The 56,679-nt window shown below is 60.7% G+C and carries 54 protein-coding genes, 2 tRNA genes and 1 rRNA gene (1 of these 57 only partly in view); 41 read left to right on the forward strand and 16 right to left on the reverse strand.

The window, feature by feature from the left end:
* The first annotated feature begins 230 nt into the window (after positions 1-230).
* Positions 231-345, forward strand: a 5S ribosomal RNA gene (rrf, locus tag BLS57_RS17175).
* 248 nt (positions 346-593) lie between these two features.
* Here rrf and BLS57_RS17180 read toward each other — a convergent pair.
* Positions 594-670 (reverse strand) — tRNA-Arg (locus BLS57_RS17180).
* Positions 671-774: 104 nt separating this feature from the next.
* Here BLS57_RS17180 and BLS57_RS17185 point away from each other — a divergent pair.
* A complete protein-coding gene (locus BLS57_RS17185; RefSeq protein ID WP_208597599.1) occupies positions 775-1,290 on the forward strand; it encodes a superoxide dismutase family protein in 516 nt (171 codons plus the stop codon).
* A gap of 207 nt (positions 1,291-1,497) precedes the next feature.
* Positions 1,498-4,506, forward strand: coding sequence for a Hint domain-containing protein (locus tag BLS57_RS17190; RefSeq protein ID WP_167356457.1), 3,009 nt, complete (start codon positions 1,498-1,500; stop codon positions 4,504-4,506).
* On the opposite strand, the gene BLS57_RS17195 is transcribed toward BLS57_RS17190, so the two are convergent.
* Positions 4,486-5,709, reverse strand: a complete 1,224-nt coding sequence (locus BLS57_RS17195) for a cation:proton antiporter domain-containing protein (protein WP_093743889.1) — start codon at positions 5,707-5,709, stop codon at positions 4,486-4,488. The genes BLS57_RS17190 and BLS57_RS17195 overlap by 21 nt on opposite strands.
* A gap of 196 nt (positions 5,710-5,905) precedes the next feature.
* On the opposite strand from BLS57_RS17195, the gene BLS57_RS17200 reads away from it, so the two are divergent.
* Entirely contained in the window at positions 5,906-7,123 is a 1,218-nt protein-coding gene (locus tag BLS57_RS17200) for a COG3904 family protein (protein WP_139186661.1), read from the forward strand.
* Between the two features lie 121 nt (positions 7,124-7,244).
* Here the strand turns inward: BLS57_RS17200 and BLS57_RS17205 are convergent.
* Positions 7,245-7,319, reverse strand: a tRNA-Thr gene (locus BLS57_RS17205).
* Positions 7,320-7,404: 85 nt separating this feature from the next.
* Between BLS57_RS17205 and BLS57_RS19800 the strand changes: the two genes are divergently transcribed.
* From BLS57_RS19800 to BLS57_RS17245, 8 genes are all read left to right on the forward strand, one after another.
* A complete protein-coding gene (locus tag BLS57_RS19800) occupies positions 7,405-7,581 on the forward strand; it encodes a hypothetical protein (protein ID WP_093743891.1) in 177 nt (58 codons plus the stop codon).
* Between the two features lie 3 nt (positions 7,582-7,584).
* Positions 7,585-8,856 carry a UDP-N-acetylglucosamine 1-carboxyvinyltransferase gene (gene murA, locus BLS57_RS17215; RefSeq protein ID WP_093743892.1) on the forward strand — a complete coding sequence of 424 codons (1,272 nt, stop codon included), beginning with the start codon at positions 7,585-7,587 and terminating at the stop codon, positions 8,854-8,856.
* The gene (locus BLS57_RS17220; protein ID WP_093743893.1) at positions 8,853-9,323 is read left to right on the forward strand and encodes a DUF2948 family protein; all 471 of its coding nucleotides are present in this window, start codon (positions 8,853-8,855) and stop codon (positions 9,321-9,323) included. Before murA ends, BLS57_RS17220 begins: the two co-directional genes overlap by 4 nt.
* A gap of 30 nt (positions 9,324-9,353) precedes the next feature.
* Positions 9,354-9,683 carry a hypothetical protein gene (locus tag BLS57_RS17225; protein WP_093743894.1) on the forward strand — a complete coding sequence of 110 codons (330 nt, stop codon included), beginning with the start codon at positions 9,354-9,356 and terminating at the stop codon, positions 9,681-9,683.
* A gap of 45 nt (positions 9,684-9,728) precedes the next feature.
* A complete protein-coding gene (hisD, locus tag BLS57_RS17230) occupies positions 9,729-11,030 on the forward strand; it encodes a histidinol dehydrogenase (RefSeq protein ID WP_093743895.1) in 1,302 nt (433 codons plus the stop codon).
* A 303-nt stretch (positions 11,031-11,333) separates the two neighbouring features.
* Positions 11,334-12,236, forward strand: a complete 903-nt coding sequence (locus BLS57_RS17235; protein WP_093743896.1) for a DUF2189 domain-containing protein — start codon at positions 11,334-11,336, stop codon at positions 12,234-12,236.
* Between the two features lie 51 nt (positions 12,237-12,287).
* Positions 12,288-12,791, forward strand: coding sequence for a UPF0262 family protein (locus BLS57_RS17240; protein ID WP_279626459.1), 504 nt, complete (start codon positions 12,288-12,290; stop codon positions 12,789-12,791).
* A complete protein-coding gene (locus BLS57_RS17245; protein ID WP_093743898.1) occupies positions 12,792-13,250 on the forward strand; it encodes an arsenate-mycothiol transferase ArsC in 459 nt (152 codons plus the stop codon).
* A 6-nt stretch (positions 13,251-13,256) separates the two neighbouring features.
* Here the strand turns inward: BLS57_RS17245 and BLS57_RS17250 are convergent, their stop codons facing one another.
* A complete protein-coding gene (locus BLS57_RS17250) occupies positions 13,257-13,619 on the reverse strand; it encodes a hypothetical protein (RefSeq protein WP_244153721.1) in 363 nt (120 codons plus the stop codon).
* Positions 13,620-13,827: 208 nt separating this feature from the next.
* On the opposite strand from BLS57_RS17250, the gene BLS57_RS17255 reads away from it, so the two are divergent.
* The 6 genes from BLS57_RS17255 (at position 13,828) to BLS57_RS17285 (ending at position 21,431) form a co-directional block, all read left to right on the forward strand.
* Entirely contained in the window at positions 13,828-15,486 is a 1,659-nt protein-coding gene (locus BLS57_RS17255; RefSeq protein ID WP_167356458.1) for a DMT family transporter, read from the forward strand.
* A 105-nt stretch (positions 15,487-15,591) separates the two neighbouring features.
* Positions 15,592-17,391 (forward strand): translation elongation factor 4, encoded by a 1,800-nt coding sequence (gene lepA, locus BLS57_RS17260; RefSeq protein WP_093743901.1) that lies wholly within the window; start codon positions 15,592-15,594, stop codon positions 17,389-17,391.
* Positions 17,392-17,565: 174 nt separating this feature from the next.
* Positions 17,566-18,852: a DUF6161 domain-containing protein gene (locus BLS57_RS19640; protein ID WP_139186662.1), complete on the forward strand. Its 1,287-nt coding sequence runs from the start codon at positions 17,566-17,568 to the stop codon at positions 18,850-18,852.
* Positions 18,853-19,097: 245 nt separating this feature from the next.
* Positions 19,098-19,610 (forward strand): alkylphosphonate utilization protein, encoded by a 513-nt coding sequence (locus BLS57_RS17275; protein ID WP_093743904.1) that lies wholly within the window; start codon positions 19,098-19,100, stop codon positions 19,608-19,610.
* Positions 19,611-19,749: 139 nt separating this feature from the next.
* On the forward strand, positions 19,750-20,580 hold the full coding sequence (locus BLS57_RS17280) for a 3-oxoadipate:acetyl-CoA acetyltransferase (protein WP_093743905.1): 831 nt from the start codon (positions 19,750-19,752) through the stop codon (positions 20,578-20,580).
* 77 nt (positions 20,581-20,657) lie between these two features.
* Positions 20,658-21,431, forward strand: coding sequence for an MBL fold metallo-hydrolase (locus BLS57_RS17285; RefSeq protein ID WP_093743906.1), 774 nt, complete (start codon positions 20,658-20,660; stop codon positions 21,429-21,431).
* Between the two features lie 16 nt (positions 21,432-21,447).
* Here the strand turns inward: BLS57_RS17285 and BLS57_RS17290 are convergent, their stop codons facing one another.
* Positions 21,448-22,092 (reverse strand): 5-formyltetrahydrofolate cyclo-ligase, encoded by a 645-nt coding sequence (locus BLS57_RS17290; protein WP_167356459.1) that lies wholly within the window; start codon positions 22,090-22,092, stop codon positions 21,448-21,450.
* Positions 22,093-22,304: 212 nt separating this feature from the next.
* Between BLS57_RS17290 and BLS57_RS17295 the strand changes: the two genes are divergently transcribed.
* From BLS57_RS17295 to BLS57_RS17345, 11 genes are read left to right on the forward strand one after another with little or no spacing between them, the layout of a single operon-like run.
* Positions 22,305-23,360 (forward strand): C4-dicarboxylate TRAP transporter substrate-binding protein, encoded by a 1,056-nt coding sequence (locus tag BLS57_RS17295; protein WP_093743907.1) that lies wholly within the window; start codon positions 22,305-22,307, stop codon positions 23,358-23,360.
* Positions 23,361-23,386: 26 nt separating this feature from the next.
* On the forward strand, positions 23,387-23,920 hold the full coding sequence (locus BLS57_RS17300) for a TRAP transporter small permease (RefSeq protein WP_093743908.1): 534 nt from the start codon (positions 23,387-23,389) through the stop codon (positions 23,918-23,920).
* Positions 23,920-25,260 carry a TRAP transporter large permease gene (locus tag BLS57_RS17305; RefSeq protein WP_093743909.1) on the forward strand — a complete coding sequence of 447 codons (1,341 nt, stop codon included), beginning with the start codon at positions 23,920-23,922 and terminating at the stop codon, positions 25,258-25,260. Before BLS57_RS17300 ends, BLS57_RS17305 begins: the two co-directional genes overlap by 1 nt.
* 17 nt (positions 25,261-25,277) lie before the next feature.
* Positions 25,278-26,042, forward strand: a complete 765-nt coding sequence (locus tag BLS57_RS17310) for an IclR family transcriptional regulator (protein ID WP_093743964.1) — start codon at positions 25,278-25,280, stop codon at positions 26,040-26,042.
* Between the two features lie 18 nt (positions 26,043-26,060).
* Positions 26,061-28,157, forward strand: a complete 2,097-nt coding sequence (locus BLS57_RS17315; RefSeq protein ID WP_093743910.1) for a 3-hydroxyacyl-CoA dehydrogenase NAD-binding domain-containing protein — start codon at positions 26,061-26,063, stop codon at positions 28,155-28,157.
* A complete protein-coding gene (locus tag BLS57_RS17320; RefSeq protein ID WP_093743911.1) occupies positions 28,154-29,329 on the forward strand; it encodes an acetyl-CoA C-acyltransferase in 1,176 nt (391 codons plus the stop codon). Before BLS57_RS17315 ends, BLS57_RS17320 begins: the two co-directional genes overlap by 4 nt.
* Before the next feature lie 13 nt (positions 29,330-29,342).
* Positions 29,343-30,542, forward strand: a complete 1,200-nt coding sequence (locus tag BLS57_RS17325) for an acyl-CoA dehydrogenase family protein (RefSeq protein ID WP_093743912.1) — start codon at positions 29,343-29,345, stop codon at positions 30,540-30,542.
* Entirely contained in the window at positions 30,539-31,672 is a 1,134-nt protein-coding gene (locus tag BLS57_RS17330; RefSeq protein ID WP_093743913.1) for an acyl-CoA dehydrogenase family protein, read from the forward strand. Before BLS57_RS17325 ends, BLS57_RS17330 begins: the two co-directional genes overlap by 4 nt.
* A complete protein-coding gene (locus BLS57_RS17335; RefSeq protein WP_167356460.1) occupies positions 31,653-32,060 on the forward strand; it encodes a PaaI family thioesterase in 408 nt (135 codons plus the stop codon). The genes BLS57_RS17330 and BLS57_RS17335 overlap by 20 nt, the downstream gene beginning before the upstream one ends.
* Positions 32,057-32,824, forward strand: a complete 768-nt coding sequence (locus tag BLS57_RS17340; protein ID WP_093743915.1) for an oxepin-CoA hydrolase, alternative type — start codon at positions 32,057-32,059, stop codon at positions 32,822-32,824. Before BLS57_RS17335 ends, BLS57_RS17340 begins: the two co-directional genes overlap by 4 nt.
* A 54-nt stretch (positions 32,825-32,878) precedes the next feature.
* Positions 32,879-34,381 carry a class I adenylate-forming enzyme family protein gene (locus tag BLS57_RS17345; RefSeq protein WP_093743916.1) on the forward strand — a complete coding sequence of 501 codons (1,503 nt, stop codon included), beginning with the start codon at positions 32,879-32,881 and terminating at the stop codon, positions 34,379-34,381.
* Positions 34,382-34,504: 123 nt separating this feature from the next.
* Here the strand turns inward: BLS57_RS17345 and rpe are convergent, their stop codons facing one another.
* On the reverse strand, positions 34,505-35,194 hold the full coding sequence (gene rpe / locus BLS57_RS17350) for a ribulose-phosphate 3-epimerase (protein ID WP_093743917.1): 690 nt from the start codon (positions 35,192-35,194) through the stop codon (positions 34,505-34,507).
* Between the two features lie 63 nt (positions 35,195-35,257).
* The gene (locus BLS57_RS17355) at positions 35,258-38,464 is read right to left on the reverse strand and encodes a 4Fe-4S double cluster binding domain-containing protein (RefSeq protein ID WP_093743918.1); all 3,207 of its coding nucleotides are present in this window, start codon (positions 38,462-38,464) and stop codon (positions 35,258-35,260) included.
* 120 nt (positions 38,465-38,584) lie between these two features.
* On the opposite strand from BLS57_RS17355, the gene BLS57_RS17360 reads away from it, so the two are divergent.
* From BLS57_RS17360 to BLS57_RS17380, 5 genes are all read left to right on the forward strand, one after another.
* Positions 38,585-39,604, forward strand: a complete 1,020-nt coding sequence (locus BLS57_RS17360) for an ABC transporter substrate-binding protein (RefSeq protein WP_093743919.1) — start codon at positions 38,585-38,587, stop codon at positions 39,602-39,604.
* Between the two features lie 196 nt (positions 39,605-39,800).
* Positions 39,801-41,063 (forward strand): cation:proton antiporter, encoded by a 1,263-nt coding sequence (locus BLS57_RS17365; RefSeq protein ID WP_093743920.1) that lies wholly within the window; start codon positions 39,801-39,803, stop codon positions 41,061-41,063.
* Between the two features lie 43 nt (positions 41,064-41,106).
* Entirely contained in the window at positions 41,107-41,874 is a 768-nt protein-coding gene (locus BLS57_RS17370) for an ABC transporter ATP-binding protein (protein WP_093743921.1), read from the forward strand.
* Positions 41,867-42,673 carry an ABC transporter permease gene (locus BLS57_RS17375; protein WP_208597600.1) on the forward strand — a complete coding sequence of 269 codons (807 nt, stop codon included), beginning with the start codon at positions 41,867-41,869 and terminating at the stop codon, positions 42,671-42,673. The genes BLS57_RS17370 and BLS57_RS17375 overlap by 8 nt, the downstream gene beginning before the upstream one ends.
* 78 nt (positions 42,674-42,751) lie before the next feature.
* Positions 42,752-43,663: a D-amino acid aminotransferase gene (locus tag BLS57_RS17380; protein ID WP_093743922.1), complete on the forward strand. Its 912-nt coding sequence runs from the start codon at positions 42,752-42,754 to the stop codon at positions 43,661-43,663.
* Positions 43,664-43,719: 56 nt separating this feature from the next.
* On the opposite strand, the gene BLS57_RS17385 is transcribed toward BLS57_RS17380, so the two are convergent.
* From BLS57_RS17385 to BLS57_RS17405, 5 genes are all read right to left on the reverse strand, one after another.
* Positions 43,720-44,211, reverse strand: coding sequence for a copper chaperone PCu(A)C (locus BLS57_RS17385; protein ID WP_093743923.1), 492 nt, complete (start codon positions 44,209-44,211; stop codon positions 43,720-43,722).
* 41 nt (positions 44,212-44,252) lie between these two features.
* Positions 44,253-44,708, reverse strand: coding sequence for a hypothetical protein (locus tag BLS57_RS17390; RefSeq protein ID WP_167356461.1), 456 nt, complete (start codon positions 44,706-44,708; stop codon positions 44,253-44,255).
* Between the two features lie 33 nt (positions 44,709-44,741).
* Positions 44,742-45,155, reverse strand: coding sequence for a universal stress protein (locus BLS57_RS17395; protein WP_093743925.1), 414 nt, complete (start codon positions 45,153-45,155; stop codon positions 44,742-44,744).
* A gap of 120 nt (positions 45,156-45,275) precedes the next feature.
* Positions 45,276-46,115, reverse strand: a complete 840-nt coding sequence (locus tag BLS57_RS17400) for a universal stress protein (protein ID WP_093743926.1) — start codon at positions 46,113-46,115, stop codon at positions 45,276-45,278.
* Positions 46,116-46,197: 82 nt separating this feature from the next.
* Positions 46,198-46,881 (reverse strand): helix-turn-helix domain-containing protein, encoded by a 684-nt coding sequence (locus BLS57_RS17405; RefSeq protein WP_093743927.1) that lies wholly within the window; start codon positions 46,879-46,881, stop codon positions 46,198-46,200.
* Between the two features lie 165 nt (positions 46,882-47,046).
* Here BLS57_RS17405 and BLS57_RS17410 point away from each other — a divergent pair, with 165 nt between their 5' ends.
* Positions 47,047-47,787 (forward strand): response regulator, encoded by a 741-nt coding sequence (locus tag BLS57_RS17410; RefSeq protein WP_093743966.1) that lies wholly within the window; start codon positions 47,047-47,049, stop codon positions 47,785-47,787.
* Here the strand turns inward: BLS57_RS17410 and BLS57_RS17415 are convergent.
* The 4 genes from BLS57_RS17415 to BLS57_RS17430 all read right to left on the reverse strand — a co-directional run bounded on the left by BLS57_RS17415 (position 47,784) and on the right by BLS57_RS17430 (position 51,201).
* A complete protein-coding gene (locus BLS57_RS17415) occupies positions 47,784-49,313 on the reverse strand; it encodes a PAS domain S-box protein (protein ID WP_093743928.1) in 1,530 nt (509 codons plus the stop codon). The two genes, BLS57_RS17410 and BLS57_RS17415, sit on opposite strands and share 4 nt — an antisense overlap.
* A gap of 62 nt (positions 49,314-49,375) precedes the next feature.
* On the reverse strand, positions 49,376-49,807 hold the full coding sequence (locus BLS57_RS17420; protein WP_167356462.1) for a CBS domain-containing protein: 432 nt from the start codon (positions 49,805-49,807) through the stop codon (positions 49,376-49,378).
* A 7-nt stretch (positions 49,808-49,814) separates the two neighbouring features.
* Positions 49,815-50,261 carry a c-type cytochrome gene (locus tag BLS57_RS17425; RefSeq protein ID WP_244153722.1) on the reverse strand — a complete coding sequence of 149 codons (447 nt, stop codon included), beginning with the start codon at positions 50,259-50,261 and terminating at the stop codon, positions 49,815-49,817.
* A gap of 16 nt (positions 50,262-50,277) precedes the next feature.
* Positions 50,278-51,201, reverse strand: a complete 924-nt coding sequence (locus BLS57_RS17430; protein WP_139186663.1) for a universal stress protein — start codon at positions 51,199-51,201, stop codon at positions 50,278-50,280.
* A 182-nt stretch (positions 51,202-51,383) separates the two neighbouring features.
* On the opposite strand from BLS57_RS17430, the gene ccoN reads away from it, so the two are divergent.
* The 6 genes from ccoN to BLS57_RS17460 form a co-directional block, all read left to right on the forward strand.
* Positions 51,384-52,994, forward strand: a complete 1,611-nt coding sequence (gene ccoN / locus BLS57_RS17435) for a cytochrome-c oxidase, cbb3-type subunit I (protein WP_093743932.1) — start codon at positions 51,384-51,386, stop codon at positions 52,992-52,994.
* A gap of 5 nt (positions 52,995-52,999) precedes the next feature.
* The gene (gene ccoO, locus BLS57_RS17440) at positions 53,000-53,836 is read left to right on the forward strand and encodes a cytochrome-c oxidase, cbb3-type subunit II (RefSeq protein WP_208597601.1); all 837 of its coding nucleotides are present in this window, start codon (positions 53,000-53,002) and stop codon (positions 53,834-53,836) included.
* Positions 53,837-53,846: 10 nt separating this feature from the next.
* A complete protein-coding gene (locus BLS57_RS17445) occupies positions 53,847-54,035 on the forward strand; it encodes a cbb3-type cytochrome c oxidase subunit 3 (RefSeq protein WP_093743933.1) in 189 nt (62 codons plus the stop codon).
* Positions 54,032-54,937, forward strand: coding sequence for a cytochrome-c oxidase, cbb3-type subunit III (gene ccoP, locus BLS57_RS17450; protein ID WP_093743934.1), 906 nt, complete (start codon positions 54,032-54,034; stop codon positions 54,935-54,937). The genes BLS57_RS17445 and ccoP overlap by 4 nt, the downstream gene beginning before the upstream one ends.
* A 97-nt stretch (positions 54,938-55,034) precedes the next feature.
* Entirely contained in the window at positions 55,035-56,642 is a 1,608-nt protein-coding gene (gene ccoG / locus BLS57_RS17455) for a cytochrome c oxidase accessory protein CcoG (RefSeq protein ID WP_093743935.1), read from the forward strand.
* Positions 56,623-56,679 carry the beginning of a FixH family protein gene (locus BLS57_RS17460; protein WP_093743936.1) on the forward strand. Its footprint extends 414 nt past the window's final position, so 57 of the gene's 471 nt are visible here — the first part of the coding sequence; its start codon is at positions 56,623-56,625; its stop codon lies off the right edge, out of view. Before ccoG ends, BLS57_RS17460 begins: the two co-directional genes overlap by 20 nt.

Genomic DNA, 56,679 nt, shown 5'->3' on the forward strand with positions numbered 1-56,679 from the left:
AACACGTTCAGTTGACTGGTACTAATTGCTCGATAGGCTTGATTTGATCCAGTAGAAGCAAGACTTCGACTTATCTATCAAAAGCATACACATACAATCAGTTGTACATGACTTGGAAATAACAACGCTTTGCGCTTCAGTGGTGACGGAGCGGGAACGGGCATCCTTCGGATACCCTGCCTCCCGCCGTCGCTCTGCAGAGCAGAGCGCTTTATCAGGAATTTATTTGGTTTGGTGATCATAGCGCGAGCAAAACACCTGGTCCCATCCCGAACCCAGCCGTTAAGTGCCGTAGCGCCGATGGTACTGCGTCTTAAGACGTGGGAGAGTAGGTCATCGCCAAACCTAATAAGTTCCTAGTATAAAGTATCTCTCGATACGATGACCAATAACAAAACCGCCGCAGCAAACAAGCTGCGGCGGTTTTGCGTTTGGGACGTAGCAATAAGCCTTCCATTCAAAGCAACATTAAGTTGGCGCCCACTTCGCGCGGGCCTTAGCTGTTGGCCAACTGAACCGCGTCTCGAATGCGTACAGGACAGCGTGGTGGGGCGGACAATCTCGCCAAGCCAACTGAGAATTACATAGAAAAGTGGCGCTCCCTGAAGGATTCGAACCCTCGGCCTGCCGATTAGAAGTCGGCTGCTCTATCCAGCTGAGCTAAGGGAGCACTGGCAGCGCTTATAGGGGTAAGCCTTGGCTCTCATCAAGAGGAACCCGACGCATCCCGGTGGGTTGGTCCTTTATCCGACAGACTTATTCAGGAGGACCACCATGACATTGCGAAACATCCTGCTCGGCGCGGCTTTGGCCACCGCGAGCACCGCCGCATTGGCCGAGGGCCATATGCAAACCGCCGCCACGGCTGAGGTTCAGGGCAAGGGCGAGATTGCCGGTTCCGTGATGCTCAACACCAGCGCGTCCGGTCGGACGCTGGTGAAGATCGACGTGACCGGCGTGCCTGCGGGCACCCACGGTGTGCACCTGCATGAGACCGGTGATTGCAGCGCGGACGACTTCAAATCCGCCGGCGGCCATATCGCCGGAGACCACCAGCACGGCGTGCTTGTAGAGGGCGGCCCACATCCGGGGGATATGCCCAATATGGTGGTAGGGGACGATGGCGTTTTGAAAGCCGAAGTGTTCCTCGACCTCTTGGACATCGACACGATGATCAAGGACGAGGATGGCGCGGCCTTTGTCATTCACGCTGACCCCGATGACTACCAGTCGCAGCCCTCTGGCGCGGCGGGCGACCGGATCGCTTGCGGAACCTTTGAAGCGTCCTAAACGGCAGTGAAAGAGCGAGGCCTTCCCGGAGAATACGGGGAGGCCTTTTCACAGAGCTAGACCAGTCGTGGTGATGCGCAAAAGCCACGCTTTGCCCCCTGCGCGAATACTGACAAAAGAATGACACAATTGCGTCCTTAATGTGTGAACGCGGCGATTATTCTGTGGCCGCTATTGTGCACTCTTTATTCGCGGGGGGACGACCCGTTGTCCCAGTATTCTTACACAACCTACTCTGCTGATGCGCTGATTTATGATGCGACATCAAATACATGGTCTTTGCGACCTGATTTCGATTCGAAACTCCATCTCATCAATCTGACCATCACCGACGATGACAATATCTTCGACGGCGATGCCGGGGCGGACGAGGTCGGTTCTGATACGAACCAAACTGGTGTTGTAACCGATCAGAACGGCAATACGATTGCTTCTGGCCTGATCTACGACGAAGAGTTCTTTGCGATCAGCGGCGGATCGACAGGCAAGTCGATCTGGATTGAAAGCATTGAGATTGACGGGGTGCATGTCGGCTATCTGGTCAGCAGCCCCATCGAACCGAACGCGACCTACAGCGGCATCTCGATTGCGAACAATGATGTCGATGACAGCAACGCGGCGAGCTACTCCACCTTTTCCGATGTCCCGCATACCGTCGATGGCACGGCCCTCGCGGATGCGATCGGCGCTGGATATAGCGACGGCGAAGGCGATCAAGTCGACGGGACGGACGGTAATAACGACGTCATCTATGGCTACGAGGGCGCCGATACGATCGACGGTGGCGCGGGTGACGACTATATCGACGGCGGGGATGACTCAGATAACATCTTCCTCAGCGACAACTTCGGCTCTGATACGATTGTCGGTGGCGAAGGCGGCGTTGACGACGATGTTCTGGACTTCACCAATCTGACGCAGGGCGTCTACGTCAACCTCAGCAGCACAGAGGCAGGCACGGCAAGCTCCGGGAGCAATAGTGCAACTTTTTCCGAGATCGAGCGCTTCAACCTCTCAAACCAGAACGACAGCTTCAATGGCAGCTCCGCCACCGAAGGCTTCAATGTCGAGGCCAACGGCGGCAATGACAGCGTCATGGGCGGGAGTGGCGATGACACGATATCCGGCGGTGCGGGCAATGATTCCCTCGTCGGCGGGGCGGGCAACGATTCCATCGCGGGCGGCGCAGGCACTGACCGGATCGAAGGGGGCACCGGGAACGACACGCTCAGTGGCGGCGACGGAGCGGATACGATCTATGGCCAGGATGGCGATGACGTCATCCATGGTGGCGCCGGAGCCGACCACATCTACGATGGTGCGGGCAATGACGTCGTCTATGGCGACGATGGCGATGATACCATCCACATGGGGACGGGCAGCGATACGCTTCATGGCGGCGCCGGCATGGACTATTTCATCGCCAATGACGGCTTTGGCACCGACACAATCGATGGCGGCAGCGGTCCGACCGACTATGACTTCCTAGATTTTCGCGGCCATACCCAAAGCGTCACGGTCACGATCACAGGCTTTGAACAGGGCACCGCCACCGCGGGAACCGATCACGTTACCTTCACCGACGTCGAAGCTTTCTGGATGTCGAACCAAGCCGATAGCGTCGACGGCTCGGCCAACACCGGCTTTATGGGGGTTGGCGGCGGCGGGGGCGACGATACCATCGCGACGGGCTCAGGCAGCGACTACATCCTGGGTGGTGACGGCAACGACAGCATTGACGGTAATGCGGGCAACGACACGATCTATGGCGAGCTCGGCAATGACACCATCAATGGCGGCGCGGGGAACGACAGCCTGTATGGCGGCGGGGGCGCCGACAGCATATCAGGCGGCGACGGCGCTGACCGGATCTATGGCGGCACCGAAGACGACAGGCTCTTCGGCGGCGCGGGCAACGACAGTCTCTATGGCGAAACCGGCGATGACCGGATCGAAGGCGGCGCTGGCAACGACCTGATTGATGGCGGTGACGGGAATGACCGGCTGCACGGGGAGGCGGGCAGCGACACGATCTCCGGCGGCTCCGGCGACGATGCGATCTTTGGCGGTGATGGTGACGACAAAATCGCAGGTGGGACAGGCTCTGACCGGCTGATCGGCGGGCAGGGGTCCGATAATATCGATGGGGGTGAGGGCAACGACTACCTCCAAGGTGACGACAGCACCGGGACGGACGCGACCCATCTTCAGTCCGGTGGGGACGGCGGCGCCACCTCGACCGAGGCGGATGGCAACGACACGCTCACCGGCGGCGCGGGTCACGACACTTTGCACGGCGGCGGCGGCAACGATCAGCTGACCGGGGGCGCGGGCAACGACTTCTTCTATGTCAGCGACGGCCATGACACGGTCACGGATTTCGGCACCGGAAATACCGGTCGTACCGGAGATGGAAACTGGGACAACAACGACTTCCTGAACGTCGGAGAGTATTACGACAGTCTTGACGAGCTACGTGCTGACCAAGCCGATGATGGCATCCTGAACCAGTCCAACACCCGCGACGACGAAGGCAATGCGGTCGATTACTCCGACAACAAACAGTTCGGAACCACCTCATCGATGACGGTGAATAACGCCGACGGCAACACCTATACCTACGACAACACCGGCATCGTCTGTTTCGCTGCCGGCACCCGCGTGATGACCCCCCGCGGCGAGGTCGCGATCGAAGCCCTGCGCCCCGGCGATTTGGTCAACACGCTGGACCACGGCCCGCAGCCTTTGCTCTGGGTCGGCCAGCGCCATGTGGGGGATGCGGAGCTTATCGCCAATGAAGAGCTGCGCCCGGTGCTGATCACCGAAGGAACGCTGGGCAACACCCGTGATCTGCTGGTCTCGCGCCAACATGGCGTGATGATCGGCGCCGACCACCTTGTCCGTGCGATCCATCTGGCCCGAGACGTGCCCGGCGTGCGCATCGCCCATGGCAAGCGCGAGGTGACTTATGTGCACCTTTTCTTTGCCCAGCATGAGATCGTCTTTGCCGAAGGCATCGCCAGCGAGAGCTTCTATCCCGGCCCGACTGCGCTGCGGATGCTGTCGCCGAAATCCCGGGCTGAGTTTGACCAACTCTTGCCCGCGCTGGCAGGGCAGGGGGGCGGAAGCCCGGATCTGGTCGCGGCAGCCTATGGCCCCACCGCGCGGCCCTTCGCGAAGCTAAGCGAGATCCTCTCAGCCCGGCTCGTCGCCTGACCGCGCGTAGCGATAGACGCCCCAACTCGCGCTCACCCCATGCAGCAGCACCGACAGCGCCACAACCGCGCTGGCAAACACCCAAAGCTGCGGTTTGTGCAATTCCTCCCGCGCATGTAATGCGTAGTAAATCGCCGCGACGCCAATCGGCCCGAACCAGCCAAAGAACACCGCATCGCGCCGCTTGATCCGCATGAGCGGCGCCAAAAGCAACAGCGTCAGCGGACGGCGCAGCAGCAGCACCGACAGCGCAAAGCCCACCAAGGGCCATCCGGCCTCAGCCCATTCGCCCCAAGGCAGCATCGCGCCAGTCAGGACGAAAACGGGCAGGGTAAAGAGTTTGGCAATGGCTTCCTGCACATTCTCGTCTTCCATCTCGGCCTGACGGTCGACCAGCGCGTTAAAAGCGATCCCGGCAGCAAAGGCCGCGAGAATGCCATCCGACTGCACCGCATGGGCCGCCGCAAGCGCTAAGAGCGACAGCGCCACCGTCACCCCGAGGATCGAGCTCTGCGTGACCCAGCCATGTCGCTCACCAAACCGCAGCCCAAGCGCCGTCAGGGCCCCGAGCCCCGCTCCAAGCGCCACTGCCAGCAAGACCCCGACGGGAAGCGTATAGGTGAAAAACTGTCTCAGCCCTGCCGCATACCCTTCGCTCAACATCAGCAAAGGCAGCAGCACCAGCAAATAGGCCAGCCCGTCATTTGCGCCTGATTCCGTTGAAAGTATCGTCCGACTGTCCCGCGGCAATTTCTCCTCTGCCAAAGCCCCCGTCACGATCGAAGCCGCCACCACCGGATCAGTCGGCGCCAACGTCGCCCCCAAGAGCAGCGCCATCAGAGGCGCCAGCCCAAAGGCCAGCCAAGCAAGCCCTGCCGACACGGCCCACATCAGCAGCAACCCCGGCCCCAGCAGCAGCAAAAGCGGCCGCGCCAAGCGGCGCAGATCCCCCACAGGGATGCGCAGCGCGACCCCCATGACAGAGATCCCCAAAGTCACCCGCGCCGCCTCCCGCAAGATCAAATGCGGCTCGCCCCAAGCCTCGGGCGTCAGCAAAGCCGCCCCCACAGGCCCCGCGGCCACTCCGACCCCAAGCGCCAGCAGCGGGCTGGACAGCGGCAACCTCTCCAAGACCCCGGACGCCAGCCCCAACCCGATCACCGTCAGCGCTGCGATGGCCATGGTTACGTAAAGCTGATGCATGGAGCCTCCTTTGCGCCAAACTTAGGCGTGGCGGGGAAGGAGGCAAATGGGGGGCTTACCCTGCTGCTATTAGAATCCTCAACCAGCAGAATGGCGCGCGTTTCCCACCGGAGGCTCGTAGCTAACCAGTCTACTCAGAGTAGACTCACTTGGACGAAAATGTGATGTTATCACGCACAATAGAGGTATGGCGCACATGACAGGTACAATTTCTGCGCTATTGGTGATGGCGCTCACAGTTTTCGCAACTCATGTATCCGCTCAATCAGCAGAAAATCCAAACTTCCCGGTGCTGGTGATTGATAGGGAAGAAGGGGTCATAGCGATTGCAGGGGAAATCGATTTCCGCACTCCTTTAGCATTCGAGCGAGTGCTATCTGCCGTTCCCAATGCATCGATCCTAATCTTGGACAGTCCGGGTGGTATGGTTCACAGCGCTCTTTCAATCGGGGCTCGTGTCCAAGGTCTAGGCTTGTCTACCCTTGTCTTGGAAAATAGCGAGTGTCTTTCAGCCTGTGCTTTGGTCTTCTTCGCTGGCAGAGAGCGGCTGGCCTATGGAGATTTGGGCGTTCACCAAATTAGCTCTCCGGATGGACGAGGCAGCTTAGTAGCCGGGCAATATGCGCTGGCTGACGTGATTGAAGCTTTGGACAAATACAATGTACCATCAGAATTAATAGCGTTGATGCTTAGAACGCCGCCCGACGACATCTATGTGCTGTCACCTGCTGAAAAGATCCGGTTCGGCCTGATTGGAGCAGCGCCGTCCCCAAACAGACTGGGGCCGCCATCCAATGCCGTAGATTTGTCGAACCCGGAAACGTGGCGTGGAAACGTTGTGACCGGTCAACTCGTTGCCAGCGGAAAGAAATGGTTTGCCGCGCTCTATCGTGATGGAACCACGACGTTCCAATTCGCAAGCGGGAAGCTTTCTAAAGGACACTACTATGTTTCTAAGAATGAAGTGTGTTTCAAGCTAGATCAGGCGACCGATTATGCCTGTCGCAGACCAGTACGTAGTCCGTCTGGGGTATTATGGTACGACGAGGACGGGAATTTTCAGTCCGTCATTGTTACTGTGGACCGCAATAAGTTAGCAGCCGTGACACAGCGTGAAAGTGAATCCTTTGATGTCTCTGACTACATTGCAGCGGGTGATTGTGCATTAGTCGTGGCATCCAGGAGGACGTTAGCAGAGGCCAAGAACTTTGTAGTGGAGAATGTACCTGACCGTCGGTTTCTCAAAGGATTTCGATCAAACAATGGGTGGATCGCAATTTCAATTGGAACGCTCAAGCCTGATGAGGTTGATACGGTTGTAAACGATTGGAAGCAAATTGGGCAAATTCCGGCTGACAGCTATTGCTCCACCGGGAGGAAATTTATCGGCTTAGTTGATCTAGGTTTCGAATAAGGCGAGGAGTGAACGTTTAACTATGTGCCGTGAACTTCGCTTAAGGCCGCGCAGCGTCAGCCGTAAGTCGAGAGACCAACCGCAATGCTAGGGGCGACGTATCCAACAATGTGAGGGTTTATGGTGCTGCTGGAGAGAATTGAACTCTCGACCTCTCCCTTACCAAGGGAGTGCTCTACCTCTGAGCTACAGCAGCGCCGTGGGCGGGTGATTAGCCCTATTCGAAATGGGGCGCAACCCCTGATCTGGACGCTTCGTGCACCCTGCGCTAGATAGGCGTCATGGCAAAGCAAAACGCCCCGGAAAAGACCGCGAAAACACCCTCCGCCCGCGAGGCCCGGCTAAAGGCCGCGCTTAAGGCCAATATGGCCCGGCGTAAGGCTCAGGCACGGGCGCGGGCTGATGATATGGCGCAAGATACAGGCAATGACCCCCAAGGGTCAGAAAAGGAAAGCTGAACGATGGATTCGATTCTGGTGAAAGGCGGCGGCGCGCTGAACGGGCAAATCCCCATCGCGGGGGCCAAAAACGCCTGTCTGGCGCTGATGCCTGCGACATTGCTCAGCGAAGAGCCGCTGACCCTGACCAACGCCCCGCGTCTGAGCGATATTCGCACCATGACCGAACTGTTGCAGTCGCTGGGGGCCGAGGTCACGTCGATGCAAGACGGCAAGGTGATTGCCATGTCCTGCCACGGCGAGATCAACACACGCGCCGAATATGACATCGTGCGCAAGATGCGCGCCTCGAACCTTGTGCTCGGCCCGCTGCTGGCGCGCGAAGGCCATGCCGAGGTGTCGCTCCCCGGCGGCTGTGCCATTGGCGCGCGTCCGATGGACATCCACACCGACGGTCTGGCCAAGATGGGCGCGGAAATCGACCTGCGGGATGGCTACCTTTATGCCAAGGCGGCAGGCGGTAAGCTTAAGGGCGCTGTGATCGACTTCCCCTTTGCCTCGGTCGGCGCCACGGAAAATATCCTGATGGCCGCCACGCTGGCCAAGGGCACCACCGTCATCAACAACGCCGCGCGCGAGCCGGAGATTGTCGATCTCGCTGACTGCCTGCGGGCGATGGGCGCGCAGATCGAAGGCGATGGCACGTCGAGCATCACCATCCAAGGCGTCGACAGCCTGCACGGCGCGACCCATCAGGTCGTCACCGACCGCATTGAGCTTGGCACCTATATGCTCGCCCCGGCCTTCTGCGGCGGCGAAGTGGAACTGCTGGGCGGGCGCATCGACCTGCTCGAAGCCTTCTGCGAGAAGCTGGACGCGGCGGGTATTGAGGTCTCGGAAACCGACAAGGGCCTCAAGGTCGCCCGCCGCAACGGGCGTATCTCGGCGGTGGACGTCACAACCGAGCCGTTCCCCGGCTTTCCGACCGACCTGCAAGCCCAGATGATGGCGCTGCTGTGCACCGCCGAAGGCACCTCGGTTCTGGAAGAGAAAATTTTCGAGAACCGCTTCATGCACGCCCCCGAACTGATCCGCATGGGCGCACGCATAGATGTGCACGGCGGTACGGCCACGGTGCACGGCGTCGAGAAACTTAAAGGCGCGCCTGTTATGGCGACCGATCTGCGGGCGTCGATCTCGCTCATCCTCGCCGGTCTGGCGGCCAAGGGCGAAACCACGGTCAGCCGCGTCTACCACCTTGATCGCGGTTACGAGCATGTCGTGGCCAAGCTGCGCGGTGTTGGCGCCGATATCGAAAGGATCAGCACCAAATGACCCAAGACGCACGTTTCGAAGATGGCCGCGAAGCGCCCCTGAACCTCGGCGCGCTCGACGCCGAGGATCTGACGGTGATCGCCTCACTCACCCAAGACGCGGTCTTTCCGGCCTCGGAGATGCGCTGGCACCGCACCGGCGCGCGTTTCGCGCTGCTGCTGAACCGCCTGCGGCATGAGGACACGGGCGCGGACCGCCATGCCCCGGAACGTGTGCAATCGGTGCTGATGTTCAACAACGTCCTGCGCGTCGCTAGCCAAGGCGTGCCCAAGGGCGATGCCGACACGATCCTGTCGCTGCTCGACATCACCTTCGAGCCGACCGACGCGCCCTCGGGCCATGTCACCCTGACCCTCGCCGGCGACGGCGCGATCCGGCTTGAAGTCGAAGCGCTCGAAGTGACCCTCAAGGACGTGACCCGCCCCTATGTCGCGCCCTCCAAAAAACGGCCCGTTCACCCCGAATGACGCCCGCCTAAGGGCGCAAGGATCGATCCGATGCCTGAACTTAAACAAAACCGTTTCACCCGGGGGCGTGTAGCCGCGCTGCTGACCGAGGCCACCGGCTGGGCGCTGCTGCTGCTCGGCGTAGCGCTGGCCGTGCGCCATCTTTTGGGGACCGTCACCCTGCCGGGGCTGCTTGCCCCTGCTGCGGCTATCGCAGGCGGGCTTTTCGCCATTCTCGCCGCCCATGTCGCCCGCGCCGTCTTCGACAACGCCCAAGACACCCGCGCCATGCGGCTCGCGCAGCGCAAACCGCCCGCCGCCGCTGGCCCGACCAACGCGGGCCTCCGCGCCGAACCCAGCCTGCGCCGCCCCGGTTCCTAACCCATTCTCGCCGCCCCTCGGGCCGCCCTATTCCCGGAAGACCCCATGCCCGTCACGCTCGATGCCACCGCCGCCGATTTCGAAACCGCTTTCGACAAACTGCTTAACGCCAAGCGCGAGGACAGCCCCGATGTCGACGCCGTGGTGGCCGAGATCATCGCTGACGTGCGCGCCCGTGGCGACGCTGCCGTGATCGAGCTTTCCGCCAAATTCGACCGCGTGACCCTCAACCCCGACACCCTGCGCATCAGCGCCGCAGAGGTCGACGCCGCCGTGGCCGAAGTCTCCCCCGAAGACCGCAAGGCGCTGGAACTCGCCGCCGACCGCATCCGCGCCTATCACGCGCGGCAATTGCCCGAAGACGCCGAATGGACCGACCCCGACGGCGCAACCCTCGGCTGGCGCTGGACGCCTGTCTCTGCTGCGGGTCTCTATGTGCCCGGCGGTTTGGCAAGCTACCCATCGTCGGTCCTGATGAACGCGATCCCCGCCAAGGTCGCGGGCGTCGAGCGCCTTGCGATGGTCGTGCCAACCCCCGACGGCGTGCTGAACCCGCTGGTGCTGTTGGCCGCTCGTATCGCCGGAGTGGACGAAATCTACCGCATCGGTGGCGCGCAGGCCGTGGCAGCACTGGCCTATGGCACCGCGACGATCCCGCCCGTCGATAAGATCACCGGCCCCGGCAACGCCTTCGTCGCCGCCGCCAAACGTCGGGTTTTCGGCAAGGTGGGCATTGATATGATCGCTGGCCCGTCGGAGATCCTCGTCATCGCGGATGGGGACAATGACCCCGACTTCATCGCGCTCGATCTGCTGAGCCAAGCCGAGCACGACGAGAGCGCCCAGAGCATCCTGATCACCACCGACCCTGCCTTTGGCCAAGCGGTGGAAGAGGCGGTCGAGAAACGCCTGCTGACCTTGGAGCGCCGCGCCATCGCGGGCGTCAGCTGGCGCGACAATGGCGCGATCATCACCGTGCCGGACCTCGACGCCGCGGCTGCCCTCAGCAACCGCATCGCGCCCGAGCACCTTGAGCTTTGCGTCGCGGACCCGCAAGCGCTCTCGGCCAAGATCACCCACGCGGGCGCGATCTTCCTCGGCCAGTGGACGCCTGAAGCTATCGGCGACTATGTCGGCGGCCCGAACCACGTGCTGCCCACCGCCCGCTCGGCGCGGTTCTCTTCCGGTCTCTCGGTGCTCGACTTTATGAAGCGCACCACACTGGCGCAGATGTCGCCCGAAGCCTTGCGCGCCATCGGGCCGTCGGCAGAGCGTCTGGCGCAGTCGGAAAGCCTTGAGGCGCACGGCCTTTCGGTCACCGCCCGCCTGCGCAAGCTGAACACCTAGGGCAGGGGGCACTAAGGGCATCGTCCTCCCTGGGGGGCGATCCTAACGTCGCAGGATGACACGCGGGTTCAACAAGCGCTGGCCAATCCGTCTATTGAAACGTTGCAAAATCGCCCTCCGGGGGGAGGGAGGGCGATGCCCGTGGTTCCCACGGGCGGGGCGTTTGAAGCCGCAGCGCACCTTTGCGTGAAGGACGCGAAGAATCGCCTAAAACGTGCTATGCTACCTCTCAATCCCCGCAGCGGGACCGGTCTGATTTCGCGGGGCAATCGCCCCTGCGGGCACCCATCAAGGGAGCATATCATGGCCAATCCAACGCAACCCAAGATCATCGGCAATCCCCTGACCTTCGCGGCCCATACCGCGCAGAGCGGCTCGCGCTACATCGGCGACGGCATGCACGAGCTTGGCGCCCATGACCAAGCCCCGGTCGAATATTACGACCTCTCCATGTCAGACCTCACCCTATCCCTGCGCAAAGGCATCGACGATTTCGCCGCCATGCGCAGCGATGTGATGTTCATCGTGCTGGTCTACCCGGTCATCGGCCTGCTGCTGGCGGTTTTCGCCATCAACCGCGACCTGCTGCCGCTGCTCTTCCCGCTGATCTCCGGCTTTGCCCTGCTCGGACCCGTCGCCTCCATCGGCCTTTATCAACTCAGCCGCCGCCGCGAAGCGGGGCTGCCAACCGGCTGGGGCGATGCATTCAACGTCATCAAATCCCCCTCCTTCACGCCGATCATGGTGCTCGGCGGCTACCTCCTGATGCTCTTTGCCGCATGGATGCTGGTGGCCTTTGGCCTCTACAACGTCACCCTCGGCCCCGAAGCGCCCGCCTCGGCCATGGCGCTGCTCCGCGATGTATTCACCACCAGCGCCGGCCTCACCATGCTCATCGCGGGCCTCCTGATCGGCGGGGTCTTTGCCGCTGCCGTATTGGCCTCCACCGTGGTCTCCTTCCCGATGCTGCTCGACCGCCATGTCGGCCTGCCGCGCGCGGTCGCCACCTCCGTCGAAGTGACCAAACGCAACCCGCTTGTCGTGGCGACATGGGGCGCAATCGTCGTGGCGCTGCTGGCCGTCGGAGTGCTCACGCTCTTTATCGGCATGATCGTCGTGCTGCCGGTGCTGGGCCATGCCACATGGCACCTCTACCGCGAAGCCGTCGTGCCGCGCCACGCGGAGCCTACTGCCACAACCCCATAGGTCATCATCCCGCATTGCCCCATCCCCACCGCTGCGCTATCCACAAACGGTATCGCCAGCAAAAAGGATGCGCCGATGACCCGCATCACCCATATCGCGCTTGATGACGCGAACATGCCGCCGCCCACGCCCGAGATCGATCAGGAGCGTAAAGTGGCCATGTTCGACTTGCTGGAGGAGAACAGTTTCGTCCTGCCCGCCCGCGACAAAGGCCCGGCCCCCGAAGGCCCGTATCACTTGTCTCTGTCGATCCGCGACAAACGGCTGGTCTTTGACGTGCAAACCGAAGCCGCAGAAAAAGCAGCAGAATTCCACCTCTCGCTCGGCCCCTTCCGGCAGGTGGTCAAAGACTACTTCCAAATCTGCGAAAGCTACTTTGAGGCGGTCAAGAAACTCCCCCCCAGCCAGATCGAGACCATCGACATGGCCCGCCGCGGCATCCACAACGAAGGCTCCCGTGTGCTGCAAGAGCGCCTCTCCGGCAAAGCCGAGATCGACACCGACACCGCGCGGCGTCTCTTCACCCTGATCTGCGTCCTGCACTTCGGCGGCTGAATGACGCAGCTGCCCCAATCCGTGTTGTTTTGCTGCGACCACAACGCAGTGCGCTCGCCCATGGCCGAGGGGCTGATGAAGAAATTCTACGGCACAGGCACCTATGTGCAGTCCGTGGGCGTCAAGAACGACATGGAGATCGACGGCTTTTCCATCGCGGTCTGTAGTGAGTTGGACGTCGAACTCGACCGCCACCGCAGTCGCAGCTTTGACGAAATGGAAGACTGGGGCGACGACCTCGGTTCATTCGATCTGGTCATCGCGCTCAGTCCTGCCAGCCAGCGCCGGGCGCTGGAACTGACGCGGTTCTATCACCTCGATGTCGAATACTGGCCGATCCTCGACCCGACCGGCCTCGGCGAAAACCGCGAGGCCAAGCTCACTCAGTTCCGCGCCGCCCGCGATCAGATCGTCGGACGGCTGATTGACCGCTTCGGCCCGCCGCTGGAAGACGGCTAAGCCCGCTCAGGTCCGCGAACAGGCCGCCGCAGCGCTCTGGCCAAAGGCCTTCCACGTGCTCCAAAACGCATTGTCGCTTGCGTTGTCCGACTGGCGCATTTCCTGCAACCGATGCGGATCGCGGAAAAGCTTCGCCCCGGTGCGCTGCTCAGACCAAGACAACTTCTGATCCGCCACCGCTTGCACGCAGCCACACCGCGAATGGCTCGCCTCGCGCCGCCCATCCGCCAAACAGGCCTTTTGGATCGGCCCGGTCGCAAAAAGCACCGGCGAAGGCGCGAACCGCCCCACGGCCGCATCGCTCGAATAACGTGAACTGCCACAGCCCGCCAAGACGACGAGCGCCATCAAACTTACAACTGTCCGCATTAATTTGCCCTATTGCTGTGGGCCATGGGGTTTTCCCCTTGTCGGCCCGGTCTGCTCTGCGCCCCAGTATGCCGCAAAACGAGGGGCCACGCAATTCTTACAGTCGTGCATCTGCGTCGACCGCAAGGGCTTTGCGCTTGAGATGAGCCGGAGTGCCTGTACACTTCCAGCGCTAAGAAAAATTCATTTTCAAAAACAAAGATTTGCTATGACAGATAATGCGCGCGGACTGCTCCATATCTTTATTAATGTCTTGGTGTGGAGCTTCTTCCCGCTGTTTTCGGTGCAATCAGCAGGCGCGTCTCCCTGGGCCGCGCTTTTTTATTCCCAGATTGCTGGGCTGGCGTTTGCACTCATCTTTTCTAAACGCAAATCACCCCAAACCATCGTTTCGGACCTACGCCGGGCACCTCTAATGCTTGTCGTACTCTCTTTGGCCTCCCTTTTCACTGCGGTCTTCTTCTTTTCCTCGGTGGCGCGGTCAAGCTCCCTGAGTGCTACAATTTCACTTGAGCTTTGGCCCTTCTTCGCCCTGTTCTTTGCGGCACTTTTCATCAAGAAGGACTGGCAGGATCTGAGTTTACGCAACTATCTGCTCTTTGCGCTCGGTGGTGTTGGCATCATCATTCTCGTCATCGCCGATCATAACACCCTGCGGTTTGGGGGCGCCTTGTGGTATTCCTCGGGTGTATTGCTGGCTGTGCTGGCAGCTATCGCTTCGGGTGCGACGGTCGTGCAAACCGAACTTTACTACCGTTTTGAAGCAACTCCGAGCTTTGCCGGGGCGTGTTATACGATCGCTTTAGTACGTGCTGTTGGGCTACCATTAAGCTTAGGTTTAGCCTTGGCGTCGGGGGCTGACCTTTGGTCGCGCGAGGCGATGCTCTGGGGTGGGGCGCTTGGCGTTACCGCCTTCGGGCTAGCTTCAGTAATGGCAATCTCAGGGCTACGCTATTCGAGCCGATCAAGTCATATTCTGTTGTGGTATCTCACGCCGATCATTTCTGTCATCTGGCTGATGATATTCAAAGGCGAAGAGCTTAGCGACGCGCATATCCTCGCGCTGCTGCCAATCCTCTTTGCCAATATCTTCTCTGCTATTGGGACGATTCGACGGGCCAGTTTCTTTTGGATTAGCGGTGCTACATTACTCTTGGGCGCATTGATCTACACGGTTCCGGGGGCTGAGAGCGAAGAATACATGGGCTCCTTGGGCATTACCGTCGGCGCCTTTGCAATCCTTGTGTCCTTCGTACTGCAGCGCAAACTGCACGACGTGCGCGAAATGTCGATCTGCACATCCGAGGGGGTCCTCAAGGCAGAGCGTGCTGGAGTGTCCGCAGGTAGATTTCTCGATCTTCTAGACAATCGGGTGTTTGAGCGTGCTGCGCTTGCTACGCCGCAGAAAGCACTAGTCGCTGAGGCGCTCGACACGGCCGCTGCACGCATCCGGGTTGAACGGATCACCAGTTTCTCTTCCGCCGAAAATCTTGTGTTGGGTGTACTTTGCGTCGGGGTGTGTTTTCTTGCCGTCTCCTTTCGCGGGGCGGGGCTGATGTTCGATGTGGTTTCTTTCGTGATCTCCTTCACCTGCATCTTCCTCACTCTTTTTGTCTATGAATGCTCGCGCTTCTCCTTTCAGTGGAAAATCGCAATTGCCTCGGCTTCTGCCACACACGACCGGTTGCTAAAGGACCGCGATACAGTTTTCTTGGCCGTGCTCGGGACGCTTGTGCTGATCGCCATGGTGGCGGTCCTCTTGGTTGATAAATGGTGGGTGGATTTCCTTCGGAATGACATTCTACGGCTTTTCTCCGCAGCGCTGGGGGCGGAGTACCCCGGCTGTTTTGAGCACCCACCGTGCTGAGGTCACCCAACCCTGCGCCACAAAGCGCCACTATAGCAGGGCAAGGGCCGCCCGCGCGTTCATGACCAATTGACGCAGGCGCAGCACTGCGCCATATCCCCCTGCATGACACCGCTTGAAAACATCCGCAATTTCTCCATCGTCGCGCATATCGACCACGGGAAATCCACGCTCGCCGACCGGCTGATCCAATCCACCAAAACGGTGGCCGACCGGGATATGAAGGAACAGATGCTCGACAGCATGGATATCGAGCGCGAGCGCGGTATCACGATCAAGGCCCAGACCGTCCGGATCAACTACACCGCCGACGATGGGCAGGATTACATCCTTAACCTGATCGACACCCCCGGCCACGTCGATTTCGCCTATGAAGTTTCCCGCTCCATGCGTGCGGTCGAAGGTTCGCTGCTGGTCGTCGACAGCACCCAAGGCGTCGAGGCCCAAACACTGGCCAACGTCTACCACGCCATCGACGCGGACCATGAGATCGTGCCGGTTCTTAACAAGATCGACCTCCCCGCCGCCGATTGTGACCGCGTGGCCGAGCAGATCGAAGACGTCATCGGCATCGACGCCTCCGAGGCAATCCGCGTGTCCGCCAAAACCGGCATCGGCATCAAGGAAACACTCGAAGCCATTGTCACCCGCTTGCCCGCCCCCAAAGGCACGCTCGACGCGCCACTCAAGGCCATGCTGGTGGATTCCTGGTACGACAGCTACCTCGGCGTCATCGTCCTTGTCCGCATCATGGACGGGCAGTTGCGCAAGGGCGACCGCGTCCGCATGATGCAAAACGGCTCCGTCCACCATGTCGACCGCATCGGCGTCTTCCGCCCCGCGATGACCGAGATCGACGTGCTTGGCCCCGGCGAGCTGGGCTTCCTCACCGCCTCGATCAAACAGGTCCGCGACACCCGCGTGGGCGACACGATCACGCATGAGAAAAAAGGCACCGACAACGCGCTGCCGGGCTTCAAACCCTCGCAGCCCGTGGTCTTCTGTGGCCTCTTCCCCGTGGACGCCGCCGAGTTCGAAGACCTGCGCGACTCAATCGAAAAACTCGCCCTCAACGACGCCAGTTTCTCCTACGAGATGGAAACCTCCGCCGCCCTCGGCTTTGGCTTCCGCTGCGGCTTTCTGGGCCTGCTGCACCTCGAAGTCATCCGCGACCGGATCGAGCGCGAATATGACATCGACCTCATCACCACCGCGCCGAGCGTCATCTACGACATCCATATGAAAGACGGCAGCGTCGAGCAGTTGCACAACCCCGCCGACATGCCCGACCTCACCCATGTCGACCATATCGAAGAGCCGCGGATCAAGGCGACGATCCTTGTGCCAGATGAATACCTCGGCGACGTGCTAAAACTCTGCCAAGACCGCCGCGGCATTCAGGAAAACCTCACCTACGCCGGCTCCCGCGCGATGGTGGTCTACGATCTGCCGCTCAATGAAGTGGTGTTCGACTTCTACGACCGCCTGAAATCGGTGACCAAGGGCTACGCCAGCTTTGACTACCAGATGATTGGCTACCGCACCGACTCGCTGGTGAAAATGTCGATTTTGGTGAATGACGAGCCGGTCGACGCGCTGTCCACCATGGTCCACCGAGACCGCGCCGAAATGCGGGGCCGTGCCATGGTCGAAAAGCTCAAAGACCTGATCCCGCGCCACATGTTCAAAATCCCGATCCAAGCGGCCATCGGCGGCAAGGTGATCGCGCGCGAGACGCTGTCCGCGATGCGCAAGGACGTGACCGCGAAGTGTTACGGCGGGGACGCGACGCGGAAGAAGAAACTGCTGGAGAAGCAGAAGGCCGGTAAAAAGAAGATGCGCCAGTTCGGGAAGGTGGATATCCCGCAGGAGGCGTTTATTTCCGCACTAAAAATGGACAGCTAAAAGCTGGCCATTTTTAGTGCGCGCGGGAGGCTGGGTGTTGCGAAGCAATGCGCGTTCCCGCTTGGGTATTTTCGGGTAGACACGAGCAGATGCGTCTAGCTTGTTGCAAAGTCGCGCGGGTCGCAACACAATGCATCCTATTTCTTTTGATAGTTTCTGAGATGGATGCGCAGTTTGAAATTTATAATAGAACTTTCGGGTGGCCAACTTAAGGCTGATACGTTTAGCGAGTTGCGGCAACTCGTAAGCTCCGAACATGAATTTTGGTCATCGTTTGATTTTTCTCTGCTGGAGAATGCGACGACACTGAATTTGTGGCGGCAGAAATTAGCTAGCTGTAGATCTCATATTATCGGGCTTTTGCAGTTCTGGGAAAGCCGACTAAGCTTTCTGGATGAGCAGGATGGTCGAGCGGTAAACGAGTTTTTTCCACGTTTTAAATCCGACATAGAGAGTAGTACGGTTAGACCGCCGCACTCCAGCTCACCCACCGCACTGGCTTTTGCCCAGAACTATAGGGAGGCTAACTATCAAGATGCGGGTGCGCTTGTCCTCGGCTTAGCCTATTCTCAAGACCCTAAGTTGTACAATAACATTAATAATACTTCCTTAGAGGGTGCCATTCTCGGCTTCTCAAGGGGATATTACTTAGCCATTAGCTCGGTTGCGGCGGTAGGGTCGGGGGAAAGGTCGTCGGCCGATATTGACCTCAAGCTTCAAGCCGCAGACAACCTTTTGAGAAAATCCGCGGAGAATATGGAAGTAATAAGCCATCGTAGAGCGGAGCTTCTAGAAGAGCTCGAGCGATCAAAAGAAGACACAGCCGTGCGTTGGAAAAGGCTGCATGGTAGAATCGTAGACAGCGCGCGAAACCAGAATAAAGAAGCTAAAGTCGAAGAAGACCGCCGAAGTGAACGGTTTGAAGAACTGCTTCAAGCCTTTAATGCCCATATGCGTCTTTCCCGACCGGTCGACCTTTGGAATGACTTGCAAAAAGAGCATCGAGATAACGCAGCAAAGGCATGGTCGCTTTTTCTGGGTGGTTCAATTTTGTTCGCTGTCGCAGCGGTTTCTTCGGTCATTTTTCTAGGGGATGCGATAGCTGACGCTTTCGTACCATCATCCTGTCAGATCGGTTTTGAAAAGAGTTGCGACAGTATTTCTCCCAAAGGGCCGCTTGTGGTTTCGGCTATATTTTTGGTTTCTACAGTCTGGCTTTGGTTTTTGCGTCTACAGATGAAAGTTCATTTGAGCGAGCGACACTTGTTTCTTGACGCTCGTGAGAGGAAAGCATTTGCGGAAACCTATCTTTCGCTTTTGAAGGGAGGAGAGGTAACTGGTGAGCACGAAGCAGTGGTTCTCCAATCGTTATTTCGACCTACGCAGGATGGCATTATTAATGACGATGGGGCGATGGATATCGGCCTGTCGGGGATGATCTCAAAGGCGCTTTCCAAGTAAGCTATTGATTTAGCTGGATCATGTAAGCCAATCCTATAATGCCAAATCTTCGATTTGGCAGCGCCCGAACCGCCCCCACGGGGCGGGCGCTTCGCTTATTCCCCGCCCCTCGGTTCGGGCGCGGCGGTCCCAATCAACCACACCCGATCTATTGCCCGGCCCAATTCTCACGAATTGTGCGTTCGTCATTTTGAACAGTCCCCCGGACTGTTCAATCCGGCTCCGCCGGACTATGCCTCACCCCCATGACATGCCCCCTCTGCGCCACAGCCAACGCCCCGCTCACCCAAACCCCGGTCCCCGGCGGCCCCGCTGACGCCAGCGCCGAAATCTGCGTCCCCTGCGCCGAGCAGACCGCCAGCGACACGCCAGACCCGGCCCACTTCCGCGCTTTGGCCTCCACCATGTGGTCCGAAGACCCCGCCATTCAGGTCTTGGCCGCCCGCACCCTCGCCAAAATCCCCGAGCCTTGGGCCCGCGACCTCGCTGAGCAACTCTACCTCGACGACGAAACGAGAGCATGGGCCGAGAACGTCCCCCAGCCCTCCGCCCACCGCGACAGCAACGGCGTGCCGCTGGTCTCGGGCGATACCGTGGTGCTAATCAAAGACCTCACCGTCAAAGGCGCGGGCTTCACCGCCAAACGCGGCACCGCCGTGCACCGCATCTCGCTGGTCGCCGACAACCCCGCCCATATCGAGGGACGGGTCGAGGGCCAGCGCATCGTGATCCTGACCGAATTTGTGAAAAAACGCTGAAGCGAACCCCGCGACGCGCATATGCACGCCCGGTGTACAGCCGGTGTACAATATGTGACATTTAACCTCTGATTAACAAATCTTCGCGCACCACTTTCACTTTGCGCGCCAAGCCTTTGTCACCACAGGAAGATCGGCCATGACCAACCCCTGCATCCTCTGCGTCGCCATCACCGGCTCTGTGCCCACGAAATCGGCTAATCCCGCGGTGCCGATCTCTGTCTCCGAGCAGGTCGAATCCACCCATGAGGCCTATGAGGCAGGGGCCAGCATCTGCCACGCCCATGTCCGAAATGACGACGAAACCCCATCCTCCGACCCCGAAAAATTCGCCCGGTTGATGGAGGGGGTCAAGGCGCATTGCCCTGATATGATTATACAATTTTCGACCGGAGGCCGCTCCGGCGCGGGCCAAGAGCGCGGCGGCATGCTGTCCCTGCGCCCCAATATGGCATCCCTGTCGGTCGGCTCCAACAACTTCCCCACCCGCGTCTACGAAAACCCGCCGCAACTGGTCGACTGGTTGGCGAGTGAAATGAAAGCCTTTGAAATCAAACCAGAAATCGAAGCCTTCGACCTATCTCACATCCACAAAGCCGCCGAAATGAACCGCGACGGCCGCATCCCCGGCCAGCTTTACGTGCAATTTGTCATGGGCGTCAAAAACGCCATGCCCGTGGACCGCGAAACCTTTGATTTTTATATCAAAACCCTAAACCGCCTCGCCCCTGATGCTCAGTGGTGCGCCGCCGGAATCGGCCCAAACCAGATCGTCCTCAACGAATGGGCCATCGCCGCCGGAGGCCACACCCGCGCCGGGCTAGAGGACAACATCCGCCTCGACCGCGACACCCTCGCCCCCTCCAACGCGGCCCTGATCCACCGCGCCGCAAGTCTTTGTAATAAATACGAAAGACCCGTCGCCACCCCGGCCCAAGCCCGCGAAATCCTAGGCCTCCGCCCGGCCTGATCCGGCCCATTTCCGGACACTGCGTTGAAACCACGGGCAGGACAGCTACCTCCTGCCCATCAACACAGGAGTTTGAAATGACCCATTCCCGCCGCCATTTCCTCGCCGCCAGCGCCGCCGTAGGGGCTGTCACCCTGCTCCCCTTCACCGCCCGCGCCGCCGCCCATAGTGGCGACACATTCGAGACCGACGCTGGCCCGATCACCGTGCATCCCATTGCACATGCTTCATTTTTAATGGAAACCCCCGCCGGCGTGATCTACGTCGACCCGGTCGGTGACGCCGCCCAATACAGCGATTTCCCCAAGCCCGATCTGATCCTCATCACCCATGAGCACGGCGACCACTACAACGCTGAAACCCTCGCGGCCCTCGTAGGTGACGACACACCCCTCATCGCCAACCCCGCCGTTTTCGAAATGCTCCCCGAAGACCTCAAAGCAAACGCCAGCCAACTCGCCAACGGCAAAAGCACGGACTTCAACGGCCTGCCGATCAACGCGATCCCGGCCTATAACACCACGGAAGAACGCAAGAAATTCCACCCCGAAGGCCGCGACAACGGCTATATCCTCGGCTTTGAAGGCTTCCGCGTCTATATCTCGGGCGATACCGAAGACATCCCCGAGATGCGCGAGTTGACCGACATCTCGCTGGCCTTCGTCTGTATGAATCTCCCCTTCACAATGGATTCCAACGCCGCCGCTTCCGCCGTGGCAGAATTTAAACCCAACTACGTCTACCCCTACCACTACCGTGGTCGAGATGGCGGCACGCAGGACCCTGAGGAGTTTGCCAAACGCGTCGGCACTGACGTCGAAGTGAAAATGGGCGGTTGGTACGACGAGTAACTCCGCAGACCACGTCCTAATGGGCGTGGTCTATTACTTTGCCGTCTCCCAGAACAGATTGCTGCATGGGGATGTCCCAAGGCATGGGGAAGATCGTTTCCATGCAGCAAAAATCATGGCCCACCCCGATTACCTGCGGCATACCCGGCAGCGCGGCAAGAGTGCGGTCATAGTAGCCCCCGCCATTCCCGAGCCGGAAACCAGCCGCGTCTAGGCCCAGCAGGGGAGCGATCACCACATCCGCGGATACTGCGACGCCTGTTTCCGGGACCGGGATGTTCCAGATGCCACGCTTCATCGGAGAGCCGGGCTGCCATAGATGGAAGGCGACCGGGGCGTTTTTCTCGATCACCACGGGCAGGGCGATCTGGGCACCATTCTCATAGGCCGCCGTCATCCAAGGACGCAAATCTAACTCGCCTCGGATCGGCCAATAGGCTGCGATGGTCAGCCCTTCGCGCGCAACAACGAGGTCCGTCAGAGCGTTAGCAACACAATCCGACTGGGCGGCCAATGCGCTTGCGGATAACGCGCGTCGCGCCTGCAGTAACCGCTCCCGTTCCGCGCGGCGAAAGCGCGAGACATCGCGCCGGGTATCCGGGTCGACGGGCTGGCCGTTTACCAGCAAATGCGCAAAACAAGGGTCGCTGTCGCTCTTCATGATGCCAGCTTTGCAAGTCTCGCAATACGGCGCAAGCATGACATTCCGGGGACGAAGGCGGATTTCCCCCATGTGATAACATGGGCTTAGACCAGTTCGCCGCAGCTCGCAGAAGTTTTGCTTGATCGGCTCTGATCCTGCGACTAGCGTGACCTGCGACAATTGCGAAACTCAGGTTCGCATTGCGAAACAAGTCTCTGGGAGGAGCCTACATGACAATTCTTAAAACCCTAAGCTGCGCGGCTGCCGTAGCGCTTGCTGGCGGCGCTGTAAGCGCTGAAACAGTGTTGATTCACGGCGAAGCCGGCCCAAACCGCGGTGCCCGCGCCGTGGCGCTTCAGTGGTTCGCCGACCAAGTTGCCGAACGCTCGGATGGCGATATGCGATTCGACATTCAATGGGGCGGCGCGCTCTTCAAAGCGAATGCGGCTGTGCAATCCATCGCCGATGGCGTGGCCGACAGCGGCTCGGTGATCGCAGTTTACTACCCGCAGGAAATGGCTGGCTACGGCATCGCCGACCTTCCGGTGAACAACCCCGACGCTTGGGTTGGCATGCGCGCCACGGATGAGCTGATGCGCACCAGCGACGCCATCCAAGAAGATCTGGCCGAGAAGAACCTCGTCTATATCGGCACATGGACCACGTCCCAGGTGAACATCGGCTGCAAGGGCGGCGCGATTAAATCCGTGGATGACATCTCTGGCAAGAAAGTCCGCGGTGTGGGCGCTTACGGTAAGGTCTTCGGCGAGCAGGGCGCGAACATGGTCAACATGTTGATCTATGACGCCTACCAAGGTCTCGACACCGGTCTGATCGACTGTTCGCAGGGCTACAGCTATGCTGTTGCGGCGCTGAAGCAGGCCGAAGTGATGGACAGCTACACGATCCTCGATTGGGGTCAGGTCGGCGGCTTGGGCATCTTTATGAACAAAGACATGCACGACAGCCTGACCGATGAACAGCAGGCCACGCTGGCTGAAGTTGGTGAAGATATGGCGGATGAATTTGGTCGCCTGATCACCAGTGCCAACGAAAAGGCCATTGAGTCGATGAAAGAGCAGGGTGTCGAAGTCATCACCCTGCCAGAAGAAGACCGTACGCAACTGGTCGAAGCCGGTCAGAAGTTCCTCGACGAATGGGTGCAAACTGCGAGTGCCGCTGGCCTGCCGGGTGAAGAGCTCTTGGAAGAGTACAAGGGTCTGATCACCAAATACACCGAAGAGCGCGATGCAAACGGCTACCCTTGGGAAGCCAAAAGCAACTAATCGCTGAAACTGGGGAGGGGCAGCATATGTTGGTAAATCTGGAGAAAATCCTGTTGGGGTTGGGCGCTTTGGCGGTGATTGCCTTGGGGGTGTTGATCACCTCCAACGTGATCGCCCGCGCGCTTTTCGCCAGTCAGGTGCCGGACAGTGTGACCATGGTGCGCGAGCTCATGGTTGCCGCCATCCTGCTGCCCCTCGCCGCTGCCACTGCCGCGCGGGCGCATGTGAGCGTGGCCTTTGTGTCGGACCGTTTCCCGCCACGCGCGCGCTCGGTGCTGATCGTCGCGGGCTCGGCCATTGGGATGCTGGCGCTGGCCCCATTGATCTATTCGGGCGGGCGTGAATTTCTGGCTGTCGTTGAAAAGGGCAGCTTCTTTTATGGTGACCTAAACCTGCCGAAATGGCCGGGGCGCTTGCTGTTTCTGGTGGGCATGATCGCCACCTTCCTGCGGTTGGCCGAACTGACATGGCGCGATGGCCAGACGATCCTCGCGGGCGGTGTGGTGTCGGATGAGCAGCAGCATGCTGCGGACCTGATGGTTGAAAAGGACGTGCTGTAATGGATGCTTCGACCATCGGAATGATCGCCTTTGCCGCGGTTCTGATCCTGCTCGCCCTGCGTGTGCCGATTGCTTTTACGCTAGCCGCTGTGGCAACTGTCGCCACCTTCTTTATCTTCGCCTTCCGCACCGGCACCTTCATGCCCGAACGCGCGATCCGGGCGACCACTTCGATGGTGTTTTCCAACTCCTTCGATCTCATTCATTCCTACGATCTGTCGATGATCCCGCTCTTCGTGGCGCTTGGCCACATTGCCTACCGCGCTGACATCACGACGAAAATCTATCACGCCGCCAAGGTCTGGCTGACCCGTCTGCCGGGCGGTGTTGCCATGGCTTCTGTCATGGGCTGCGGCGGGTTTTCCGCAATCACCGGTTCGTCCATCGCCTGCGCTTCGACCATGGGCAAGATCTGCACGCCCGAGATGCTGCGCATGGGCTATGACCCGCGTCTGGCCACGGCCTCGGTCGCGGCGGGCGGCACGTTAGGCTCTCTGATCCCGCCGTCGGTCTTGTTCATCATCTATGGCATTTTTACCGAGACTTCGATCTCATCGCTCTTCCTCGCGGGCGTCCTGCCGGGCTTGCTGACACTCGCGGGATTCGTGCTGGTGATCGCCGTCTGGGTCTGGCGCGATCCGGCGGTCGCGCCCTCGACAGACCAACGCTACAGCGCGGGCGAGCGCTGGCGCGCGGCGCTCGACAGTTGGCCCGCGATCCTGCTGTTTGTGCTGATCATCGGCGGCATCTACGGCGGCATCTTCACCGCAACCGAAGCCGCCGCGGTCTGCGTCGTCTCCGCCACGCTGATCGGTTTCGTGCAGCGCAAGCTCAACTGGGCGGGCCTGTGGGAAGCGGTCAAGGAAACCTGCGTGCAGACCTCGGCCATCTTCCTCATCGCCGCCAGCGCCAAGATTTTTGTGGCCTTCGTGGCCCTGACCGGGGTGGCGGGCACCATCGTCGGATTCGTGTCGGACGCGCAGATGTCCCTTGTCGTGCTGATGCTCTGCATCGCGCTGATCTATCTGCTCTTGGGCATGTTCCTTGACCCCATCGGCATCATGGTCCTGACCCTGCCGCTGATGATCCCGCTGGTCGAAAGCTATGATCTCAACCTCATCTGGTTCGGCGTGGTGGTCATCAAACTGCTGGAGATTGGCCTGATCACACCGCCCGTCGGCTTGAATGTCTTTGTCATTGCAAATGTGGTGGGCCGTGAAGCGCCGATCGACAAGATTTTCGCGGGGATCACGCGCTTTCTCAGCGTCGACTTTATCGTGCTGATCCTGATCATGTCCTTCCCGGCAATCTCGCTTCTGATCCCGATGGCCGCGCGATGAATGAACAGGCGAACAGCATGACGGACCGCAAGTTCGCCAATACGCTGGCGCGCGGCTTGGGCATCCTGCGGGCCTTTCGCGCCAGTGACAGCGGGCTGTCCCACGCGCAGATCGCCGAGCGGACGGGGCTGCCTAAGCCGACTGTCTCGCGGTTGACCTATACGCTGTGCGAGTTGGGCTACCTTGCGCATGGCGGGCGGAACGACAAGTTTCGGCTTGGGCCTGCGGCCATTGCTCTGGGGTCGGTGGCCTCGGTCGCCGTCAGCTTTGTCGATATGGCCTCTGACGCGATGCAGCAACTGGCCGATGAGACCCGCACGCTGGCGCTGATCGCCGTGCGCGATGGCGAGCGGATGATGCTGGTGCGCACATGGCGCCCCCGCACCGCTTCTACGATTTGGCTGGAGCCGGGCCACCGTATTCCGGTCTATGGCTCGTCGTCGGGGCTGGCGACGCTGGCGAGCCTTGACGAAGAGCGGTTTGACGCGCTCGCCCCAGACGACCAACTGCGCGACTACCGCCGCGAAGGCTATGAGCAATTGCTGGCACAGGGCTTTGTCCTCGCCCCGCCGGACACCCGCTATGCCCGGACCATCAACGCCGTCAGCGTGCCCTATTACGCGGGCGAGTTTGGCGAGCCTGTCGCCTTTACCTGCGGCGCTTTGCCCGCCGACTTGCCCGACGACCGCATTCTGTCACAAGTGGGACCAGCGCTGCGTGACGTGGTCAGCGGCATCGAACAACGCACCGGACGGGCACCCGCCCTGTCACGGCGCGGATAAGAACAAGGAGTTACGAATATGACCGACAAGATTGCCTATTCCCGCCATGACGACATCGTTGTGCTGCGCATCGAAAACCCGCCCGTCAACGCGCTGAGCCAAGCCGTGCGCCAAGGTCTGGCCGAAGGCATGGACCGCGCTGAGGCTGAAGACGGCGTGCGCGCCGTGATGATCGTGGGCGAAGGCCGGGCCTTTATCGCGGGGGCCGACATCACCGAATTCGGCAAGCCGCCGATGGAGCCGCATCTGCCCAATCTGTGCAACCGGATTGAGGCGTCACCGCTGCTGGTCGTCGCCTCCATGCATGGCGTCAGCCTCGGCGGCGGTCTCGAAGTCGCCCTGTCGGCGCACTACCGCATCGCCCAGCCCTCGGCACGTGTCGGTTTGCCTGAGGTGCACCTCGGCCTGATCCCCGGCGCGGGCGGGACACAACGCCTGCCGCGTCTCATCGGCGTTGAACCCGCGCTCGACGCGATCACCACAGGCCGCCACATCAAGGCACCACAGGCGCTTGAGATGGGCATCGTTGACCGCGTGGAAGAGGGCGATCCGCAGGAGGTTGGTCTGGCCTACGTGCGTGAGTTGCTCGACAGCGGTGCCGAGCGCCGGCCGATCTGCGACATGCCCGCACCTGCACCCATCGACTGGGATGCCGCCTATGAGGCGACGCTGAAAAAGGGTCGCGGCCAGATTTCCCCCGCAGAGGCCGTGCGCGCCGTGCAGGCGGGGGTCGAAAAACCTTTCGAAGAGGGCATGAAAGCCGAACGCCGCATATTCTCGGAACTGATGAACACCGACCAGCGCCAAGGCATGATCCACGCGTTTTTCTCGGAACGCGCCGTCAGCAACCTGCCGGAACTTAAAGGCGTAGAGCCGCGCGACCTTAAAGCCATCGGTGTCATCGGCGGCGGCACCATGGGCGCGGGCATCGCCACGGCGGCGCTCTTGTCGGGCTTCTCGGTCGTGTTGATCGAGATGAAGGACGAGGCCGCCAAGGCCGCGCATGAGCGTATCTCGGGCAACCTGCAAGGCGCGCTGAAACGCGGCAAGATCGATCAGGCCAAGTTTGACAAGCTCACCGGCACGGCGCTGGCCGTCTCCACTAAATATGACAGCCTTTCCGACGTCGATCTGGTCGTCGAAGCCGTGTTCGAGGACATGGACGTCAAAAAGCAGGTCTTCGGCAAGCTCGACGCGGTCTGCAAACCAGGCTGCGTGTTGGCCTCCAACACCTCCTATCTCGACGTGGACGAGATCGCCGCCAGCACCTCGCGCCCCGGCGATGTGATCGGTTTGCACTTCTTCTCCCCCGCGCATGTGATGAAGCTCTTGGAAGTTGTCGTGGCCGACAAGACCGCACCCGAGGTCGTCGCCACCGGCTTTGCCCTCGGCAAGGCTCTGGGCAAGATCAGCGTCCGCGCTGGCGTCTGCGACGGCTTCATCGGCAACCGCATCCTCGCCACCTACCGCACGGCGGCGGACCACATGGTGCTCGACGGCGCCAGCCCCTACAAGATCGACGCAGCACTTGAGAAATTCGGCTTTGCCATGGGCCCCTTTGCCGTGGCCGACCTTGCCGGGCTCGACATCGGCTGGGCCACGCGCAAGCGCAAGGCCGCGACACGCCACCCCGAAGAGCGGGTGCCGACCTATATCGACCGGCTCTGCGAGCAGGGCCATTTTGGCCAGAAGACCGGCCAAGGCTATTACATCTATGAAAAGGGCAAACGCGGCGGCACGCCGAACCCGGAGATCACCCGCCTGATCGAAGAAGAGCAGAAGGAGCGCGGCATCACCCCGCGCGAGTTCACCGAGGCCGAGATCGTGCGCCGCTACATGTGCGCCATGGTCAATGAGGCCGCCAAGGTGCTCGAAGAGGGCATCGCCAAACGCCCGCTCGACATCGATATGACGCTGCTCTTTGGCTACGGTTTCCCGCGCTACTGGGGTGGCCCGATGAAATGGGCCGACATCCAAGGCCTGCCCAATGTCCTCGCCGCCATCGTAGGCTTTGCCGAGCAGGACCCGTGGTTCTGGAAACCAGCGCCGCTGCTGGCCGAACTGGTCAAGACCAACCGCAATTTTGATGATCTGAACAAGGAAGCTGCCAAATGAAACAGGCTGTCATTGTCTCCGCCGTCCGCACCGGGCTGGCCAAATCCTTCCGCGGGTCGTTCAACATGACCCATGGTGCCACCATGGGCGGCCACGTCGTCGCCGAAGCCGTGAAACGGTCGGGCATTGACCCCTCGGCCATCGAAGATGTGATGATCGGCTGCGGCTACCCCGAGGGCGCCACGGGCTCCAACATCGCGCGCCAGATCGCGCTACGCGCGGGCCTGCCGATCACCGCCTCGGGCGTCACCGTGAACCGCTTCTGCTCCTCGGGTCTGCAGACCGTCGCCATGGCCGCCAATGCCATCTGCATGGAGGGCGCAGGCCCGATGGTCGCGGGCGGGGTCGAGAGCATCTCGATGGTCCAGCCCGACGCCAAATCGGTGAAAGAGGCTTGGCTGATGGAGCATAAGCCCGAAGTGTACATGGCGATGATCGACACCGCCGACATCGTGGCGAAACGCTATAACATCTCTCGCGAGGATCAGGACGCCTACGGTCTGCGCAGCCAGCAGTTGATTGCGGCCGCACAGGAAGCCGGGATCTTCGACGATGAGATCGCGCCAATGCAAACCACGATGGGCGTGCAGGACAAGGAAACCAAAGAGATTTCCACCCGCGAAGTCACCGTGGACCGTGATGAATGCAACCGCCCCACCACCACGCTCGAAGGGCTCGCGGGCCTCACACCCGTGCGCGGCGAGGGGGCTTTCATCACCGCAGGCAACGCCAGCCAGCTGTCCGATGGGGCCGCCGCTCTGGTGCTGATGGACAGCACACAGGCCGAACAGCAAGGCCTCGACGCCATGGGCGCCTTCAAAGGCTTTGCCGTGGCGGGCTGCGAGCCCGACGAGATGGGCATCGGCCCGGTCTTTGCCGTGCCGCGTCTGCTGGAACGTCACGGTCTGACCGTGGATGACATCGACCTGTGGGAACTCAACGAGGCTTTCGCCAGCCAAGCCCTTTATTGCCGCGACAAGCTGGGCATCGACACCGACAAATGCAACGTCAACGGCGGCTCCATCGCCATCGGCCACCCCTTCGGCATGACCGGCGCGCGGATGACCGGCCACCTGCTGCGCGAAGGGCGGCGTCGTGGGGCCAAACTGGGCGTTGTGACAATGTGTATCGGCGGCGGCATGGGGGCGGCTGGCCTCTTTGAAATCTACTGAAAAGGGGACCGACATGGACCTGAGCTATTCTGACGAAGAACGCGCCTTTCGCGAAGACGTGCGGGCCTTTCTGGCCGAGAAACTGCCCAAAGACCTGTCTGACAAGGTCAAACGCGGCGAAGAACTGGGTAAGGAAGGTCACGAGCGTTGGCATGCGATCCTGAACGACCAAGGCTGGCTGGCGACCAACTGGCCCAAGGAATTTGGCGGGGCCGCGTGGAACGCCGTGCAACGCCACATCTTTGAGGAAGAAGCCGCCGCTCATCACGCGCCGCGCATCGTGCCCTTTGGCCTGTCGATGTTGGCCCCGGTGCTGCAAAAATTTGGCTCGAAAGAGCAGCAGGACTACTGGCTGCCGCGCATCCTGTCGGGCGAGGACTGGTGGTGTCAGGGCTATTCCGAGCCGGGTGCCGGGTCGGATCTGGCCTCGCTGAAGACCACCGCCGTGAAGGATGGCGACCACTATATCGTCAATGGTCAGAAGACTTGGACCACCCTTGGCCAGCACGCCAACATGATCTTCTGCCTGGTGCGGACCGACAAGGACGTGAAGCAGCAAGAGGGCATTTCCTTCCTGCTGATCGATATGGACACCCCCGGCATCACCGTGCGCCCGATCATCCTGCTGGATGGCAGTGCCGAGGTGAATGAGGTCTTTTTCGACAACGTCAAAGTGCCTGCCGAGAACCTTGTCGGTGAAGAAAACAAGGGTTGGACCTACGCCAAATACCTGCTGACCCATGAGCGCACCAACATCGCGGGCGTGGGCTTTAGCCAAGCGGGCCTCTCGGCGGTCAAACGCATCGCCAAATCCGAAATGGCCGGGGGCCGCCCGCTGATCGAAAACCCGCATTTCGCCGCCCGCGTGGCACAGGCCGAGATTGATCTGATGGCGATGGCGACAACCAACCTGCGTATCATCTCCAAGGCCGCCGCAGGGCAGGCACCGGGCGTGGAAAGCTCCATGCTCAAGGTCAAAGGCACGATCATCCGGCAAGAGATCAACGACCTCGCCCGTCGGGCGGCCGGCGTCTATGCGATGCCCTTTGCCTCGGAAGCGGTGGCGGGCAGCAATGACGCGCTGCCAGACCCGAATGACGCAGGCCCCGTGGCCGCGCAGTATTTCAACAACCGCAAACTGTCGATCTTTGGCGGCTCGAACGAGATCCAGCGACAGATCATCGCCAAGACCATGCTGGGAGGCGCAAAATGAACTTTGACCTGACCGAAGAACGCCAGATGCTGCAAGACAGCCTGCGCCGTTTCCTGCGCGACAAATACGACACCGCCACCCGCAATGGCATTTTGGAAAGCGATGCGGGTTTCTCTGCCGAGATCTGGAACGGCTTGGCCGAACTGGGCGTCATCGGCGCGCTTTTCACCGAAGAGCAAGGCGGCTTTGGCGGCGCGGGCTTTGACGTGACCACCGTCTTCGAAGAACTGGGGCGCGCTGGCGTGGTCGAGCCGCTGCTCGATTCCGCCGTGCTGGCTGGCGGTCTAATCGCCGACCTCGGCAACGAGACGCAGCAAGAGCATGTCGAAGCGCTGATTGGCGGCGAATTGCAACTGGCCTTTGCGCATGGCGAGCCGGGCAGCCGCTATGATCTGAACCGCGTGACCAGTACCGCCGCGCAGAACGGCAGCGACATCGTGTTGAATGGCCGCAAGGCTGTCGTCGCCAATGCCGAAGCCGCCGACATGCTCGTCGTCTCGGCCCGCGAAAGCGGTGAGGCTGGCGATGAGGCGGGCATCTCGCTGTTCCTCGTGCCTGCCGACGCCAAGGGGCTGACCGTCACAGGCTATGCCCTGCTGGCCGGGGGCCGTGCTGCCGAGGTGACGCTGGACGATGTAACCCTGCCCGAAAGCGCCCGTCTGGGTGCCGCAGGCAAGGCTTTCGACGCCATCGAAGCGCGCACTGCCGTGGCCACCACCGCGCTTTGCGCAGAAACGCTGGGTGCCATGGAAACCGCCTGCACGCTGACCCGCGAATACCTCGGCACGCGCAAGCAGTTTGGCCGCCCGATCGGCAGCTTCCAAGCCTTGGCGCACCGCATGTCGGACCTGCTCATCGACCTTGAACAGGCCCGCTCTGCCGTGATCAACGCCGCAGGCCATCTGGCCGACGACCGCGCCAGCCGCGAGCGTCATGTCTCGGCGGCTAAGAACCTCATGGGCCGTGTCGGGCGTCTGGTGTCGGAAGATTCCATCCAGATGCACGGCGGCATCGCGATGACCCAAGAATATGAGCTCGCCCATATCGCCAAACGCATCACCATCGCCGACCACCGCTTTGGCGACACTGATCATCACTTGGAGCGTTTCATTGCACTATCCGCCGCATGATGCGCCGACCAGCGGGGTTCAGCAGCTTATCGGGTTTTTGCCCGATCTGTCGAACCACGATGGCAGCACCCGCGTCACACTTGATCTCGGCCCGCAGCACCTGAACGTCTCGGGCGTTCTGCACGGCGGGCTGCATACGCTGATGCTGGATGTCGCGGCGGGCTTTGCCTGCGCGCGGCACTGCGCGATGAGCGGGCCGTTTGTGCCGATGCTGACCCTTTCGCTGACCACCGATTACATCTCGGCGGTGCGCGAGGGGCAGGTTATCGCCACGGGCCGCGTCACCGGCGGGGGGTACAAAATTCTCTATGCCGAAGCGCAATTGCAAGACGCAGAGGGTAAGCTGCTGTCGCGCGCCACGGGTGTATTCAAAAGGGCAAAGACATGAGCGCAAGGATCGAAGACCGCGGCGACCGGCTGATCATCTGGAACGGCAACCGCGAAAAACGCGGAGCGCTGTCGCCCGCGCTTTACGAGGCCATTTCCGAGGCCATGAAACAAGCCGAAGACCCACGCATCCGCGCGGTCATCCTGACCTCCGAGGGGCGGTTCTTTTGTGCCGGGGGCGATCTCAACGTCTTGATCGAACGCCGCAAGATGACCGAGCCGGAACGCCGCGAACGGGTCGACGGGCTGCATGATCTGATCCGCGCAATGCGGGCCTGCTCGGTGCCGCTCATCGCCGCGGTTGAGGGCGGTGCTGCGGGGGCGGGGCTTTCCTTGGCGCTGGCCTGCGACATGATCGTGGCCTGCGAAGACGCGCAGTTCACCGCCGCCTATGTGAAAACCGGGCTGGTGCCGGACGCAGGTCTCACCGCCTCCATGGCACGGCTCTTGCCACGCCCCTTGGCGATGGAAATGTGCCTGCTGGGCCGTCCGGTCATGGCCATGCGCTTTGCCGAACTGGGCGCGGTCAACCGGATATGCGCCAATGGCAAAGCCTTGGACGAAGCGCTGATGCTGGCCGACACGCTGGCTGCTGGCCCGCGCGCGTCGCAGGGTGTGATCCGGCAGTTGGTGGCGCAGTCTTATGAGACCGATGAGGCCGACCAGCTGGATGCCGAACGCGACGCCATGGCCCATGCGGCTGGGGGTGATGAGGCCGCCGAAGGCATCGCGGCCTTCTTGGAAAAACGCAAACCCCGGTTCTAGACCGGGCAGCGCCGCCCGGGGAGAGGCGGCGCCTTTAGGCAGGAGGAGACACCAATGAACGCCAGGGTACAGGATTTTCTAGCTGAGCAAGTGGCGACCCGCCCCGAGGCCCCGGCGCTAAGCGATGCCAGCGGGACCGCGTGGAGCTATGCCGATCTGGACCGCGCGCGGGCCGATCTGGCCGAGGCGTTGCGCGGGGCGGGGGTGCAGGCAGGCGACCGCGTGCTGCTGATGGTCGAGAACTGCGCCGCAGCGGTGGCAGCACTTTATGCCTGTTGGACGCTGGACGCCGTGGCGATCCCAGTAAATGCCCGCCAGACCGAAGCCGAAGTCACCCGCATCATCGACCACGCCACCCCGGCGGCGGTGCTGCTGACCTGCGACGTCTCCCCCGAAGCGGCAGCCCATGCGGCGCGGATGTCGGCCCGCGAGGTCTCCGGCGCTTTCGGCAGTCTGCACCTTGCGACGCCGCTGCCCAGCACCCCAGATGCCGATCTGCATGACGTGGCCGTGCTGCTCTATACCACTGGCACGACGGGCGACCCCAAGGGCGTGATGCTGACCCATTCCAACCTGCGCTTTGGCGCGCGCGCCTCGGCTGATCTGCGCCAGATGGTGCCCGGCGATGTGGTCTACGGCGTTCTGCCGATGACCCATGTCTTTGGCCTCGTCTCTGTGCTGATGGCCTCGGCCAGCGCCGGGACGCATGTGCGGCAAGAGGCACGCTTTTCCGCCGCGAAACTCCATGCCGCGACCCATGACAATGTAACGATCCTGCCCGCCGTGCCGCAGATGCACGCGCTGGTGATGCAATATTCCCGCGAGCGCGGCATGCCCAAGCTCGAAAGCCCGTGTTTGCGCTATGTCTCCTCCGGCGGCGCACCGCTCGACCCGGCGTGGAAGCGCAAGGCAGAGGCCTTCTACGAGTTGCCGCTGCAAAACGGTTTTGGCATGACCGAGACCTGCTCGGGCGCCTCGGCCACCAACAACCCCATCGGCTCGCCCGATACCTCCGTGGGGCCTGTCACACCGGGGACCGAATGCAAGATTGACGACCAAGCCCCAGGCGGCAACGGCGCGGGCGAAGGCGAAGTGCTGGTGCGTGGCCCGCATGTGATGAAGGGCTACTACCGCAACCCGACCGAGACCGACAAAGCCATCGACGCGGAGGGCTGGCTGCATACCGGCGACTTGGGCAAGCTCGACGAAAAGGGGCGGCTGCATATTCTCGGCCGCAGCAAGGAATTGATCATCCACGGCGGCTTTAACGTCTATCCGCCCGAGGTCGAAGCCGCGCTGAACGATCACCCGCGGGTGGTGCAATCTGCGGTTGTCGGGCGGGTCAAAGGCGGTGACGAAGAAGTGCTGGCCTTCGTGCAAGTTGCCTCAGGCGACGATGTCACAGCAGAGGAGCTGCGCGGTTTCGTGAAGGAACGCCTGACCGGCTATAAACGCCCGTCGCAAATCATCGTTGCGACGGACCTACCCGCAGCACCCACGGGCAAAATCTTGAAACATCGCCTACTGACAGCCTTTGCGGATCAGCTAGAGGACTAAGCCCAGCGAGACCGTCCTCTCTTTTTGGCCCTAAATACTTCCGCCGGAGGCACCGCGCCCCCCCCCCTCAGGGGGCGCCAGAAAGACTCCTGCGCACGCATAGCCTAAATGCGCTCCGCCAAATTAGACGTAAGTACCTTCCGCCGCCGCGCGAATGGCGCGGATGTTCTCGCCATAGGGCGCAGGATCGCTGACAGATCCGCCCTTGAAGGCCGCCGAGCCTGCCACCAGCACATCAGCCCCGGCCAGTGCGACCAGTGGTGCGGTCTTGGGGTCAACGCCGCCATCGATCTCGATATGGATGGGCCGGTCGCCGATCATCGCGCGCAGCTCGCGGATCTTGGCACTCATGTCGATGAACTTTTGTCCGCCAAAACCGGGGTTCACGGTCATCACGCAAATCAGGTCCACCATGTCGAGCAACTCGGCCACAGCACTCGCCGGGGTGCCGGGGTTTAGCGCCACACCAGCCTTCACGCCCGCGTCACGGATCGCCTGCAGGGTGCGGTGGATATGCGGGGTGGCCTCGACATGGGCGGTGATGAAATCGGCCCTGGCCTTGGCGAAGGCATCAATGTAGGGATCGACGGGCGAGATCATCAGATGCACGTCCATCACGCCCTTGATATGGGGCCGGATCGCCGCGCACATCGCGGGGCCGAAGGTGATGTTGGGCACGAAATGCCCGTCCATCACATCCACATGCACCCAATCTGCGCCTTGGGCCTCGATTGCTTCGCATTCGGCCCCGAAATTGGCGAAATCGGCGGCGAGGATGGAGGGGGCGATCTTGATCGAACGGTCGAATGTCATGGGGCAGGCCTTTGTTGCAGAGGTTGGCCCCTCATAGCCCCTGCGCGCTTTTTGCGAAAGGGGCTAGAGGTCGAGTTCCAGCACCCCGCCGGGCTGCGCCGCGCGGGACTGGCAGAGGATGATCGATTCCGCCCGTTGCTTGGCCGAGAGGACGAAGTCGCGGTGCTCCACCTCTCCGCCGCGCAGCCCGCATTTGCAAACGCCGCAGATGCCGTCGCTGCATTTGAGGTCCACCGACACGCCTGCCGCGATGAGGGCGTCGGCGGCGGTTTCGTCCTTTGCGACAGCAATCTCGCGGCCGGAGGTGAGTTTCAATGTGAAGGGGTGGTTCACGTAGTCCGGCACCTCGGGGGTCGAGAAATACTCCAGATGCCGGGCGTCCTCGGGGATGCCGGCGGCCTCGGCGGCGGCCATGACGGCTTGCATGTAGGCGTCCGCCCCGCAGGTATAGACATGGGTGCCGGGGGCGGCGCGGTCCATGATACTGGGCAGGTCGGCGCGGGTGTCCTCGGATGAGATGTGCAGATGCACCCGGTCGGCCCAAGGGGCCTGCGCGAGTTGGTCGGCAAAGGCGGCGGCTTCGCGGGTGGAGGCAGAGTAATGCAGATCAAAGGGCCGCCCAAGCGCGTGCAGGCGATGGGCAAAGGCGATCATCGGGGTGATGCCGATGCCGCCGCCCATGAGCAGGCTATGGGGTGCGTCTTCGATGAGTTCAAAATGGTTCACCGGCTTGCCGACAAAGATGCGCCGCCCTTTGGTGAAAACCCGGTGCAGCAGCGCCGAGCCACCGCGGCCTGCGTCTTCGCGCAGCACCGCGATGCGGTAGCGCTTGCAGTCCTCGGGGTCGCCCAGCAGCGAATAGGGGCGCAGGAATTCGGGGGCGACGACCAGATCGAGATGCGCGCCTGCTGTCCAGGCGGGCAGGTCGTGGCCTTCGGGATGGGCGATGTCGTAAAGCGCCGTGGTGGCGTTCAGGCGGGTGACCTCGGTGATGCGCAGGTCGAGCACCGGGGTGTCGCTGCCGACTTTGTAGAGGTGCAGATGGTCCGTCTCGCCCGCCGCGGTCTTGCGGCGGTGCTCATCGGCGCTCAGGAGCGCGGCATGAGCGGCAATCCCGGCCTCGCGGTTCATCGGGTCGGGGTAGGGCCAAGGGTGCGGGGCCAGCGGGGCGGGGTAGACGGCCAGCGTCTGGTCCTCGAACTTGAGGTCAAGATCAGGCTGCAGATCGCGGGCGTTGACCGGCTGCGCGGGCGCATCAAAACGGCCCGTTGCGTCGCGCTCGATGTCCCACCACCATTTCTTCACCGGGTTCAGGCGGCCCTTGCCGACCTTGTCGTCGAGCTTCGCCAGCAGCGGCGCTGCGGCGGGAATGTTGGAGGCGGCCCAGCGGAAGGGGGCCTCGGCAAAGAGCCCTTCGAGGTTCCAAGGGCAGGTCTTCATGCAGCGGCCACACATCGCGCCGCCTTGGTTGGTGATCCGGTAGGTGGCGCATTTTTGGCTGTCGGATTTCCAGATTTCATAGCCGTTGAACATTTTCTTCGGCCCAGCGGTGATCGCGCCGGAGGGGCACTCGCGGGCGCATTTGTTGCAGGCTTCACAGAACTTTTGCAGGCCAAAGTCGATGGGCTTGTCATGGGCCACGGGCAGGGTGGTCGTCACCACGCCGGATTTCAGGCGCGGGCCGAGAAAAGGGTTCAGGATCACTTCGCCGATGCGAGAGACCTCGCCCAGACCGGCCAGCAGCAAAAGCGGTGGTTGCAACACATCGCCGTCCATCACCGTATGCGCCTTAGCGGCATGGCCGAGGTTGCGCAGGTGTTGCGCCAGCACGCCACCGAGCATCGAGAAGCGCAGATAGGCGCGCATGGACTGCGACACGGCGATCCAGTCGTCGCCCGAAGAGCCTTCCATCGTGTCGAAGCCTTGGTCGATGATGAGGCTTAACGCTTCGCCATGGGGCGGGGTGATCGGCGTGCCGGTGGCGTCGTGACTGTACCATGTCCAATCGGGGCAAGCCGAGAGACCCGCGGCATCTGCGCCGAGGAAATAGCTCGCCGCCTTGAGGTTCGCGGCATTGCGGGCGGCATCTTCGGCAGCAGGGGTGTCTGTATTTACCGGGCCGTCCTGCAACAGGATCAGCGCGCCCAGCAGACGCCGTTGCGCGGCGGAGGGGGCTGATTTCACCACGTGGTGGCCGCCTTTCATGGCGTTTTGGACCTTTGGCCCCATATCGCCGAACTGGCCGCGCGCGAAAAGGTCACCGCGTTTCGGGACGCGCGGCACATTAGCGGCGTCGATATAGGTCGTGGGCTCCTCGACCCGGTTCAGGGTCTCAAAGGGATGCGGCCCGGCGGCATAATCGCGCCGCGCATAGGGATCGACATCGCGGGCGCTGACCCCGCCGTGGGTGCCAAGTTGCCAATGCGGGCCTTTGAGAACCGACCACGGCTGGTCTGCCAGAGGGCGGAGCGGCATGTCGGGGGCGAGAGCCATGTCGGTGGTCACCACGGCGAGACCAAAACGCGCCCCAATCCAGGGCGCTTGCAGTGCGCCATCCTCCCAGACCGCCAGCCCCGCCGCCACGGCCAGCTTGCCGGGATGGACATCGCTGGTCGTCTCCGAATGCACTTTGGCAGAGAACCCCAACTGACGGATGTATTCAGCCAGCACAGTCGCATTCTCGGTCCCGCGCAGGCAGGCGCGCTGTGGCTGGGCGTCCTTGATCCAATCGCTGCCCGGCTCATCTGCACGCGGATCGCGGGGGTAGGCAGTCAGGATCACCAAAGCATGGCTGTGACCGTCAATTGAGGTTTCCGGCGCATCCACTGCATCGCGCAAGTTGGCCATAATGACATCGACCCCGGCGGCCAATGTTTTGGTCTGACGGTTGCGCAGATCGTCCGCCAACTGTGCAGTCCCTGCACTGCGGCGGGGCGTCGCAAGTTGCGCGTCCCGTGGCAGAGCGCAGACCCCCATCATGGAGGCGTCGTTGTAATAGCCAAAGGACTTGAGGTGATTGGCCCGTTCCACCGGGTCGGCGGGGATGGCCGCGCCCGCCGCATTGATCGGCCCGTCGCGCAGCACATCCATCATGGCCTGAAAGGGCGCCATGGCGTTGCAAATGCTTTCCGGCGCCTCTGGCCGTTCGAACTGCAATACCGGCAGCGGCAAATCGGGCAACCGCGACAGGGGCGCAGGCAAACGCCGCAGGCGCTCCATCGGGAAGGGGCCGAGGTGCATGGGGCGGGTCTTGGAGGAAAAGAGCTTCATGGCAAATCGATGCCACGGCGCGCGAGGGAATGCCAGACCCAGAGGGGCAGGCAAAACCCGCTCTCGCTTGACTCTGGCCGTACCGCCCGACCATGCTGCGCAAAAGTGAGGAGTGAGACTATGACCCTGTTTAACCGCCGTCAGGCCATCGCAACCATGGGGGCTGCCACGGCTCTAGGCCTTGCCGCCCCGGCGCTGGCGCAAAACCGCAAGATCACCGTGGGCGCGCTGCGTTTCACCAGCCACGCGGGTAGTTTCGTTGCCTTTGAGCGGGACTATTTTAAAGAAGCCGGGCTGGACGTCGAACTACGCTTCTTTGAGGCAGCCCAGCCGATGGCGGTGGCGATTGCCAGTGGCGATGTGGACTATGCTGTGACGGCGATCTCGGGCGGTCTGGTGTCGCTGGCGCAAAAGGGCGCGGTCAAGGTGATCGGCGGGGCACTGCAGGAGGAACAGGGCATCGACGGACAGAAGTTCCTCGTCTCCGACGCCGCTTTCCAAGCTGGCATCACCGAGCCCGGCATGTTGGACGGAAAGAGCTACGGCATGACGCAGGCGGGGTCGTCCTTTCACTACATGGGCTCGAAGATGGCCGAGGCAGAAGGCATTTCGCTCAAGTTCAAGCCGCTGCAGAAGGTCGGCGCCGTCATTGGTGCGCTGAAGTCTGGCCAGATCGACGCATGGTCTATCGTACCGCATATCGCCAAACCGCTGGCTGGGTCGGGCGCGGTGCACATCATCGGCGATGTGGCGACCTATTTACCGGATTATCAGGTGACCACCGTCTTTACCTCGGCGAGCAACGCTGAAGGCGAGCGCGAAATGACGGAAAACTTCCTCGCGGGTTATTCCAAGGGCGTGGCCGATTACAATGCGGCAATGATCGCTAAGGATGGCGGCGAGGATGGCGTGAACGAGATGGTCGATCTGATTCACAAATACGTCTATACAGACCGGCCGCGTGACAAAGCCGCACCGTCGATCATCAATGGCACCATGCGTCTGAACGAGGGTGCGAAGCTTAATGTCGGCTCTGTGCGGGATCAGTTGGAATGGTTCCAGTCTGAGGGGCTTGTCGACAGCGACATCACCTTAGAGACCTTAATCGACACGTCTTATGTCGAGACCGTAGGCAGCTAAACGGCCAACTTCGGCCCACCTGAACCAAAGGCGTGCCGCGAAAGTGGCGCGCCTTTTTTGTGTTTGGCGGCTGGCATGCGGAGGACTGCGAGCGGCCTCCCCACGCGCCGCGCATTTTATGGCAACCCAAAGTCGTTACGCGCGTTAGCTAGTGAATAGCGCGGTACATACGCGGCAACCACAGACGGACACCTCTATGAACGACGGGTCATTTTTTGGGTTAGACGGCTACCACATCGCGCTTGGGGCTGTCGGAGCTATTGTGATCCTGGCCAACTGGCTGCCGCGTTTCATCAGCCGCCGCGAGCCTGCTGCTTCGGGACTGTTGATCCTTTTCGGCATGGCCGTCTTCGCCTTTCTGCCGGGTATGCCAGTGGTCCCTGATCCGCGCACCCATCCGCATATTTGGGAGGTCGTTGCCGAGCTTTGCGTAATCGTTGCGCTCTTTGCCACCGGCCTGCGAATCGACAATCTGTCGAGCTTTCCCCGCTGGGGTCCGACCGTGCGGCTTTTGGCGCTGACCATGCCGATCACCATATTTGCCGTGGCTTTCATGGGGTATGCGCTGGCCGGGATGACGATTGCGGGGGCGATCCTGCTGGGGGCAGTCATGGCGCCAACCGATCCGGTCCTAGCTGGTGATGTGCAGGTCGGTCCGCCGCAGGAGGGCGGAGAGCATCCTGTGCGTTTTGCTCTGACGACCGAAGCCGCGTTGAACGACGGTTTGGCCTTTCCCTTTGTCTATCTCGGATTGCTGGTGGCCGCCGACGGTTTGGCGCCGGGGGCTTGGGGGCTGGAATGGCTCGGGCGGGATGTGCTTTGGCGGATTGCCGTTGGCACCGCGATGGGCGCCGCCGGGGGATGGGCCTTGGGGCAGGTGCTTTTCAACGTGCCGCGCAGTGCAGCGCTGGCCGAGACGTCTTCGGGTGTTGTGGCACTGGCAGGGGTGCTCTTGTGCTATGGCACGACCGAGTTGGTTGAAGGCTACGGCTTTATCGCGGTCGCTGTCGCCGGGTTGGTGATCCGACGGGTAGAAGGCGATCACGCCTTTCATCGACGCTTGCACGATTTCGTCTCAGCCGTCGAACACGCGCTGACGGCTTTGCTGCTCGTCGCCTTGGGGGCCGTCTTGCCAATGCTACTCGGCGCGCTCACATGGTCTGGCGCGGCAATCGTTTTCGGGCTGCTCTTTGTCGTGCGTCCGCTTGCTGGGTGGCTGTCATTGGGGCGTACCCCGCTGGGTGCGCGCGACCGCTGGGTTGTGGCACTCTATGGTATTCGGGGGATCGGGTCGATTTACTACCTCGCCTATGCCGCCGCGAAGGTTGAGTTTTGGAATGAGGAAAAGATCTGGGCCATCGTTGGTTTTGCTATTCTTCTGTCCGCGCTCCTCCATGGCTTTACTGCCGGCATAGCGGTGGAGAGGTTGCACGGCCCAAAAGATCGCCCGGACCGGTGAACCGCGCATTGCACATGGCCGCCTTTTACCGGAAAAGAACGCCATGGATCTCAAGCTCTCCTCCGTCAGCCATTATTACGGCGACACGCAAGTGCTGCGTGACATCTCGCTCGACATTCCATCGGGCCAGATCGTCTGCATTGTCGGCCCGTCGGGTTGTGGTAAATCCACCCTGTTGCGAATGCTGGGCGGTTTAGAGAGGCCGAGTGAGGGCAAGGTGTTGCAATTGGGTGATGCGCCCGCGGGCTGTTTGAACCCGCTCACCTATATCTTTCAGGATTTCGCTTTGCTGCCATGGCGTACGGTGCATGGCAATGTCGCGCTGGTGCTGGAAGATCACGGGCTGAGCCGCAAGGAGCGCGATGCGATCATCGCCGATGTGCTTGCCCGCACCAAGCTGACCGATTTTGCCGACGCCCTTCCCAAGCAGCTTTCTGGCGGAATGAAACAACGCGTGGCGATTGCGCGGGCGTTGGCGGTGAACCCTGCTGTCATGCTGATGGACGAGCCGTTAAGTGCGCTCGACAGCCAGACCCGCGAACTTCTGATGGATGACCTCGTGGCCCTTTGGACGCGGCAGCCTTTCACCGCCGTTTATGTTACCCACAACCTCGCCGAAGCGGTACGCCTTGGGCATAAAATCGTCGTGCTGTCGCGCCGTCCGGGTAAGCTGCGCGAGGTCGTTGAACTGGACATGCCGTTGGCCGAGCGGCACCACGGCGACCCGGCATTGGAAGCACAGCAACAGCACCTATGGGGGCTCATGCGAGACGAGGCCGCGGCGGCGGATGCGGAGTTGATCGATGGGTGAGTTAACACAAGGTACAGCGCGCGAAGTGACCTTTCGTGGCGGTGGTTTCCGGCCCGGCACGCGGCGTGGCGTGGGGCTGGCCGTATTCGTGGTACTGATCCTGCTGGCGGAATGGGGCACGCGCAGCGGCTTTATCTCGGCGCTGACCTTGCCACGACCAAGCGATGTGTTGCTAACCTTTCAGGAGCTTTACCAATCGGGGATGCTTTTCAAACATCTCGCCCCTTCGCTTACGCGTCTGTTTGTCGGCGCGCTGATCGGGGCGTCGATGGGGATCGGTATCGGGGTGCTGATCGGGCTTTTCTCCTTGGTCCGCGCTGGGCTGGTGCCCCTAGTGGCAGCGATTTTTCCAATCCCGAAAATCGCGCTCTTGCCGCTCTTCGTCATCTGGTTCGGCATTGATGAGGCCAGTAAATACGCGCTCATCGCCTTTGGCACGTTCACACCCACGGTGGTGGCGACCTATGCGGCGGTGGACAATGTCGACCGCGTGTTGATCCGGATGGGGCAAAGTTTTGGCCTGAGTTGGTGGTCGATTGTATCCAAGATCGTGGTGCCGGGGGCAATGCCGGGGATCCTGTCGGGTCTGCGGATTTCGCTAACAATCGCGATTATTCTGCTGGTCGCGGCAGAGATGCTTGGCGCGGAGTACGGGATCGGGGCCTATATTCTACAAGCCGGAAGCCTTTATGATCTGGAGCGGCTGTTTGCGGGCGTGGTGATCCTGTCGCTGCTGGGGGTCGCGGTGTCGGCGGTTGTAGCCGCGGTAGAGCGGCGCGTGCTCAGTTGGCGGGTGTAGACCAGAGACTGCCTGGGGTGGTATGGGCGACCCGTTTCGCTATGAATAACCAAACCACTCCACAGACGGACCCACAACATGACCGAACACACCACCACCCACGCCGCCGACGAAGATTTCCGCAACCGCGACATCAAGATCTACGTTAACGGCGACATCGTCCACCGCGACGAGGCCAAGGTCTCGGTCTATGACAGTGGTTTCATGCTGGGCGACGGCATCTGGGAGGGTATGCGTCTCTATAAAGGCACATGGGCGTTTTTCGACGAGCACATGGACCGATTTTTCAATTCCTGCAAAGCCGTATCGATGGATGTCGGCATGGACAAAGCGGGCATTGCCGAAGCGCTGCGCCGCACGGCCGAGGCGAACGACATGCACAACGACGTGCACTGCCGCCTGATGCTGACCCGCGGGATCAAGGATAAACCCTTCCAACACCCTTCGCTCAGCACCTCTGGTCCGACGCTGGTGATCATCATGGAACATTCCAAACCAGTGGACCGCCTACAATCGACGGGCATCCAGCTGGCCTCGGTTCCGCAGGTGCGCGGGCTGCCTCATAGCCAAGACCCTAAGCTCAACAGCCACTCCAAGCTGAACTGCATCATAGCCTGCCTTCAGGCTGAGGCTGCGGGCGCGGATGAGGCGCTGATGCTTGACCCGCATGGATTTGTGAACACCACCAACGCCTGTAACTTCTTTATTGTGCGCCGGGGCGAGGTTTGGACCTCAACCGGCGATTACTGCATGAATGGGGTGACCCGACAAAAGGTCATCGATCTTTGCCGCGAGAATGGCATTCCGGTGTTTGAAAAGAACTTCTCGCTCTACGAGGCCTATGGCGCAGATGAGGCTTTCCTCACCGGTACATTCGGGGCGCAGACCCCGGTGGCCGAGATCGACGGAAGGGCAATCGACGGTGAACGCCCCGTGACCAAGCGTATTCAGGCGCTTTACAAAGAGCTGGTGCAGCGGCACTGCGCATAACGCGCTGACACCGGCGTAGAGCGCGCCGGTGTCTTTGTGTGTGGGGGGGGCTGCGTCTAGTCGTGCGCACCGTGCGCGGAATGGTCCATCTCGCCATGTCCAGCGTCGCGGCGGCTTTCGACATTGAAGGTCACGTCAAGGGGTCCTGCCTGCTCGAATTGCAACGTCGCGGGGATCTTCTCGCCGACCTCAAAGGGGTCGCCATTCAGCCCCATGAACATCACATGATACCCGCCCGGCTCCAATGACACCATCTCACCCGGGGGCAGGTCGATGCCGGGAACATGGCGCATACGGGCAACGCCCATGTCATCGGTGCTGCTTTCGTGAAGGGAGACCTCATCGAAGCCTTCGGCCTGCACTGCAACGAGCCGGTCTGCCGTCTCGCCCGTGTTCGTGATGGTGAGGTAACCGCCACCGGTATTGGCAGCTTTCGGCGTTTCAAACGCCATCGGGTGGTTCACGACAAGACCGCCTGTCTTGTAGTCATGCGCAGCGGCGGGCAGGGCGAAGAATGCGGCAAAGGCCGCGATTGTAATACGTTTCATTGGTTCATCCATTGTCTGATTGTGGTGTTGAGGGTGGTCAATCAGACGAATGGCGGGCCACGTACGGGGGGGCGCGCGCCCGTTTGGATTTGCGGAACCCAAGCTATCGTCCCTACGCGACGGGTTGGCCCGGTTGCGCGTTTAAGGGGGAGCCACACCGCTGCTAACGTGGGGACCAGCAGCGCGCCGATGATCCGGCAGGCTTCACAATCAAGAGCGGCGACGCCGTGGCCATCTACGGGGCCATCGCAGAGGTCGGCCAAGGTGCCGCCCGCTTGGATAAAGGCGATGAAAGCCGGGTCCTGCTGCGTCTCGGCTGTCGCGCGATGTGCGAACGGCAGACTGCCGAGTGCCAAAGCCAGCAGCAGCGTAACTGCAACCGGAAAGGCGGATATGCGCGAACGGGTGGCCATGCGCTTCATTAGAACTTGGCTGCGTCCATGACCATAGCCACCACCATTCTGCGACGCATTGTCATACCAATGCCGTCCGCGCATCCTCTGCCTATGGGCGTAATGATAAATGCGCTCTTAGCGTACAATCATCACCGAAATCGCGACATGCGAAGCAAGATAGCCAGCGTTTGAAGAGAAGATATGCTCGGCGGCTCCAGGAAGATGGCTGGCCATCACAATCAGGTCCACTCCAATCGCATCGGCAGCACGCTTTAGCACGGTATCCAGATCAACGGCTGGGTCGTGGCTGGTTTCCACGTGAGGGGCAAAATGCACGCCATTTGCTTCAGAGGTTTCAGCGGCAAGGGCCGCGAGCTTTTCAGCAAACTCAGCCGGCGTTCGTGCGACCTGGCTCGGCAGGTTGTGCCCGACCCCAACAATATGAGCCTCAGCATTGTATAATTTGGCTAAATCAGCCGCCACCCGAAGTGCTTTGCTCATTTTATCGATGTGTCTTAGGTCAACGGGAACCATGATTTTGGTATACATTATGCTCTCCTGGTTTTCGTACGCTGGCAGGTGCCGGGCGGTTGTCTGTTCGTTTGGGGCTAAGGTTTAGGCAGGGCGCAGAAGGCGCGGCGGCTGGCTTCGTGCGGCCCTACAGCGAGCCTAGCGGGAAAAGAGCACGGGAAAGTTCGACTGTCTCAGCAACTCGCGCGTCGCGGCGCCGATGACCAGATCGTAGGTGCGCGAATGGCCGAAGGCACCCACGGCAATCATATCGGCCCCTTTTTCCAGCGCCTCTTTGTTCAATGCGGCAGCAACGCCCGGACGTTCCCAGCAACGCTCTACCAAGGTTGTCTGGATCTGACGTCGCGCAAATGCTGCGGCCAGATCGCTTGAGATCGCATCAGTCCCTGCGTCTTTGCTATGATCGTTAATGCGAAGAATATGCGCGGTATCGCCGTCCTTTAGCAGAGTCAGCGTATCATGCGCGGCCCTTACCGCTTCCCGCGTGGCATTCCACCCGATCACAACGCTTTGGCCGAGGGCGTCAGCATCGTAGTCCCACGGCACCACGAGCACCGGTCTCCCCGCATCACGGATCACCGTCTCCACAAGACGGGCGTGCGCATGGGTTTCGGCATCAGGGTCAGCAGCGGCCATGATCACCACGTCGGCGGATTGAGCGCTTTCGATGATCCGTTCTGCGGCGGTTTCAGATTGGCTTTTCAACAAACGCCATTCCGATGCGAACTCCTCTGCATGGAAATGCCGTTCAAATGTCGCCTTGAGGGTTTCGGATCGCTCAATCTGAGATTTGCCATACTCAGTGAAAACAATGTCAGGCACATGCATCGCAATGCCCGGATAGACCATCAACGACTCAACAGTGTGTAGGCCGGTGACATGGGCATTGTGACGACGAGCGAGCAGCGCTGCTGCATTGAGGACGCTATCTGCCGACTGAACGTCGGTAAGGCAGGCGAGGATTGTCTTAATCGTCATGGGTGTTCTCCTGAGGGTCGGAGTTGGGCCGGTCTGAGGTGAGTGTCCTACCGGCGGTCGGATATGAGGTTCTCTTGCGCTTTCAGTCGCCAACCTGTGAGGCCAGCGCCAGCGCTTCCATGTCCCGGATCAGGACCGTCTTTGTGCGTTCCAAGGTGATTACATTCTCTTTGCGCAACCGGGTCAGAACGCGGCTTACGGTTTCTACCGTGAGGCCAAGGAAATCGGCGATGTCGGCCCGGCTCATGGGGAGCGTGCAGGTAGTGTAGTTGCCGATCGGGGTGCCTGTGCGTTGCACCAAGGTGATGAGAAAGGACGCGACCTTCTCCATCGCGGATTTATGCGAGAGCATCATGAAATGATCCTGCATCGCAGAAATTTCGCGCAGCGCGGCATGCAAGATTCGCTGTTGGGTCTCTTGGCTACCTTCGAAAGCGTCCAGAGCATTGCGCCGATAGGCGATCACTTCCGCAGGGGCGATGGCTTCGCAATCCGTGTGGTGCAGCGTGTCATTTGGAAACCCGATGATGTCACCCGGCAGGCCAAAGGCGATGACCTGGCGGCGTCCGTTTTCAAGAACACGGGTCAGGCGGAACACGCCCGAAGTGATCTCGTAGATGTTGCTGGCGATGTCGCCTTCGCGAAAGAGATGCGTTCCGACCGCTTGTTGTTTCCGTTGCGGGGCGGCGGCAGGTGCACGGCGAGGGCGGCTGATCTCGGGCAAACGGGTTGCGGGGGAGAATTCATTCGATAATGTCACGTACATGCGCTCGTCCTTCTTAGGTCGCGTTCACATTCTCAGGAACGCGTCTCAGAAAGACCCTTGTCGGTGTAACCGTTTGTATCGGTTTGTCGCGGTGCCTCACCGCAGGACTGGTGGCAAGCAGCGGCGGGGCGGGTAAGGAAAGCGAAGCTGCTGTGGAAAGTGTTTGTGTCTGAGAAAAAGATCCTCGTCGTCGATGATGACTCAAAAATTCGGACCCTCCTTCGGCGGTGCCTCGAAGGGGACGGCTACGCCGTGTCCGAAGCGCAGAGCGCACAGAGCGTTCGAGAGGCGTTTGAGGCGGATCAGTTCGACCTCGTGACCTTGGACCTGAACCTAGGCGCGGATGACGGACTTGATATCGCCCGAGAGCTCCGCCGCGATCATGATGTTCCGATTTTCATGGTGACGGGGAAGGACGATGTGATCGACCGCGTGGTCGGGCTGGAACTGGGTGCAGACGATTATCTGACCAAGCCGTTTCACGTTCGAGAAGTCTTGGCCCGCGTTAAATCTGTCCTCCGCCGCAGTGGCAAACGCGAGCCCGAAGATGCTTCGCAGGACACGGGGCAGGGGGCAGAGGATCCTTGGCTGTCACTGGACGGTCTGAAGGTCAAACTCGACCGTATGTTGCTGGTGGACCGAGAGGGTGCAGAGTGCGACCTCACCACCGCAGACTTTAAACTGCTGGCAGCTTTCCTCAATCATGCCAAAAAACCGCTGTCCCGGGACCGGCTGATGGACCTGATCGACGGACAGGCCTGGGCGCCACTGGACCGTACCATCGACAATCAGGTGGCGCGGCTGCGCAAGAAAGTTGAACGTGATCCGGCCCGTCCGATGTTGATCAAGACAGTGCGGGGCATCGGATATATCCTGACAGAGAACGCCGTGGCCGTGGAGCACTAGCTGTCCAGCAGAGTGCGAAATGCTTTGGCCAAGTCGGCCTGCCTGTAGGGTTTGCGCAGAATGGCAAAGTCGTAATCGGCTTCTTCACCGCGCAAAATGTTCTCTGAAAATCCTGAGGTGAGCAGAATCTTCAGGTCAGGCATTGTCTCAGCAACCCGCGTGGCCAAAGCATGGCCAGAAAGCTCGCCCGGCATTACCAGATCGGTAAAAACAACTTCGATGTCATCCCGCGTCTGCAGAATTTCCCAAGCCGCGTCACCAGTTGTAGCTGTGACACAGTCAAAGCCAAGGGCCTTCACGCGGGTTTCAGACAGGCGCAGCACCATCGGGTCGTCTTCAACCAAAAGCACACGCAGTCCCGCGCCAATCCCATCGTGTCGCTCGGCTTGGTGGCCAAGCGCCGAAGTGCGCGTGGTGATTTCTTCTAAGGCCGGGAAATACAGGCTGATTGTCGTTCCCTTCCCGACCTCGCTGTAGATCGCAATATGCCCGCCGGACTGCTTGATGAACCCGTAGACCATGGAGAGACCCAGCCCGGTTCCCTGTCCAACCGGTTTGGTTGAAAAGAAGGGCTCCATCGCGCGGGTTCTGGTTTCCGCCGACATGCCTTCCCCGGTGTCGGCGATGGACAGGCGAATGTAGTTCCCCATGTCGATGCCGATTTCCTGCGCAACATAGGTATCGTCCAGCCGCATGTTCCGGGTTTCCAAGGTGATCTTGCCGCCGGACGGCATGGCATCCTGCGCATTCAGTGCAATGTTTAGGACGGCTGTTTGAAGCTGGGTCGCATCTACCTTTGCCTGCCAAAGGTCGCCGGCAAAGGCTGTCTTGACCGCAATATGCGCGCCGATGGTGCGAGAGAGCATCGCCACGGCCTTGGAGACTTCGGCGTTCAAGTCGATCACTTCCGCATTCAGCGTGCTCTTGCGGGCAAAAGCCATAAGCCGAGACGTGAGATCGGCCCCAATCTCGGCTGCTTCCAAGGCATCCGAGATCAACGCCCCGCTCATTTCAGAGGTTTCGGACATCTCGAGCAGTTCCAGATTTCCGATGACAACGGTGAGCAGATTGTTGAAGTCATGCGCGATGCCGCCGGTCATCTGACCGATCGCATCCATCCGCTGAGATCGCGCGGTCGCTTCCTCTGCGGCCTTTCGGCGCGAGAGATCGTGCATAATGCCAACAAAAGCGACTTCACCAGAGATGTCGGCGCGCCCTACGGAAAGATGCAGTGGAAAAACACTCCCGTCGGCGCGAAGGCCCTCGACATCACGCCCGATCCCGATGATCCGTTTTTCCCCTGTCTCAAGGTGATGGCGCAAAAAGCCATCGTGTTGCGAGGCCATGGCATCCGGCATCAAAATGCGAACGTTCTGTCCTACCAGAGCATCCGCAGAATGGCCAAAGAGTGCTGCTGCGGCCTTGTTCACCCGCATGATATTGCCCAAGTGATCCGCAACGACCATGGCATCGACCGCAGCATCCAGAAGGGCGAGCAGGACAGGGCTTTCGTCGTTGATCTTCATGCAATGGTTCCGTGTGCGATGGGTTTAGCTGCAGCAAACGCGCTTCCGCTGTCCTATGCAAGCTATCCGCCGGTGCTTGTGACTTTCAGAAGCGTCGTAAGATCTGACAGCGCAATCACCCCCACCAACCCATGCGTATCTGTGACAAGGAACTTGCGCCTTCCAGTTCGGGATATCTTGGCCGCAAGTCGTGCAATCGACATGTCGGAAGACACCGTATTCCCCTCATTCGTGCTCTCAACCACATCGTCAACCGTGGTTGTCATCCAATACTCGCGGTCGATGTTTCGAACGATCTGGGTATCTACATAGCCCAATAGTATGCCGTTCTCGACGACGGGCACAAAGCTGATTGCGTGTTTCAGAAATACCTCGTCAACCAATTCGGCCAGCGACACCTCCGGAGGTACAATCCACGGGTCGCGCGTTGCCAGCCTCGCTACGCAGCATTCTCCTGAGACAAGGTTTGCGTCGAGATTTGTCATCATTCCCATCGCGAACCTACTCTTGAATCGCTTCAAGGTAATCGAGCAGATTTGCGAAATCGGTTTCCAAAACTTCGCCATCTGCACCTCCATCAGGATAGACATGGCGTAATCCTACGGACGAGAAATCGGGCATCGGTGAGGTCGGATCGTCTTTCTCCAGACGTCCCATGACAAACCTCCTGACAAACTCGCGCGGGAAATACCCATCGTTGCGCTGTTTGAGGCCGGTCAGATCGGGTGGGATGACATCCAAACCCAAAGAGGCGGGCCCCGCCCCCTCGCCACTCGCCCCATGGCAGGCAGCGCATTCCTTTGCATAGACACGCTGCCCTTCGCGGACGTTATCAGGCTCAGCGATAGAGCCTTCAGTGCAGGCGGACAAAAGTGCGCAGGAAAGGCTGGCGATGGCTGCGAGACGAAGTTGCATTAAAAAACTGCCTTTTGATGGGTCAACGATCACCGTAGTCTGACCCCGCTTAATGACAAAGCAGAACAGGCCATTCGCGCTGATCGATCAAGGTCCGTGTGGTGCCACCAAAGACCGTTTCACGCAGGCGCGAATGATCATAGGCGCCCATTACGATTAGGTTTGCTCCGGTTTTTTTGGCTCGCTTTGTGATTGCGATGCCAATTTCCTGACCACCGCTGGGGTACTGCTGAACCGCGACGCGGCATCCCTGATGGCCAAGCCAAGCAGCCACGTCAGAACCAGGATTTTCCCCGTCTCGCGAAGAAGTTGCGATCGGATCAAAGAGCGCGACAGTGATATCCTGCGCTTGTCGCAGAGCTGGCATCGCAGCGCGAACTGCCCGCGATGCAGGAATACCTGCTTTCCAACCGACGAAGACAGATTGGGGCGCCAGCGCCTCTTTGCTGGACAGTGCGTTCAGCATGACCGCTGCCGAAGAGTCGAAAAGTGCTGCGTGCACGATATCGTTGAAGAGCATCGCCTCCGCGCGCAGATCATCGCCGATAATGATGGTATCACAGGTCAAACCTGCGCGCGCCACAGCGTTGCGCAATCCGGCAGCCTCGCCGCAGACGGCCCGCACTTCGGCGCTCGCTCCCTGATCGACCAAATATTGGGAAATACTGTCGCGCTGTTTTTCCAAAGCGGTGTTAGCGTCGTCGACATCGGCCTGCCATCCTTCGGGCAGCGAATAGGCGCTGAACTCTCCAATGCCGATGGAATAAATGGGGATGGGAGGAACTTCGCCCAGCAGCAGAACAATAAGATGCAAGTTGTGCTCGCAGGCTGTGCGGCTCAGTTGTTCCAGATCAGTCGGCTGGGCGGCCTCGCCGAGAATAACAGTGATCGTCGTATTCTGCATCGCGATGTTCCTTATATGCGTTTCCATCACCCTGACGCTTTTGCAAGCGACCGCATTGATTTGGATCAATTGCGGTCACTGAGTTTCAGGCCTGCCTCACGCTGGCCGCACGAACATACGTTCGCTTTCACCTTGCTGACGTGCATTCCTTTCGCATCTTTTACGCATCCCTTCGCCACGATTTGATCTAAGTCAAAACGCAGCGATGTCCGACATGCGATCCGTCTCTCAAAGATGAAGGGATTCGGAATATGTTCGATACGCTCAAGTTGATCGTGCTTGCGCTCATTGTGTTCTTTGCAGCACTGGGCGCGGATTGGGCGCGTGATCCGGCTTATATGGTCCATGCGCTGCTGATTATAGTGATCGCGGCGGGGCTGTTTTTTTGGCAGCTGCGGCAAATGCCTGTAGAAGCAGGAGAGGCGGTTCGCGTCTCTGCGCCACGGGGCTATATGGACGGGCCAGTGCGCTACGGGGTGATTGCCACGGCTTTTTGGGGTGTGGTCGGTTTCCTTGTCGGGACTTACATCGCCTTCCAACTCGCCTTTCCCGCGCTCAATATCGAATGGGCGCAGCCCTATGCCAACTTTGGCCGCCTGCGCCCGCTGCACACCAGCGCGGTGATCTTCGCCTTTGGCGGCAATGCTCTGATCGCAACCTCCTTTTATATCGTGCAGCGCACATCAGCGGCACGGCTCTGGGGCGGCAATGCGGCTTGGTTTGTCTTTTGGGGCTACCAGCTTTTCATCGTTTTGGCGGCGACAGGCTATCTGCTGGGGGCCACGCAATCCAAGGAATATGCCGAGCCGGAATGGTACGTGGACATCTGGCTGACCATTGTCTGGCTGACCTATCTTGCTGTGTTCTTCGGCACGATCCTGAGGCGGCGCGAGCGGCATATCTACGTGGCGAACTGGTTTTTCCTGGCCTTCATCATTACCGTGGCGATGCTGCATGTGGTAAACAATCTGGCGATCCCGGTGTCGATCTGGGGCTCCAAGTCCGTGCAGGTTTTCTCGGGCGTGCAGGATGCCATGACGCAATGGTGGTACGGCCATAACGCCGTGGGCTTTTTCCTGACCGCCGGCTTCCTTGGAATGATGTATTATTTCGTGCCGAAACAGGCGGGTCGCCCGGTCTATAGCTACAAGCTGTCGATCATCCATTTCTGGGCACTGATCTTTCTTTATATCTGGGCCGGTCCGCACCACCTGCATTACACCGCGCTGCCGGATTGGGCGGCGACTTTGGGCATGGTGTTTTCGATCATTCTTTGGATGCCCAGTTGGGGCGGCATGATCAACGGTCTGATGACGCTTGAGGGCGCGTGGGACAAGATCCGCACCGATCCGATCATCCGCATGTTTGTCGCCTCACTGGCCTTCTATGGCATGTCGACCTTCGAGGGGCCGATGATGTCGATCCGGGCGGTCAACTCATTGAGCCACTATACCGATTGGACCATCGGTCACGTGCATTCCGGCGCACTGGGTTGGAACGGGCTCATCACCTTTGGCGCGCTCTACTTCCTGACACCAAGGCTCTGGGGGCGGGCGCAGATGCATTCGCTTTCGGCAATCAACCTGCACTTCTGGCTCGCGACCGTGGGCATCGTGCTCTACGCGTCCTCAATGTGGGTATCGGGCATTATGGAAGGCCTGATGTGGCGGGAGGTGGATGCCAATGGGTTCCTCGTCAACAGTTTTGCCGACACCGTTGAAGCTAAATACCTGATGTATGTGGTCCGTGGTCTGGGTGGGGTTCTCTACCTCGCTGGCGGCGTCGTGATGGTCTGGAACATGTGGATGACCATCCGCGCCCCCGAAGCCCGCCCCATCACCGTCGCCCTGCCAGCGGAGTAAGATCAATGGCCAAGAACCCCCAAAGCCCGAACTATGACCCCACCGACGACCCCAAGGTCGTCACTGCCAGCGAAGGCATAAAGACGGGCAAAGTTCCTAATGAGCTGCCACCCGAGACGCAGACGATCACCTTTCACCAGCGGTTTGAGCGCAATGCGACCCTGTTACTGATTGCATCCCTGGCGGTGGTCAGCATCGGCGGCATTATCGAAATTGCGCCGCTTTTTTGGCTGGAGAACACTATTGAGGAGGTTGAGGGCATGCGCCCCTATTCTCCGCTGGAACTGGCCGGGCGCGAAATCTATGTGCGCGAGGGCTGCTATGTCTGCCACAGCCAGATGATCCGTCCCATGCGCGACGAGACAGAGCGCTATGGCCATTACAGCCTTGCCGCTGAATCGATGTATGATCACCCGTTCCAATGGGGCTCCAAGCGCACCGGGCCGGATTTGGCGCGGGTCGGCGGACGCTATTCGGACGAGTGGCATGTCGACCACCTGATGGACCCGCAATCGGTCGTGCCGGAAAGTGTCATGCCAAAATATGCCTTCTTGATGGATGCGCCGCTTGAGGCGGACAATGTGACTGATCTGGTTGAGACACACCGCATGGTCGGCGTGCCCTACAGCGATGAGATGATCGCCAGCGCCAGCGGGGATTTCCGTGTGCAGGTCGATCCTTTCGGCGATTACGACGGGCTGCTGGAGCGCTACCCCGGCGCGCAGGTGCGCAGCTTTGATGGCCAACCCGGGGTCAGCGAAATGGATGCGCTGATCGCCTATCTGCAAATGCTCGGAACGTTGGTCGATTTCTCTACCTTCGTGCCCGACGCCAACCGCTGAGGGCGCTGTAATGGACACTTATTCTCTTCTTCGTGAACTGGCCGACAGCTGGGCGCTGTTGGTTCTGACGCTCATTTTTCTAGGGGTCATCGGCTGGGCCTACCGCCCCGGCTCGCGCGCTCTGCATGATGATGCGGCGGATGTGCCTTTTCGGAATGAAAACCCTGACCAAGCCCGCAATGACGGAGCCCACCAATGACCGACAATCCCAAGATCGACCCCACCACCGGGACCGAGACCACCGGCCACAGTTGGGACGGCATCGAAGAACTGAACACCCCCCTGCCGCGCTGGTGGCTCTGGACCTTCTACGCCACCATTGTCTGGGGTGTGATCTATACGATCCTCTACCCGGCTTGGCCGATGGTCTCAGGCGCGACGGCGGGGCTGTTAGGCTATTCCACCCGCGCCGAGGTCGCGGCCGAGATTGAGCGCGTTGACCTGTCGAACGCCGATCTGATCGACAGCCTCGTCACTGTCGATTTGGCCGTTCTGCGGGACAACGAAGACCTGCACCGCTTTGCGGTTCAAGCCGGGCGCTCGGTCTTTGCAGCCAATTGTTCGCAATGCCACGGCGCGGGGGCAGGGGGCGTTGTGGCTTCGGGCTACCCCAACCTGTTGGACGATGACTGGCTCTGGGGCGGCACGATGGACGACATCGCCTATACCGTCCGCCACGGCATCCGCAACGAAGAAGACCCCGACGCGCGGTTTTCGGAAATGCCGCCGTTTGACTGGATGGAAGACGCTGAATTGGACGCCACCGCCCATTTCGTGCGCAGCCTGTCGGATCTCGACCACAACGCGACCGCCGCCGCGAAAGGGGCTACGCTTTACGCCGACAATTGCAGTGCCTGTCACGGGGAAAAGGGGCTGGGCAACCGCGAAATCGGCGCTCCGAACCTTGCCGATGCGATTTGGCTGCGTGGCGACAGCCAAGAGGCGATCCTGCGGCAACTCAAAGCGCCGCGCATGGGGGTAATGCCACCTTGGCAGGCGCGTTTGGGCGAAGCTGAGGTCCGGGCTGTGACCGCCTATGTCTATGGTCTGGGCGGCGGTGAGGCTGCCGTGGGCGATGCTGAGGCTGCGCCTGCCGAATGAGCCAGCGCAAAAGATGATTTGCAGGTTTGATGCAGATCAAAGCGGCCTGCACATCAAGGGTGTAGGCCGCAAGACATAACTCGGAGCCAAACCCCTTATGTCAAACGCCTCCCCCCCGCTTTTCGCTGCGCGTGAGCCGATCTTTCCGCGCCGGGTGAGCGGTTTCTTTCGCCGGTTGAAATGGTTCATCCTGATCCTCACACTGGGCATCTACTACATCACCCCGTGGATCCGGTGGGACCGGGGGCCGAACCTGCCTGACCAAGCGGTGCTGGTCGATCTGGCCAATCGGCGCTTTCATTTCTTCTGGATCGAAATCTGGCCGCATGAATTCTATTTCGTGGCCGGGCTGCTGATCATGGCGGGGCTGGGGCTGTTTTTGTTTACCTCCGCTTTGGGCCGGGTCTGGTGTGGCTATGCCTGCCCGCAGACGGTTTGGACGGACCTCTTCATGACTGTCGAGCGTTGGATCGAAGGCGACCGCAATGCGCGTATCCGCTTGCACAATGCTCCGTGGAGCCTGCGAAAAGGGCGGCTGCGCCTGACCAAATGGGCGGTCTGGCTGGTCATCGCCGTGGCGACGGGCGGGGCGTGGGTCTTCTACTTTGCCGATGCGCCGACCTTGGCGCGTGACCTTATGAGCCTGCAGGCCGCCCCGGTGGCCTATGCGACCATCGCCGTGCTGACCGCCACGACGTTTATCTTTGGCGGTTTCATGCGCGAACAGGTCTGCATCTACATGTGTCCTTGGCCCCGCATCCAAGGTGCCATGATGGACCCCGGAACGCTGACAGTCGGCTACCGCAAATGGCGCGGGGAGCCACGTGGCAAGGGTGGGGTGAAACGTCAAAAGGCGGCAGCCGAGGCGATTGGCAGCGGCGATGCCGTGGCGCGCTATGGGGCGGCGGTGGACAAGAACACCGCCGCCGAACGCCAGTCGCGCAGCGGCGAGGTGCTGGGCGATTGCATTGATTGCAACGCGTGTGTGGCGGTCTGCCCGATGGGGATCGACATCCGCGAAGGTCAGCAGATGGAGTGTATCACCTGCGCGCTCTGCATTGACGCCTGCGATGATGTGATGGCCAAGATCGGGCGGCCCCGTGGGTTGATTGACTATCTCGCGCTGGACGATGAGCCGCCAACCCAACCGATGCAATGCGCCGGGGTCGCGGGGCTTGCCGAAGCGCCCGCTGGTGACGTTGCCGGGGCCAACCAACCCCCGTGGCAGCCCAAGCCACTATGGCAGCATATCTTTCGCCCTCGGACGATCTTTTACACCACCGCTTGGGCCGCCATCGGGGCGGCGCTGGTTGTCGCCCTTTTCATCCGGCCCGAGATCGACATGACCATCGCCCCGGTTCGCAACCCGACTTACGTCACCCTTTCTGACGGGTCGATCCGCAACGCCTATGACATCCGCCTGCGCAACAAGCACGGTGAGGCGCGGGATTTTCGGCTGTCGCTGGTGGCTGACACGGGCTTGCAACTGGCTCTCGAAGGCGCGCCCGACACAGTGGTCGAGGTGCCTGCTGACACCAGTCGATTGCAACGGGTCTACGTGATCGCGCCCTCGCAAGCCCCTGCCGCCGGACAGCAGCGCAGTGATCTGCGGCTCTGGGTCGAAGACGTCACCTCGGGGGAGCGGGCTTACAGCAATACGATTTTTAATGGAAAGGAAGGTCTCAATGAACGCAGTACAGACTGAACGCCCCCTCACAGGCTGGCATGTGCTGGCGATGTTC

Origin of the sequence: Sulfitobacter delicatus (genome assembly GCF_900102535.1) — a bacterium.
In the GTDB taxonomy this organism is placed as follows: domain Bacteria; phylum Pseudomonadota; class Alphaproteobacteria; order Rhodobacterales; family Rhodobacteraceae; genus Sulfitobacter; species Sulfitobacter delicatus.

What these genes read in the sequence shown, in the direction of transcription:
- BLS57_RS17185 (WP_208597599.1), top strand. Translation starts at nt 775, where the DNA reads ATGACATTGCGAAACATCCTGCTCGGCGCGGCTTTGGCCACCGCGAGC.
- BLS57_RS17195 (WP_093743889.1), bottom strand. Translation starts at nt 5,709, where the DNA reads ATGCATCAGCTTTACGTAACCATGGCCATCGCAGCGCTGACGGTGATC.
- BLS57_RS17200 (WP_139186661.1), top strand. Translation starts at nt 5,906, where the DNA reads ATGACAGGTACAATTTCTGCGCTATTGGTGATGGCGCTCACAGTTTTC.
- BLS57_RS19800 (WP_093743891.1), top strand. Translation starts at nt 7,405, where the DNA reads ATGGCAAAGCAAAACGCCCCGGAAAAGACCGCGAAAACACCCTCCGCC.
- murA (WP_093743892.1), top strand. Translation starts at nt 7,585, where the DNA reads ATGGATTCGATTCTGGTGAAAGGCGGCGGCGCGCTGAACGGGCAAATC.
- BLS57_RS17220 (WP_093743893.1), top strand. Translation starts at nt 8,853, where the DNA reads ATGACCCAAGACGCACGTTTCGAAGATGGCCGCGAAGCGCCCCTGAAC.
- BLS57_RS17225 (WP_093743894.1), top strand. Translation starts at nt 9,354, where the DNA reads ATGCCTGAACTTAAACAAAACCGTTTCACCCGGGGGCGTGTAGCCGCG.
- hisD (WP_093743895.1), top strand. Translation starts at nt 9,729, where the DNA reads ATGCCCGTCACGCTCGATGCCACCGCCGCCGATTTCGAAACCGCTTTC.
- BLS57_RS17235 (WP_093743896.1), top strand. Translation starts at nt 11,334, where the DNA reads ATGGCCAATCCAACGCAACCCAAGATCATCGGCAATCCCCTGACCTTC.
- BLS57_RS17245 (WP_093743898.1), top strand. Translation starts at nt 12,792, where the DNA reads ATGACGCAGCTGCCCCAATCCGTGTTGTTTTGCTGCGACCACAACGCA.
- BLS57_RS17250 (WP_244153721.1), bottom strand. Translation starts at nt 13,619, where the DNA reads ATGCGGACAGTTGTAAGTTTGATGGCGCTCGTCGTCTTGGCGGGCTGT.
- BLS57_RS17255 (WP_167356458.1), top strand. Translation starts at nt 13,828, where the DNA reads ATGACAGATAATGCGCGCGGACTGCTCCATATCTTTATTAATGTCTTG.
- lepA (WP_093743901.1), top strand. Translation starts at nt 15,592, where the DNA reads ATGACACCGCTTGAAAACATCCGCAATTTCTCCATCGTCGCGCATATC.
- BLS57_RS17275 (WP_093743904.1), top strand. Translation starts at nt 19,098, where the DNA reads ATGACATGCCCCCTCTGCGCCACAGCCAACGCCCCGCTCACCCAAACC.
- BLS57_RS17280 (WP_093743905.1), top strand. Translation starts at nt 19,750, where the DNA reads ATGACCAACCCCTGCATCCTCTGCGTCGCCATCACCGGCTCTGTGCCC.
- BLS57_RS17285 (WP_093743906.1), top strand. Translation starts at nt 20,658, where the DNA reads ATGACCCATTCCCGCCGCCATTTCCTCGCCGCCAGCGCCGCCGTAGGG.
- BLS57_RS17290 (WP_167356459.1), bottom strand. Translation starts at nt 22,092, where the DNA reads ATGAAGAGCGACAGCGACCCTTGTTTTGCGCATTTGCTGGTAAACGGC.
- BLS57_RS17295 (WP_093743907.1), top strand. Translation starts at nt 22,305, where the DNA reads ATGACAATTCTTAAAACCCTAAGCTGCGCGGCTGCCGTAGCGCTTGCT.
- BLS57_RS17300 (WP_093743908.1), top strand. Translation starts at nt 23,387, where the DNA reads ATGTTGGTAAATCTGGAGAAAATCCTGTTGGGGTTGGGCGCTTTGGCG.
- BLS57_RS17305 (WP_093743909.1), top strand. Translation starts at nt 23,920, where the DNA reads ATGGATGCTTCGACCATCGGAATGATCGCCTTTGCCGCGGTTCTGATC.
- BLS57_RS17310 (WP_093743964.1), top strand. Translation starts at nt 25,278, where the DNA reads ATGACGGACCGCAAGTTCGCCAATACGCTGGCGCGCGGCTTGGGCATC.
- BLS57_RS17315 (WP_093743910.1), top strand. Translation starts at nt 26,061, where the DNA reads ATGACCGACAAGATTGCCTATTCCCGCCATGACGACATCGTTGTGCTG.
- BLS57_RS17320 (WP_093743911.1), top strand. Translation starts at nt 28,154, where the DNA reads ATGAAACAGGCTGTCATTGTCTCCGCCGTCCGCACCGGGCTGGCCAAA.
- BLS57_RS17325 (WP_093743912.1), top strand. Translation starts at nt 29,343, where the DNA reads ATGGACCTGAGCTATTCTGACGAAGAACGCGCCTTTCGCGAAGACGTG.
- BLS57_RS17330 (WP_093743913.1), top strand. Translation starts at nt 30,539, where the DNA reads ATGAACTTTGACCTGACCGAAGAACGCCAGATGCTGCAAGACAGCCTG.
- BLS57_RS17340 (WP_093743915.1), top strand. Translation starts at nt 32,057, where the DNA reads ATGAGCGCAAGGATCGAAGACCGCGGCGACCGGCTGATCATCTGGAAC.
- BLS57_RS17345 (WP_093743916.1), top strand. Translation starts at nt 32,879, where the DNA reads ATGAACGCCAGGGTACAGGATTTTCTAGCTGAGCAAGTGGCGACCCGC.
- rpe (WP_093743917.1), bottom strand. Translation starts at nt 35,194, where the DNA reads ATGACATTCGACCGTTCGATCAAGATCGCCCCCTCCATCCTCGCCGCC.
- BLS57_RS17355 (WP_093743918.1), bottom strand. Translation starts at nt 38,464, where the DNA reads ATGAAGCTCTTTTCCTCCAAGACCCGCCCCATGCACCTCGGCCCCTTC.
- BLS57_RS17360 (WP_093743919.1), top strand. Translation starts at nt 38,585, where the DNA reads ATGACCCTGTTTAACCGCCGTCAGGCCATCGCAACCATGGGGGCTGCC.
- BLS57_RS17365 (WP_093743920.1), top strand. Translation starts at nt 39,801, where the DNA reads ATGAACGACGGGTCATTTTTTGGGTTAGACGGCTACCACATCGCGCTT.
- BLS57_RS17370 (WP_093743921.1), top strand. Translation starts at nt 41,107, where the DNA reads ATGGATCTCAAGCTCTCCTCCGTCAGCCATTATTACGGCGACACGCAA.
- BLS57_RS17375 (WP_208597600.1), top strand. Translation starts at nt 41,867, where the DNA reads ATGGGTGAGTTAACACAAGGTACAGCGCGCGAAGTGACCTTTCGTGGC.
- BLS57_RS17380 (WP_093743922.1), top strand. Translation starts at nt 42,752, where the DNA reads ATGACCGAACACACCACCACCCACGCCGCCGACGAAGATTTCCGCAAC.
- BLS57_RS17385 (WP_093743923.1), bottom strand. Translation starts at nt 44,211, where the DNA reads ATGAAACGTATTACAATCGCGGCCTTTGCCGCATTCTTCGCCCTGCCC.
- BLS57_RS17390 (WP_167356461.1), bottom strand. Translation starts at nt 44,708, where the DNA reads ATGCGCGGACGGCATTGGTATGACAATGCGTCGCAGAATGGTGGTGGC.
- BLS57_RS17395 (WP_093743925.1), bottom strand. Translation starts at nt 45,155, where the DNA reads ATGTATACCAAAATCATGGTTCCCGTTGACCTAAGACACATCGATAAA.
- BLS57_RS17400 (WP_093743926.1), bottom strand. Translation starts at nt 46,115, where the DNA reads ATGACGATTAAGACAATCCTCGCCTGCCTTACCGACGTTCAGTCGGCA.
- BLS57_RS17405 (WP_093743927.1), bottom strand. Translation starts at nt 46,881, where the DNA reads ATGTACGTGACATTATCGAATGAATTCTCCCCCGCAACCCGTTTGCCC.
- BLS57_RS17415 (WP_093743928.1), bottom strand. Translation starts at nt 49,313, where the DNA reads ATGAAGATCAACGACGAAAGCCCTGTCCTGCTCGCCCTTCTGGATGCT.
- BLS57_RS17420 (WP_167356462.1), bottom strand. Translation starts at nt 49,807, where the DNA reads ATGGGAATGATGACAAATCTCGACGCAAACCTTGTCTCAGGAGAATGC.
- ccoN (WP_093743932.1), top strand. Translation starts at nt 51,384, where the DNA reads ATGTTCGATACGCTCAAGTTGATCGTGCTTGCGCTCATTGTGTTCTTT.
- ccoO (WP_208597601.1), top strand. Translation starts at nt 53,000, where the DNA reads ATGGCCAAGAACCCCCAAAGCCCGAACTATGACCCCACCGACGACCCC.
- BLS57_RS17445 (WP_093743933.1), top strand. Translation starts at nt 53,847, where the DNA reads ATGGACACTTATTCTCTTCTTCGTGAACTGGCCGACAGCTGGGCGCTG.
- ccoP (WP_093743934.1), top strand. Translation starts at nt 54,032, where the DNA reads ATGACCGACAATCCCAAGATCGACCCCACCACCGGGACCGAGACCACC.
- ccoG (WP_093743935.1), top strand. Translation starts at nt 55,035, where the DNA reads ATGTCAAACGCCTCCCCCCCGCTTTTCGCTGCGCGTGAGCCGATCTTT.